The sequence below is a fragment of the Bianquea renquensis genome, assembly GCF_014384895.1.
In the GTDB taxonomy this organism is placed as follows: Bacteria; Bacillota; Clostridia; order Lachnospirales; family Bianqueaceae; genus Bianquea; species Bianquea renquensis.
Map to the genome: position 1 here is coordinate 1 of NZ_JACRSQ010000016.1, position 57,671 is coordinate 57,671.

General features: G+C 50.6%; 50 protein-coding genes and 1 other RNA gene (1 of these 51 running past the window's edge). 12 read left to right on the forward strand and 39 right to left on the reverse strand.

The features are described from left to right. Nucleotides 1–739: 739 nt before the first annotated feature. The 5 genes from H8730_RS10950 to H8730_RS10970 all read right to left on the reverse strand — a co-directional run bounded on the left by H8730_RS10950 (nt 740) and on the right by H8730_RS10970 (nt 5,366). Entirely contained in the window at nt 740–1,213 is a 474-nt protein-coding gene (locus tag H8730_RS10950) for a CBS domain-containing protein (RefSeq protein WP_177717788.1), read from the reverse strand. Nucleotides 1,214–1,543: 330 nt separating this feature from the next. Continuing rightward, complete coding sequence (locus H8730_RS10955; RefSeq protein WP_177717786.1) at nt 1,544–1,801, reverse strand: hypothetical protein; 258 nt, start codon at nt 1,799–1,801, stop codon at nt 1,544–1,546. 65 nt (nt 1,802–1,866) lie between these two features. Then, the gene (locus H8730_RS10960) at nt 1,867–3,411 is read right to left on the reverse strand and encodes a Mur ligase family protein (RefSeq protein ID WP_177717784.1); all 1,545 of its coding nucleotides are present in this window, start codon (nt 3,409–3,411) and stop codon (nt 1,867–1,869) included. A gap of 15 nt (nt 3,412–3,426) precedes the next feature. Continuing rightward, nucleotides 3,427–4,149, reverse strand: a complete 723-nt coding sequence (cuyB, locus tag H8730_RS10965) for a cysteate racemase (protein ID WP_177717781.1) — start codon at nt 4,147–4,149, stop codon at nt 3,427–3,429. Next, complete coding sequence (locus H8730_RS10970) at nt 4,146–5,366, reverse strand: carboxylate--amine ligase (RefSeq protein ID WP_177717779.1); 1,221 nt, start codon at nt 5,364–5,366, stop codon at nt 4,146–4,148. The genes cuyB and H8730_RS10970 overlap by 4 nt, the downstream gene beginning before the upstream one ends. Nucleotides 5,367–5,600: 234 nt before the next feature. On the opposite strand from H8730_RS10970, the gene H8730_RS10975 reads away from it, so the two are divergent. After that, the gene (locus H8730_RS10975; protein ID WP_177717777.1) at nt 5,601–6,566 is read left to right on the forward strand and encodes a sugar phosphate isomerase/epimerase family protein; all 966 of its coding nucleotides are present in this window, start codon (nt 5,601–5,603) and stop codon (nt 6,564–6,566) included. Between the two features lie 487 nt (nt 6,567–7,053). Here H8730_RS10975 and H8730_RS10980 read toward each other — a convergent pair whose 3' ends face one another. The 10 genes from H8730_RS10980 to H8730_RS11025 all read right to left on the reverse strand — a co-directional run bounded on the left by H8730_RS10980 (nt 7,054) and on the right by H8730_RS11025 (nt 15,449). Continuing rightward, nucleotides 7,054–8,400, reverse strand: a complete 1,347-nt coding sequence (locus tag H8730_RS10980; RefSeq protein WP_177717775.1) for an MATE family efflux transporter — start codon at nt 8,398–8,400, stop codon at nt 7,054–7,056. Nucleotides 8,401–8,518: 118 nt separating this feature from the next. After that, entirely contained in the window at nt 8,519–8,785 is a 267-nt protein-coding gene (locus tag H8730_RS10985) for a pro-sigmaK processing inhibitor BofA family protein (protein WP_177717773.1), read from the reverse strand. A gap of 90 nt (nt 8,786–8,875) precedes the next feature. Then, the gene (locus H8730_RS10990) at nt 8,876–9,199 is read right to left on the reverse strand and encodes a DUF2508 family protein (RefSeq protein WP_249289827.1); all 324 of its coding nucleotides are present in this window, start codon (nt 9,197–9,199) and stop codon (nt 8,876–8,878) included. 85 nt (nt 9,200–9,284) lie between these two features. After that, nucleotides 9,285–9,884: a recombination mediator RecR gene (recR, locus tag H8730_RS10995; protein WP_249289828.1), complete on the reverse strand. Its 600-nt coding sequence runs from the start codon at nt 9,882–9,884 to the stop codon at nt 9,285–9,287. 47 nt (nt 9,885–9,931) lie between these two features. Beyond that, nucleotides 9,932–10,279, reverse strand: coding sequence for a YbaB/EbfC family nucleoid-associated protein (locus H8730_RS11000; protein WP_249289829.1), 348 nt, complete (start codon nt 10,277–10,279; stop codon nt 9,932–9,934). Nucleotides 10,280–10,384: 105 nt separating this feature from the next. Then, nucleotides 10,385–11,989 (reverse strand): DNA polymerase III subunit gamma/tau, encoded by a 1,605-nt coding sequence (gene dnaX, locus H8730_RS11005; protein ID WP_249289830.1) that lies wholly within the window; start codon nt 11,987–11,989, stop codon nt 10,385–10,387. A 206-nt stretch (nt 11,990–12,195) separates the two neighbouring features. Beyond that, nucleotides 12,196–12,458: signal recognition particle sRNA large type (gene ffs / locus H8730_RS11010), an RNA gene on the reverse strand. 34 nt (nt 12,459–12,492) lie between these two features. Further along, nucleotides 12,493–13,371: a putative ABC transporter permease gene (locus H8730_RS11015; protein WP_177720124.1), complete on the reverse strand. Its 879-nt coding sequence runs from the start codon at nt 13,369–13,371 to the stop codon at nt 12,493–12,495. 87 nt (nt 13,372–13,458) lie between these two features. Then, on the reverse strand, nt 13,459–14,193 hold the full coding sequence (locus H8730_RS11020) for a TIGR03915 family putative DNA repair protein (RefSeq protein ID WP_177720125.1): 735 nt from the start codon (nt 14,191–14,193) through the stop codon (nt 13,459–13,461). Then, nucleotides 14,190–15,449, reverse strand: coding sequence for a putative DNA modification/repair radical SAM protein (locus H8730_RS11025; RefSeq protein ID WP_249289831.1), 1,260 nt, complete (start codon nt 15,447–15,449; stop codon nt 14,190–14,192). The genes H8730_RS11020 and H8730_RS11025 overlap by 4 nt, the downstream gene beginning before the upstream one ends. 281 nt (nt 15,450–15,730) lie before the next feature. On the opposite strand from H8730_RS11025, the gene H8730_RS11030 reads away from it, so the two are divergent. The 4 genes from H8730_RS11030 (at nt 15,731) to H8730_RS11045 (ending at nt 19,712) form a co-directional block, all read left to right on the forward strand. Next, the gene (locus H8730_RS11030; protein ID WP_177715214.1) at nt 15,731–17,242 is read left to right on the forward strand and encodes an IMP dehydrogenase; all 1,512 of its coding nucleotides are present in this window, start codon (nt 15,731–15,733) and stop codon (nt 17,240–17,242) included. Between the two features lie 224 nt (nt 17,243–17,466). Continuing rightward, entirely contained in the window at nt 17,467–18,591 is a 1,125-nt protein-coding gene (locus tag H8730_RS11035; RefSeq protein ID WP_177715212.1) for a tyrosine-type recombinase/integrase, read from the forward strand. Between the two features lie 63 nt (nt 18,592–18,654). Then, entirely contained in the window at nt 18,655–19,029 is a 375-nt protein-coding gene (locus tag H8730_RS11040; RefSeq protein ID WP_177715210.1) for a CidA/LrgA family protein, read from the forward strand. Then, entirely contained in the window at nt 19,026–19,712 is a 687-nt protein-coding gene (locus H8730_RS11045) for an LrgB family protein (RefSeq protein WP_249289832.1), read from the forward strand. Before H8730_RS11040 ends, H8730_RS11045 begins: the two co-directional genes overlap by 4 nt. Before the next feature lie 56 nt (nt 19,713–19,768). Here the strand turns inward: H8730_RS11045 and H8730_RS11050 are convergent, their stop codons facing one another. Genes H8730_RS11050 through H8730_RS11060 form a run of 3 tightly spaced genes read right to left on the reverse strand, consistent with a single transcriptional unit; the run spans nt 19,769 to nt 22,949 of the window. Continuing rightward, the gene (locus tag H8730_RS11050) at nt 19,769–20,920 is read right to left on the reverse strand and encodes a DHHW family protein (protein ID WP_177720155.1); all 1,152 of its coding nucleotides are present in this window, start codon (nt 20,918–20,920) and stop codon (nt 19,769–19,771) included. Nucleotides 20,921–20,956: 36 nt separating this feature from the next. Next, nucleotides 20,957–22,378, reverse strand: a complete 1,422-nt coding sequence (locus H8730_RS11055; protein WP_177720154.1) for an MBOAT family protein — start codon at nt 22,376–22,378, stop codon at nt 20,957–20,959. 10 nt (nt 22,379–22,388) lie between these two features. Then, nucleotides 22,389–22,949 carry a DUF4358 domain-containing protein gene (locus tag H8730_RS11060; RefSeq protein WP_177720153.1) on the reverse strand — a complete coding sequence of 187 codons (561 nt, stop codon included), beginning with the start codon at nt 22,947–22,949 and terminating at the stop codon, nt 22,389–22,391. A gap of 180 nt (nt 22,950–23,129) precedes the next feature. Between H8730_RS11060 and asnS the strand changes: the two genes are divergently transcribed. Then, nucleotides 23,130–24,524 (forward strand): asparagine--tRNA ligase, encoded by a 1,395-nt coding sequence (gene asnS / locus H8730_RS11065; RefSeq protein WP_177720152.1) that lies wholly within the window; start codon nt 23,130–23,132, stop codon nt 24,522–24,524. Here asnS and H8730_RS11070 read toward each other — a convergent pair. Continuing rightward, nucleotides 24,521–25,366 carry a PocR ligand-binding domain-containing protein gene (locus tag H8730_RS11070; RefSeq protein ID WP_177720151.1) on the reverse strand — a complete coding sequence of 282 codons (846 nt, stop codon included), beginning with the start codon at nt 25,364–25,366 and terminating at the stop codon, nt 24,521–24,523. The two genes, asnS and H8730_RS11070, sit on opposite strands and share 4 nt — an antisense overlap. 155 nt (nt 25,367–25,521) lie before the next feature. On the opposite strand from H8730_RS11070, the gene H8730_RS11075 reads away from it, so the two are divergent. Next, nucleotides 25,522–26,544, forward strand: a complete 1,023-nt coding sequence (locus H8730_RS11075; RefSeq protein WP_177720150.1) for a uroporphyrinogen decarboxylase family protein — start codon at nt 25,522–25,524, stop codon at nt 26,542–26,544. Between the two features lie 277 nt (nt 26,545–26,821). Then, nucleotides 26,822–28,141, forward strand: a complete 1,320-nt coding sequence (locus H8730_RS11080; protein WP_177720149.1) for an ATP-binding protein — start codon at nt 26,822–26,824, stop codon at nt 28,139–28,141. 131 nt (nt 28,142–28,272) lie between these two features. Here H8730_RS11080 and H8730_RS11085 read toward each other — a convergent pair whose 3' ends face one another. The 3 genes from H8730_RS11085 to H8730_RS18065 form a co-directional block, all read right to left on the reverse strand. Beyond that, nucleotides 28,273–29,892: a recombinase family protein gene (locus H8730_RS11085; protein ID WP_177720148.1), complete on the reverse strand. Its 1,620-nt coding sequence runs from the start codon at nt 29,890–29,892 to the stop codon at nt 28,273–28,275. A gap of 77 nt (nt 29,893–29,969) precedes the next feature. Further along, nucleotides 29,970–30,149, reverse strand: a complete 180-nt coding sequence (locus H8730_RS11090) for a hypothetical protein (RefSeq protein WP_177720147.1) — start codon at nt 30,147–30,149, stop codon at nt 29,970–29,972. Between the two features lie 69 nt (nt 30,150–30,218). Then, on the reverse strand, nt 30,219–30,539 hold the full coding sequence (locus tag H8730_RS18065) for a hypothetical protein (RefSeq protein ID WP_430385387.1): 321 nt from the start codon (nt 30,537–30,539) through the stop codon (nt 30,219–30,221). Nucleotides 30,540–30,819: 280 nt separating this feature from the next. Here H8730_RS18065 and H8730_RS11100 point away from each other — a divergent pair, with 280 nt between their 5' ends. Both H8730_RS11100 and H8730_RS11105 read left to right on the forward strand, forming a co-directional pair. Beyond that, entirely contained in the window at nt 30,820–32,184 is a 1,365-nt protein-coding gene (locus H8730_RS11100; protein WP_177720146.1) for an MATE family efflux transporter, read from the forward strand. Between the two features lie 173 nt (nt 32,185–32,357). Then, nucleotides 32,358–32,975, forward strand: a complete 618-nt coding sequence (locus tag H8730_RS11105; RefSeq protein ID WP_177720145.1) for a methyltransferase type 11 — start codon at nt 32,358–32,360, stop codon at nt 32,973–32,975. Between the two features lie 364 nt (nt 32,976–33,339). Here H8730_RS11105 and H8730_RS11110 read toward each other — a convergent pair whose 3' ends face one another. From H8730_RS11110 to H8730_RS11120, 3 genes are all read right to left on the reverse strand, one after another. Beyond that, nucleotides 33,340–34,197: a hypothetical protein gene (locus H8730_RS11110; RefSeq protein WP_249289834.1), complete on the reverse strand. Its 858-nt coding sequence runs from the start codon at nt 34,195–34,197 to the stop codon at nt 33,340–33,342. A 300-nt stretch (nt 34,198–34,497) separates the two neighbouring features. Continuing rightward, complete coding sequence (locus H8730_RS11115; protein ID WP_177719144.1) at nt 34,498–34,695, reverse strand: hypothetical protein; 198 nt, start codon at nt 34,693–34,695, stop codon at nt 34,498–34,500. 424 nt (nt 34,696–35,119) lie between these two features. Further along, the gene (locus tag H8730_RS11120; RefSeq protein ID WP_177719145.1) at nt 35,120–35,404 is read right to left on the reverse strand and encodes a hypothetical protein; all 285 of its coding nucleotides are present in this window, start codon (nt 35,402–35,404) and stop codon (nt 35,120–35,122) included. Nucleotides 35,405–35,714: 310 nt separating this feature from the next. Here H8730_RS11120 and H8730_RS11125 point away from each other — a divergent pair, with 310 nt between their 5' ends. Beyond that, nucleotides 35,715–36,086 carry a helix-turn-helix domain-containing protein gene (locus H8730_RS11125; protein WP_177719146.1) on the forward strand — a complete coding sequence of 124 codons (372 nt, stop codon included), beginning with the start codon at nt 35,715–35,717 and terminating at the stop codon, nt 36,084–36,086. Between the two features lie 98 nt (nt 36,087–36,184). Here H8730_RS11125 and H8730_RS11130 read toward each other — a convergent pair whose 3' ends face one another. The 5 genes from H8730_RS11130 to purE all read right to left on the reverse strand — a co-directional run bounded on the left by H8730_RS11130 (nt 36,185) and on the right by purE (nt 44,634). Further along, entirely contained in the window at nt 36,185–37,984 is a 1,800-nt protein-coding gene (locus H8730_RS11130; protein ID WP_177719147.1) for an ABC transporter ATP-binding protein, read from the reverse strand. Then, nucleotides 37,981–39,798 carry an ABC transporter ATP-binding protein gene (locus H8730_RS11135; protein WP_177719148.1) on the reverse strand — a complete coding sequence of 606 codons (1,818 nt, stop codon included), beginning with the start codon at nt 39,796–39,798 and terminating at the stop codon, nt 37,981–37,983. The genes H8730_RS11130 and H8730_RS11135 overlap by 4 nt, the downstream gene beginning before the upstream one ends. 24 nt (nt 39,799–39,822) lie before the next feature. Beyond that, nucleotides 39,823–42,153: a glycoside hydrolase family 95 protein gene (locus H8730_RS11140; protein ID WP_249289835.1), complete on the reverse strand. Its 2,331-nt coding sequence runs from the start codon at nt 42,151–42,153 to the stop codon at nt 39,823–39,825. Between the two features lie 528 nt (nt 42,154–42,681). Further along, entirely contained in the window at nt 42,682–44,100 is a 1,419-nt protein-coding gene (locus tag H8730_RS11145; RefSeq protein ID WP_177719150.1) for an amidophosphoribosyltransferase, read from the reverse strand. A gap of 33 nt (nt 44,101–44,133) precedes the next feature. Then, nucleotides 44,134–44,634, reverse strand: coding sequence for a 5-(carboxyamino)imidazole ribonucleotide mutase (gene purE / locus H8730_RS11150; protein ID WP_177719151.1), 501 nt, complete (start codon nt 44,632–44,634; stop codon nt 44,134–44,136). Between the two features lie 213 nt (nt 44,635–44,847). On the opposite strand from purE, the gene H8730_RS11155 reads away from it, so the two are divergent. Continuing rightward, nucleotides 44,848–45,123 (forward strand): hypothetical protein, encoded by a 276-nt coding sequence (locus H8730_RS11155; protein ID WP_249289836.1) that lies wholly within the window; start codon nt 44,848–44,850, stop codon nt 45,121–45,123. A gap of 14 nt (nt 45,124–45,137) precedes the next feature. Here the strand turns inward: H8730_RS11155 and H8730_RS11160 are convergent, their stop codons facing one another. The 9 genes from H8730_RS11160 to guaA form a co-directional block, all read right to left on the reverse strand. Beyond that, entirely contained in the window at nt 45,138–45,665 is a 528-nt protein-coding gene (locus H8730_RS11160; protein WP_177719152.1) for a TetR/AcrR family transcriptional regulator C-terminal domain-containing protein, read from the reverse strand. 33 nt (nt 45,666–45,698) lie between these two features. Then, nucleotides 45,699–46,883: an LL-diaminopimelate aminotransferase gene (locus H8730_RS11165; RefSeq protein WP_177719153.1), complete on the reverse strand. Its 1,185-nt coding sequence runs from the start codon at nt 46,881–46,883 to the stop codon at nt 45,699–45,701. After that, complete coding sequence (pyrG, locus tag H8730_RS11170) at nt 46,874–48,523, reverse strand: CTP synthase (RefSeq protein WP_177719154.1); 1,650 nt, start codon at nt 48,521–48,523, stop codon at nt 46,874–46,876. The genes H8730_RS11165 and pyrG overlap by 10 nt, the downstream gene beginning before the upstream one ends. 14 nt (nt 48,524–48,537) lie before the next feature. Beyond that, nucleotides 48,538–52,578, reverse strand: coding sequence for a carbamoyl-phosphate synthase large subunit (gene carB / locus H8730_RS11175; protein ID WP_177719155.1), 4,041 nt, complete (start codon nt 52,576–52,578; stop codon nt 48,538–48,540). Further along, the gene (locus tag H8730_RS11180) at nt 52,569–53,663 is read right to left on the reverse strand and encodes a carbamoyl phosphate synthase small subunit (protein ID WP_177719156.1); all 1,095 of its coding nucleotides are present in this window, start codon (nt 53,661–53,663) and stop codon (nt 52,569–52,571) included. Before H8730_RS11180 ends, carB begins: the two co-directional genes overlap by 10 nt. Nucleotides 53,664–53,702: 39 nt before the next feature. Further along, the gene (gene purF, locus H8730_RS11185; protein WP_177719157.1) at nt 53,703–55,109 is read right to left on the reverse strand and encodes an amidophosphoribosyltransferase; all 1,407 of its coding nucleotides are present in this window, start codon (nt 55,107–55,109) and stop codon (nt 53,703–53,705) included. 18 nt (nt 55,110–55,127) lie between these two features. Further along, complete coding sequence (locus tag H8730_RS11190) at nt 55,128–55,697, reverse strand: ANTAR domain-containing response regulator (protein WP_177719158.1); 570 nt, start codon at nt 55,695–55,697, stop codon at nt 55,128–55,130. A gap of 22 nt (nt 55,698–55,719) precedes the next feature. Next, complete coding sequence (locus tag H8730_RS11195) at nt 55,720–57,039, reverse strand: glutamine synthetase family protein (RefSeq protein ID WP_177719159.1); 1,320 nt, start codon at nt 57,037–57,039, stop codon at nt 55,720–55,722. Nucleotides 57,040–57,602: 563 nt separating this feature from the next. Continuing rightward, a protein-coding gene (guaA, locus tag H8730_RS11200) for a glutamine-hydrolyzing GMP synthase (RefSeq protein ID WP_177719160.1) crosses the window boundary here: on the reverse strand, nt 57,603–57,671 show its 3' portion. 1,458 nt of this gene lie beyond the right edge of the window; 69 of the gene's 1,527 nt are visible here — the last part of the coding sequence; its start codon lies beyond the right edge, outside the window; the stop codon is at nt 57,603–57,605.

Sequence of the window (57,671 nt, forward strand, 5' to 3'; positions counted from 1 at the left end):
ATTTGGAGTCCTCCCGAGTTTGTTGACTCCGGTCGGGCTTCGCCCTCCCTTCGTCAACAAACTCGATATCTCTTCCAAACTCCTTCGCTTTTTCGGTCTCACATCATTGACAAACGTACATCTAGCAAAAAACGCCGCCGCAAGGAGTGTAGGTCCGCCCCTCGGCTATCCTATAGAAAAAAAACAGGAATCCCACCGGACAGGATTCCTGATTCAACATAATACTATAATATGGAGGAGAAAAATAAAAATGAAGAATATGAAAACATGAAAAAGCTCTCACAAGATATATCATATCGAAAAATCGTGAATAAAATTTGACCTCCCGGTAAAGTTTCGATTAAAATCATGTTTTATTTGTGTTACAAGGCCACGCGGAACGGGATGGACTTTCCTATAGAAAATAAAAAAACAGGAAATCGAGATTGATTTCCTGTCCAAAACAAAACAGTATATATTTTGGAGGAGAAAATTAAAATGAAGAATATGAAAACATGAAAAAGCTCTTACAAGATTTATCATATCCAAAAATCATGAATAAAATTTGACCTCCCGGTAAAAGTTTGATTAAAATCTTGTGTTATTTGTGTTACAAAGCAAACTTTCAAGCCGCTCTGCCAGCCATTGGAAAAACGCCAGGTCTTCAGCAGGGCACTTCCTCTGCAAAGGCTGGCGTTTATACAATGTGGTCACTATAAAAACGGGATGTCCCCGCAATTTCATTTCCGTATGAAATTCATCACTGCATGTCAAGAGATACTTCTACTTTGCGACTCCAAGCATGGCTGCGGGACTGATTCTTTTTCATCGCCTTATCTAAGGCGCCATAACAGTAGTTGATGATGTCACTGCGCTTGATAATTCCGATAAAGATATCTCCGTCGTCCACCACGGGCACAAAACTTTGCATCCCGGCCAATTCAATCAGACTGTCCATACTGGCACTGATTCGGACCGGTCGATATTGCCAATATCTCGGAATCTGTGACAAGGGGATATTCTCAGTATCCTGAAACGTCAGATTGGGATTACGCTTCATCTCCCACAGCACGTCCCCTTCCGTCACAACCCCGTAATACCCTCCCGCTTCATCGATGATGGGAAGGGATTTATATCGATGATGCTCCATCTTCTCTAATGCCTGCCGCAATGTCATGTCCTTTTGCAGATACACGATCTCGTTCTTTGGAGTCAAAAAAAATGCAACATTCACGCCTTCAACTCACCTCTATTTCTCTCACTTTTCACTTATGTTTATGCAACCGTTCCCTGGGATATCCCTCCTTTCTCAGAGAATATTATACCTCCAAATTGTAACTTTTGCATGAACTCCAAATTAAAAATGGATTAAATTCCCGTAATAATTTTCTAATTCTTCTCCTGGGCGGCCCCTTACTTTTCATATTTTGTATCTAGTTTTCGAATCTAGCGGACTTTTCTGTAGGTAGAAGAGAAGACATCTGTCCATGGATTATCATGAACAGATGTCTTCTTATTTCCTACGATTCCGTATTCATCGACAGCTGTACCATCGCAAACAGACTTATTTCTCTTCCTCTTCCTCCTGGGAATCCTCTTCCGCAGGGGAGTCTTCCTGTCCGTTCTCCTCCGCCGTGTCAGATGGTTCTACCGTCTCCTCCTTCTGGCAGTCGCAGTTGGAGCACGCCTCGTCCTCCGAATCCTCATCAAAAACATCCTCGTCTACGGGATCATCCACAAATTTCTTCTTCAAATACAGAACCGCAGCGGCGCCCGCAGCAGCAATCGATGTAAATACCATAAACTTTCCAAACTTTTTCATTGCTACGCCTCCTTTCTATACCCGTATTATAGCGCCAGTCACGTATAAAGTCAATATATAGGTTTTCACTCTTTTTGGCGCGTATTATATTCTTCCAAATATTTTTTTGTGTATTCCACATCGGATATACAGGGAAGATAATTGGCGCCATACTTCTGCCGCGTTTCATTTCCCTTACCTGTAATCAACAGGATACAATTTTTTCCCTGTGCTATCGCTTTCTGGATCGCCTCACCGCGCTCTTCAATAATCTCATACTCGCAGTGCTGCGCTTCCACGTACTGCGCGATATCGCGGCTTATATCCATAAAGGGCTCCAGGCCTGGATCTTCCGCTACAATATAGACTTTTTTTGAGTACCGGCCTGCGATGGTCCCCAGATCCTCTCTTCTCAGCAGTGCTTTGAGACCTGGGCAGCCAAAGATGCTGATGATATCACGCCCCGGATACTCCTGTTGCACAGAGCTAAACAGTTTTTCAAAGCTGAGCTTGTTGTGGGCATAATCCACAATGGCGACAATTTGATTATCTTTGGAAGCATAGATCTCCATGCGGCCGCTGGACCTCGCCCTCTCCAGGCCCTCCACCATGTATTCCACAGGGATCCCCAACGCCATCACCGCCCCGATGGCCGCCAGCGCATTTTCCACATTGAAAAGCCCTGGCATCGTGAGACGGAATTGTCTGTCAAACTCCTTCGTCTTGACTTTAAAAACCGTATCATGGCCTTCTTTCTGGATATCATACCCAAAAATATTGGCCATGGGGTTTTGTGTGGAGAAGGTCAACATGGAGCTCGCTTGCTGTGCGGCTTTTCGTGTATCCTCCCACCGGTCTGCGTCCATATTCACCACAGCGGTGCGGCAGTGTTGAAAAATTTTAAGCTTTGCGGCAAAATAATCTTCAAAATCTGGGTGTTCCAGCGGGCTGATGTGGTCCTCGGAGATATTGAGATAAACCCCCACATCAAAGGTAATTCCGTCGACCCGGTCATATTTCAGCGCTTGACTCGATACCTCCATCTCCATATACTCGATATGACTGTTGACCGCATTGCGGAAGTGCATGTGCAAATCCATCGCTTCCGGTGTCGTCAGGTGGGACTCCTCCTGGATCACGCCATCATAGGTATCGATGGAGGAGATGATACCGCTCCTATTTTTCTGGTGATCCAACAGGTATGCGTCCAGGATATACTTCACGTAATACGCGGTGGTGGATTTTCCCTTTGTTCCCGTGATTCCAATCAAATTCAGCTCTTCCCAAGCTCGATTATAATAAAGATCGGCTATGACCGGCATCGCCTTCCGGATATCCTGTACCAAAAAAGAGGCGATGGCAGGGTCCGTCTCCCCATAGGCGGTCTCGCTCACATAAGCCAAGATCCCCTGCCGGCACACATCGCGAAAATACTCTTCCTTAAAGGCGGCTCCCTTACAGACAAAGAGCGTATTTTTCCCTAAGTCCTTTGAGTTGTAGGATAAATACTCCACCGGCTCCGCCGCGTCTGGGATATGGGCCTCCACAAGAAGGCCTGCCTCCTGTAATCGATCTCGATACTCCGAGAGGGTATGCGTTTTTATAGACGTATGCCTATTCACTCTGTTCATATGTGCCTCCAAGTCTCAAAGCTCTTTATATGGTCTGCCCGACATTTCAACAAACCGGCGGACCAATACATCCATGGCGTCCACAATGTCATCGGGCAAAGGGTATTCGTCTTTCAGGATTGACAATTCTGTGCAGGCTAGAATCATCACCTGACACCCCTGCTCCCGAAGGGAATCCGCGACTTGCGAAAATATATCCAGACTTCCCACTTTTCCCTTCTTGATTTCATTGTAAATAATATGCATAACGGCTGTCTGCATCAGTGGCGCTGGATAGACCGCCTGGATTCCGTAGGCGGCGCATTCCCTTCCATAGACATTTGCATGGACTGTCCCATCCGTAGCCATAATCCCGACTTTTTGGACATCTGGATACTTTGTTATAACTTCCTTGATTGTCTCCCTCACCATATGAAGGATCGGAATCGGACTCGCCTCCGCCAGCGCATCATAAAAATAATGGGTTGTATTGCACGGGATTGCGATATATTCCGCCCCCATATCCGCAAGTTTACGGCAATCCTCCTTCGCTTCCTTTAAAAAAGCCTCCGCCTCTCCAGTCAGTATGGCGCTCGTCCTATCCGGAATCGTCGCGTGATTCAGGATGCAGATGTCGATGTGCTCCTGGTCTCGGGCCGCATCGGTATGGGTGATTATTCGATTAAAAAAATAACATGTCGCCATGGGACCCATTCCGCCCAGAATCCCTGCTCTTTTCACACTCTCTTTGTCTTTCATTTTCCCGATCCCATATACTTTCGATATTTCACGTAATGGCTTACATAATTGCGCAGGACAAATCGAAGTCTGGCAAAACCAAGATCCCCTTTGTAGAACATGGGATTCACGTACCCATACTCCCTGAGGACATCCTTCATCTCGATCTTAGCGAGGTCATTGCGCACGTAGCGAAACGCCACTCTCCGAGGAATCACGAGCCATAACTTCCGCTTGCCCGCGAGTACAAGATCCAACTTCTTATTTTCGATATAATCCTGGACGATATAGGTAGCCAGGTTGTAGCCGGCGCCCGTCACATAATAGTTGCTCCGTCCTTGCCGCAGATTGATCTCAAAGACTTTGAATTTTTTGTCGCGCTCATCATATTTGATATCAAAATTCGAGAATCCCGTGTATGAAATCGCCTCTAAAAAGCCTTTTATCTTCTCCATCAGTTCCCGGTTCTGCTCTGTGATGATGACGGCGTGGTTCCCCAGACCGTGGGGGGTATGCTCCTCGAGGAGAACATGGCCCAGACACATGAGTTTAACCTTTCTGTCCTTCCCAGAATAGGACGTGAGAACCCGCATGTAGGAATCGTCCCCCGGTATAAAATCCTGGATGATCAGGGAATCCGCGTAGCCGGCCCCGTAAATCTGTCCGATTACCTGGTTCAACTCTTCCCGCGTATTCAGTTTATAGACCTTCTTCTGCGTCTCAAAGGGATGCTCCCAATAGGCCACGCTGTTGGATGGTTTCAAAATATAGGGTGCGCCAAAAGGCAGCTCATAATTCATCCCCATCTCCGCTTTGTAAACAAATGTATCGGGATACTCTAGGCCATATTGATCGCACATTTTATAGAAATTTTCTTTTTTTATCAGTTCCTCCATGAGGGAATAGTCAATGTACGGCGCGATTACATTTTTTGCAAACTGCGCTTTATTTTGACTGATCAGCGCCGCATAACTGTCCCCGCACCCGATGGCGATCAGGGTTTTGTCTGGGAATTTCGCAGCCAGATCGTTCACTGTCTTGAGGAACACATCCGGCTGATCGATCCTCTCATTGGCTGTGAAGTCCACAATACGGCTGTTATAGCTGGGTCCGGTTGGATACTTTCCAATCACCATGGACTTTACCCCGTAAGCCTCATGAAATGCCCTTGCCATACTATATGTGTTGATGTCGCTTGCAAATAAAACGGGAATAAACTCCCTCTCCGTAATCTTCATGTCTGCCTCCCATTAACTGCTTTCCTTTGCGGATAAAGGCGCTTTCGTCAGCTCCTTGAATGCTCTAGAGCCGCGTATCTTACTGTAGGATACCATTCCCACCCTTGTTCGTCAAGCCTCCGATCTGAAAAAAATGAAAAAACCGGAGTTTCTATTGAATTTTATGGATAGGTGTGATAGAATTTAACAAGAAACCATGTGTAAACGATTACTTTTAAGTAGGAGGGTTTTGCGATGAAATTAGGAGTATTGACCGTTCCCCTGTATGGTATGAACTTGAAAGACACGATGAAATATTTGAGTGGCCTGGGCGTCCAGTCTTTGGAGCTGGGCTGTGGCGGATCGCCCGGAAAAACTCACCTTGACCCGGATGTCTATCTGAATGACGATGCCAAGATCGAAGAGTTGAAGGGTTGGCTGGAAGACTATCATATGGATATCAGCGCCCTGAGCGCCCATGCGAATCCCGTCCACCCACAGAAGGACGTCGCCGAGGCGGCAAAACAGGATTTCAAGAATGCCGTTCTGCTGGCGGAAAAGCTGGGGGTCGAAACGATTGTGACCTTTTCCGGCTGCCCCGGAGACTGCGATGATTCCCAATATCCCAACTGGGTTACCTGCCCTTGGCCCGATGATTTTCTGACAGTTCTTGACTATCAGTGGAATGAAAAGCTCATCCCCTATTGGAAAGAGGCTGTCGCCTTCATGCGTGCCCACGGCATCAAAAAGGTTGCCCTGGAGATGCATCCTGGATTCTGTGTCTATAATCCGGAGACGCTGCTGCGACTGCGCGAGGCCGTCGGCCCGGAAATCGGCGCTAATTTTGATCCCAGCCATCTGATCTGGCAGGGTATTGACCCTGTGGCCGGTATTCGGATGTTGAAGGGTGCCATCTATCATTTCCATGCCAAAGATACCCGGATCGATCCCTACAATACAGCTCGGATCGGTGTCCTGGACACCAAACATTATAGCGATATTGAAAACCGTGCTTGGGTTTTCCGCACCGTGGGGTACGGCACCGGAGAACAGAAATGGAAGGAAATGGTCACCGCTTTGAAGACCGCGGGATACGATGGCGTTATGAGCATTGAACATGAAGACAGCATGATGTCCGTTAAGGAAGGTCTGGAGAAGGCCATCGCTCTGCTCAAGAACGTGCTTGTCTACGAGCAGCCTGGCGAAATGTGGTGGGCGTAAGCTCCATCACAGAGAGCCTAAACAGGGGACTGTTGCACGAAGCTGAATACTGTGCACAGTCCCTTTTTTTCGTCCGCCCCCATTCCGCACTGTTTCCATCCCCCCAACCTGCATATGAGATTTGGCAGAATACTAATATTTAAACTACAGTCAAATGGTTAATTAATCAAGGATTCCGACAATTTTACAAAATTATGCCAACCAGGATTGGACTGTTATTTATGGATTCTAAAATGTTTTTTCCGGGTATAATACTGTGTTCATGTCTCTCCAATCATTTTACGAAGGATGGCAGAAAAGTAATACCCAACGACAAAACCAACCTGCCTCCGATCGCTCCCACAGGCAATTTTGAATCCGATGACGGTTTGTTTTGCCTCTTCGATGCAAATTACATCAAACCGTTAAATCAATGTCTAGCCAGTAACAAATTTATAGATTCTTGCCAAATGGCGTATAGGGACGTTTACCGTCTGAACGGCCCCGTCTACGCGGAGGGTTTCCGGGCGATTCGTTGGATCTTTCGCATCGACCCGTAGTAGGATACGACCAGCAATAACGCCCCGCCAATCCAGGCGGAAGCCTCCGCGATCCCAATCATAGAAAAGCCCAGCGCCGCCGGCAAGACAAAGGGCAGCGATACCCTTAACAGCAGTTCCACACCGCTGGCTGCCATGGGCAGAACTGTATTCCCCATCCCTTGTAGCGCGGACCGGTAGGTTGTAATCAACCCAAGAAACGGTAGCGCCACTGTAATGATGCGGACATAGTCCGCCCCAATGGCGATAACCGCCGTCTCACCGGGCGGGAGTAGAAGTGATAAAATGCCGTCAGCGCCCAGAAAAACGATGACCATAATCAGAGCACAAATTCCCATGGTCATCCAAAAACAATGGCGCAGTCCCAGGCGAACTCTGTCCAAACGCTGGGCCCCCATATTCTGCCCAGTATAGGAGGTCATCGCAGCGCCCAGGCAGATGGGCGGCTGGGCGATGATATTTAAAATTTTATTGCCGGTGGTGTAGGCCGCAATATACAAGGAGCCATATAGATTCACAACATACTGTAAAATCATCGCTCCAATATTGATAATAATATTCTGGAGAGCCATGGGAATGCCAAGTCTCAGCAAAGCCCATATGCGGTCCCCCTCAACCTTCCAATCGCCGCGGTTAAACCGCAAAAATGGTATTTTATAGATGGCAGCAAGACAGCAAAATAAAGAAAAGCCTTGCGCAATCAGCGTCGCCACGGCTGCGCCTGACACGCCCATTCGAAAGACGATGACAAACAAAATATCCAACACAACATTGATCACCGAAGCCGCAATCATGGCCAACAGCGGCGTTCGACTGTCACCAATCGCACGGAGGATGGCAGCAAAAAAATTATAAAAAAGGGTGATGCCGATACCGGCGCTCAAGATCTGCATATACAAGTTAGCTTCCTCGAGCAGTTCCTGCGGCGTGTGCATGACACGCAACAGCGGCTTTGAAAAAAAACATCCTCCGGCTGTCATGAAAAGGGCTGTAATCGCGGTTAGAAGGGCTCCTGTTCCGATGAGCTTGCGAAGTTTTTCATAATCCCGTGCGCCGTACTGCTGTGCCGGAAGAATTGCAAACCCCTCCGCCATCCCCATCCCAAAGCCTAGAATCACATAGTACACAACCCCACTGGCCCCAACCGCCGAGAGGGCGTCCACCCCCACGCCGCGCCCCACAACGACGCTGTCCACCATATTGTATAACTGTTGGAAAATATTTCCTAAGAGAATGGGGAGCGAAAAGGTAAGCAATAGCCGTGCAGGTCTCCCCGCTGTCATGTCCTGAGCCATAGTGATTGATCTCCTTCAACGATTGGCAGTACGTGCGTATGCATTGATCATTATACTGCATCTTCGTTAAAAAAGCAATCGATATCCTTTCCCGCTCATCATGCAAAGTCTGAATCTGTCATAAAATCTGATGTATAATCATCAGCATAGCGGCGCCTGGAATTCCCAGAATTCCGCAAACCCCAGCCGTCACGGGATTGAGCCCGACCGAAGCATTCGCGCCAAAGATTGCGCCTATAGCCCACAGCAGGCAACAGCCAACAGCCGCATTCCGCACAACGCGGCCCGCAGTCTTGGCGAATTTCGGAAATATCAAAATCAAGACCGACAAAGCCAAAATCGCGATTATCCATATTACGATGAGTTGCTCTCGAGTCAATTCCATGGGTATCATCCTTACGATCTTCTACCTTAACTATATGCCCTGTCCCTCCAGAATATACCGAGATCGATAGGAAAAGAAAGCCGGTTCTCCCTATGCATGGGGGAGAACCGGCGCTGCCTTGCCATCCTGTATCTGCTGTGGCGCCTCTCGGCGTAAGGCGCTGTCCATCTGCTTGATATTGCAGAAGTGATAGTCATACCTTGCTTCCAATGATTTGATTTCATAGATGACGCTATCGACCAACTTCTCATCTGTAACTGTTTCCAGCGCCTGATATAATCCATCCAACTCCCGCCGGACACTGCCCAGAGCGTCCAATTCTTCCTGCCGCTGGATGGCAAGAAATTGGATCTTTCTGCGGAGCGCCGGATCCATTTTGGGGGAAGAATGGCGAGACAATGAAAATATTGCCATGGGCTTTCCTCATTTCTATCCTGGTCTGATACTAACAGTATAGTCCAAAGAAAGAAAAAATATACATTGTCTCCATATAAATCAATTAAAGGGGCACTCTACCTTCCAGTGCTCTAGCAAGGGTTACCTCATCGGTATATTCTAGGTCACCGCCAACAGGCACCCCATTGGCGATGCGGGTGACTTTAATCCCCAACGGCTTGATAAGTTTCGACAGATACATGGCGGTGGTTTCGCCCTCCACTGTGGGATTCGTCGCCAGGATGATCTCGTGGACTTCGTCGGAGCGAAGCCTTTCCAAGAGCTCCTTGATCTTTAAATCCCCCGGCCCCACCCCGCCCAGAGGGGAAATGACGCCGTGCAAAATGTGATACAGCCCGTTGTATTGCTTTGTCTTTTCATACGCGGCCATATCCCGTGAGTCCTCAACCACCATGATAGACCCGCGGTCTCGGGATGGGTCCGAACAGATGGGGCAGATCTCGGAATCCGTCAGCGTACAGCACTGGCGGCAATACCGAACTTCCCGCCTCGCCTGGACAAGCGCTACTGACAGCGCGTTTACCTCATCCTCCGGCATACCGATAATATGAAAGGCAAGGCGCTGGGCCGTCTTTCGTCCAATGCCCGGCAGCCTTGCCAGCTCCTCAATCAACGTCGTCACAGGATTACCATAATAATCCATATATCAATCTCCATTTCGAAATGCGCTGGCGCAAATAAATTTTCAGATTAAAACAATCCGCCGGGGAGATTCAATCCGCCGGTGATGGTGCTCATCTGCGAGTTCACCATCTCATCGGCCTTGCGCAGCCCCTCGTTGATTGCCGCCATCACCAGATCCTGCAGCATCTCAATATCCTCCGGGTCCACCACTTCAGGCTTGAGCTCAATCTCCACGACCTCCTTGCGCCCGTTGACGACAACTTTTACTGCCTCGCCGCCGGCGGTGGCCTCCACGGTCTTCGTCTCCAGCTCCTTCTGCATCTCTTCCATCTGGCGCTGCATCTTCTGCGCCTGCTTCATTATATTATTCATATTGCCAGGCATCTGCCCGCCATATCCTCCGCGTTTTGCCATGGTACAACCTCCTGTGATAATATCTGGTATCTTTTATTGTAGCCGATTTAGCACAAAATAGCAAGGGGAATTTCATTTTTCCACATGGGATCCAAAAACCACGGCTTACTCCCATGTGATATCGGAATGAATATTTTTGATCACGTCGGCCAGATCACTCTCCGCCGGCGGTGGCGCTCCTTTTTGCAATTCGCCGTCGGTCACCGCCAGTATCCGATAGCGCGTTCCTGTGTTCTGCTCGAGAAAGGCTTCGATCTCCCGCAACTTTTCCCCATTTTTTTGGTTCAACTGATCACGGTAGATGGCCTTTCCCGTCACCAAAAATAGAGAATCTTCCTCCTCCCCCGGCGTCAAGGTCATCATATTTAACAGATAAAAGGAGGGCTGCTCTTTAACCAGCCGCCTCTTCAAGTCCGGCCACCTGTCCAGCAGCTCCTTGACCGCCCCTGCGGCTGGGCGGCTGGCCATTGGAGCTGTCACCTGCTGTTTTGCCTTCTCCGGCCGCGGCGGTTTTGGCTTGGGGGCAGAGGCGGCGCCTGTGCTGAGTTGAGGGGGAAGTCCGCCGGCCAATTTTTGTTCCACCGCGTCCAGCCGGCTGCGCAGCGCTTCGTCCGTGTGATCGTCCTCCGGATGGCAGAGCCGCAGGAGTCCCACTTCGATCAAGACTCTCTTCTGGGATGAATATTTGATCTGATTCTCAAGCTTAGACAGTTGGGTAATAAAATAGGTCAATTGATCCGCGCTTAAGGATTGTGCCTGCTCCGTCAGGCCCTTCGCCCGATCCGCGCTGATTTCCAGCAGCTCCACTCCAGCGGCGCCCAGCGCCTTGGTCATAAGCGCATCCCGAAGATGGCTGATCCAATCGGTCAGAAATTGGGAGGGATCCCGGCCCTTGCTAAAAATTTCATCCACGCATTGCAGACAGGCCATGGCATCCGCGCCAGCCAGGGCTCGCGTCGCCTCATAAAAGATTTGCGTGTCCACAGCTCCCAATACATCGTACACCTTCTCCAGCGTAATCCTCTGTCCTAGGTAGAAAGAACTGCACTGATCCAATATGCTCAGCGCATCCCGCATAGCGCCATCGGCCATCCGGGCAATGTATTGCAGCGCATCCTCGTCGGCCTCCAGCCCTTCCTTCTCCGTCAAGGTCTGCAGCTGTTTCGCAATCTGCGCCGTCGTAATGCGGCGAAAGTCATAGCGCTGACACCGTGAAAGGATCGTCGGCAGAATCTTATGGGGTTCCGTCGTCGCCAGAATGAAGATAATGTGCTCTGGGGGCTCCTCCAATGTCTTCAGCAGTGCATTGAAAGCACCGGCCGACAACATGTGAACCTCATCGATGATATAAACCTTGTACCTCCCTTTGGCCGGCGTATACTTCACTTCCTCGCGGATCTCACGGATGTTATCCACGCCGTTGTTGGATGCGGCGTCGATCTCCACCACATTGAACCCCGTCTCCGCTTCCTGGCACAGCTCGCACTCATTGCAGGGATTGCCATCCCGCGGGTTCAAACAATTGACCGCTCGGGCGAAAATCTTCGCTGTTGAGGTCTTTCCTGTCCCCCGCGTCCCGCAGAACAAATACGCGTGCCCGATCCGCTGATACTGGATTTGATTTTTCAGCGCCGTCACAATGGGATCCTGCCCCACGACTCCGTCAAAATCTCTCGGACGCCACTTCCTATACAGCGCCATATACGACATCCGCACCAGCCTCCTATCTAGTAGTCTCTCCCATACGTCTGCTATCATTATACTACGATTTTCTCAAAAAAGAAAGTGTGAATCCTGATTTCGATCCGCTCCCACAGGGCAGAATCCTCCTATTCGAATCTGCGGCCCCTCACGGCGGACTTTCCTATAGCATAGAAAAAAGCACTTGGCGCTCTGCCAAATGCCTCTTTCTGACTCCGTGCATCCATCTTTGATCCTGACCAATGGGCGTTACCTGAGAGGGCAAGCTCAAGCCAGGCAACCTCGCGGCACATAGAGGGGTCCGCTTAGTGCTGCTTCCTTCCGGACCTGACACGGTTCACAGAGCTCTATTGCGCGAGACCCGGCCGTCAACGCTCCCCTGCAGAGGGCAGCCCCACCGGCTCAGACCGAGGATGGATATCACCCCTGCTATAGCGGATTGCAGGTACAGGGCGCCGCTACCTCCCCAGCTGCACGAAGTAGTACTAGTATACCTATTTTTCCTGCGCCTGTCAACCTTTTTTTTCGTCCTCCCTCGAATCTCCGGTCTCTCTCCCATGTTCTTTCAACCAGCCTTCTAAGCGGTTGCGAAGCTCTGACAGACGGCCTGCCATCTCCACTTTCGACTGGGATAGATTGGGAAATGCGCGGAGAAGTCGATTCTGCTTCCTCTTTCGCTGTTCCTCCTCTGCGCTTCGGTACTCTGCCAGCCGCTGTTTGACCTGCTCCAGCCACTGCCGTCCCTCCTCTGATGCCTGCTCCCATCTCTCTTCTAAGTTCCGAATCACCTCGGGCTTAGGCAGAGACTCCAACAGCTTTTCCAGATCCTCCCGCCATTTTCGGGAATTGGCCATATCGCCCCGCAGCCTCAGAGCCGTCCGGGTGGAGAAGACAAGGTCAAAGACAAAGGCAATCACGATGACGGCCAAAATGATCCAGTGCCATCTCACGCTGATCCGGCCTAGAAGCTCTGTCACACAGGGATGTATGCCGTACATCAGGGCCAGTCCCAGCACGCCAAATTCCAGTGCGTTCAGCAGACAAACCCGGCCTTTTATGTTGAACCGCTTGTTGGAATAATCCCACCATTTGGCGTGGAAGATGGTCTCCAAAATCCAAGCTGTCACATATTCCACAATGGACACCACCAGCAGAGACGTCAAAAACACCAGCGGTGGATACTCCTTCAGCGGTGTCAGCAGCAATATGATCAGAATGGCTCCTGTACCGTAAACTGGGCAGATGGGACCATTTAAAAACCCCCGATTGACCCAGTGACCTTTGGAGACCGACACATAGATAGACTCCACCAGCCAGCCTATTGCGGAATACAAGAAAAATAAAATACCATAATCCACAACACGCAGGCCAGCCTCAAAAAAGCTTTGCATGCACACCCCATCCTTATCCATATTCTTGTTTTATTGTATCATAAGAATACAGGCTTGGCAAGACGCGATCCGTATGATCGTGACAGTCTATCGCGGCTGGAACTCTGTGACAAAGCTGCGGTATCTCTTCGGCACAAAATGGGCCTGCAACTTAGGATTTTTGCGGGCCTCAATGGCGATATGCTCAAAATAGCCTTTCCACAGCGCTTCCAAATTTCTCTCTTTTTCGCTTCGGTATTGCAGCAAATCCACATCAAAATCCCGCTCCAGCCACTGTCCCCTGGCATAGACGCCAGCTTTCTGCCTGCGGCGATCGTAGATAATAAACTGTTCCCGCTTGAAACGGTCAGCAAAATGAGGCATAAGGATCCGTGTCATGTCATAATCCGGTGTGTAAGCCGCGTACAGAACCCCCTGAATATCAGAAAATCGGAGAATTCCCAGATACCGGTGCACCTGTCCGCTCACCTTTTTGTCCAGCTCGTGGATGGGCAGTATCCACGGATGTGTGCGATATCCGTCTACCTGAGGACCATAGCGGAAACACAGCCGCAGATAGTTTAGGATCCGCGTATCTTTCTCCAGATCCTCCGCGAGAAAGCAGCGGTACGCTTTGCTGACAATCTCATCTCCAAGCTTCTCCTCCATAGCTTCATAGACTTTCTTTGCTTTCTCATCATCCCGCTCCACCACGGCGCAAGTCTCACCGAGCTGCTGTTGAAACCCATCGACCGCATAGATCGCCGAAGCGCTCCCACAATAGTAGTGTGCGTAGACACAGCACAGGAATCCATCGAAGCTCCCGTCATATAGGTAAATCATCGGCCTATGCCTCCTTCGAAGAGGGACAGCTGGGTATAGGGCTTTGGGTTCTCCATACATCGCAGTTTGTCTTTGATATTGTCTTCGTGAAAATGAATATCGCCATAGAATTTTCCGCCGCAGGTGATAAAGTACTTCGCCCTCTTGAGCACAACCCCCATTTTTCGGAGGGTATCATAGGAGATGGACGCCAGAGCCCGCTGACGCACGATCCGCTGGGCCGATGTGGGGCCAATCCCAGGGATTCTGAGCAGTTCCTCGTAGTCGACGCGGTTGATTTCCATGGGAAACTGATCCATATGGTGGAAGGCCCAGTTGATCTTGGGATCGAATTCTAGGTCAAAAAAAGGATGGGTTTCATCGAGCAATTCTTTTGCCTCAAATCTGTAGAAGCGAAGCAGCCAGTCCGCCTGATACAGGCGGTGCTCCCGTTTCATCGGCGGCGATAGATTCAGCGCTGGCAGGCGAGCATCATGATTTACCGGAACGTAGGCGGAGTAATAGACTCGTTTCAGGCGATATTTCTGATACAGATTCTCTGTTGTGTTGATAATCTGATAATCCGTATCGGGAGTCGCTCCGATGATCATCTGAGTCGACTGTCCGCTTGGGGCGAAGGATGGGGCTGACCGAAAATGCCGCTGATCTTCCAGATACCCACTGATAGAATTGCGGATCTGTACCATGGGGGCCACCAGTAGCTTGGGATTCTTCTGGGGCGCTAAGCTGCGCAGGCTGGATACCGTTGGCAGCTCAATATTGACGCTGACCCTGTCGGCCAACTCCCCCGCCTGACGGATCAACGCCGGGTCCGCCCCCGGTATGAGCTTCGCGTGAATATAACCGGCAAATCCATATTGGCGGCGCAGAAGAAAGAGGGTCCGGCATATTTTTTCCATGGTATAGTGTGGATTTTTTTCCACTGCGGAACTGAGAAATAGGCCCTCAATATAGTTTCGGCGGTAAAACTCCATGGTCAGTTCCGCTACCTCCTCGGAGGTAAAGCTGGCCCTCGGGACATCGTTGGTGATTCGGTTGACGCAGTATGCGCAGTCGTAGACGCAGGCGTTCGTATGCAAAACCTTTAGCAGGGATACGCAGCGGCCATCCGCTGACCATGTATGGCAGATGCCGCACGCTGTTGCATTTCCCAGCGCGCCGGTATTGGATCGGTTGACTCCGCTGGATGCACAGGATACATCATACTTAGCGGAGTCCGCCAAAATCTCAAGTTTGTCCAATAATGTCTGTTCCATATGGTTACCTTCTTTCTCCTCTATGCCATTTCGAGAACTAATGTTCTTATACTATAACACATTTCTCCTTTTTATGCAAATATTTGTTCGCATTTCTTTCGAATTTTTTGCTGTAGAAACTCGTTCACAGAGGCTCTTTTCTTGCCTGTGAGGGTAACATGTTTCTTTTTCGGAATAAAGTGGCTTGACAGTAGAAGAATTCTTCATATATAATATAAGATAAAACCAAGTTACCCTTTACTTTTTACCCGTGAAAAAATTGATAAGGAGACGAACCGAAAATGGCACTTTATTTTGATGAACCATCCCGGACCTTCAGTGAATATCTGTTGGTACCCGGATATTCCTCCGCCGAGTGCATGCCATCCAATGTATGCTTGAAGACTCCCCTGATTAAATACCGCAAGGGTCAGGAGGAGTGCCCGCTGACGCTGAATATCCCGTTAGTTTCCGCGATCATGCAGTCTGTATCCGGTGAACAAATGGCAATCGCGCTGGCGACAGAGGGCGGCATCTCGTTTATCTATGGTTCCCAGTCCGTGGCCAGCGAGGCTGCTATGGTTGCCAGAGTTAAGAGTTACAAAGCCGGATTCGTGTGCAGCGATTCCAACCTTCGACCTGACGCCACCCTATCCGATGTCTTAGCTCTAAAAGAAAGGACAGGGCACTCTACCATGGCCGTGACGGAAGATGGAACAGAGGCCGGCCGGCTGTTGGGCATTCTGACAAGCCGGGATTACCGCGTGAGCCGTATGTCTCTTGACACGAAGGTGAGCGAATGCATGACGCCCTTTGACTCTCTGGTCTACGCGAAGGAAGGCGTATCCCTTAAAGAGGCCAACGATATCATCTGGGAACACAAACTCAATGCACTGCCCATTATCGATGATGCAGGCCGGTTGAAATATTTTGTATTCCGCAAGGATTATTCATCTCACAAAGAGAATCCCAATGAACTGTTGGACGCTGACAAGCGCTACATCGTCGGCGCCGGTATCAACACCCGCGATTATGAGGAGCGCGTGCCCGCGCTTGTGGAGGCCGGAGCCGATGTCCTGTGCATCGACTCGTCGGAGGGCTTCACAGAATGGCAGAAGCGAACCCTGGATTTCATTCGGGGCCGATACGGCGATTCGGTTAAAGTCGGCGCCGGCAACGTAGTCGATCGGGAAGGGTTCCTGTACTTAGCAAAAGCCGGGGCCGATTTTGTAAAGGTTGGGATCGGGGGAGGCTCCATCTGCATCACCCGAGAACAAAAAGGCATCGGCCGCGGACAAGCAACAGCCGTCATCGAGGTCGCCGCAGCGCGGGACGAATATTTCCGGGAGACCGGCATCTATGTTCCCATCTGCTCCGACGGCGGCATCGTCTATGATTACCATATGACACTGGCTCTGGCCATGGGCGCGGATTTCCTGATGCTGGGACGCTATTTTGCCAGATTTGATGAGAGTCCCACCAACAAACTCAATATCAACGGCAACTATGTCAAGGAATACTGGGGGGAAGGCTCCAATCGCGCCCGCAACTGGCAGCGATACGACCTGGGCGGCGCAAGCAAGCTCTCCTTTGAGGAGGGGGTCGATTCCTATGTTCCCTATGCCGGAAGCCTGAAGGATAATGTTACACTATCCCTGAATAAGGTAAAATCCACCATGTGCAATTGTGGCTGTTTGACCATTCCGGAATTGCAGAAGAATGCGAAGATTACGCTGGTTTCCGCTACCAGCATCGTCGAGGGCGGCGCGCACGATGTGATTCTGAAAGAGAACAATGTGAATGTAATCAAATAACTGGCGGAGCTGACCAATTGGGCGATAAGCCGCCGTACTGTGGACAGTCCATGTTCAAGTGCGGCGGCTTTTTCTACTACTACTTATGAGGAATACAGATGTTGCTATGAATGGGCCTTATCGGCTAATTTGAATACTTTTCCATAAGTCCGATACTATTTCCCTTTACTGGTGAAACTTCTGTTTTAGATACTTGTAAAAATTAAAAACGGGAGGTCATAAGTATGCCTAGGCATGGAGAGAATATATACAAGCGCAAGGATGGCCGCTGGGAAGGGCGATATATCATCGGATACCGCGAATCCGGAAAAGCGAGATATGGAGCTGTTTATGCTCATTCCTATCAGGAAGTCAAGCAAAAGTTGAATCAGGCCAAGAATGGCCAGCTAGTGAAAAAAACCGCTGTCACCGTGGAAGAATTGTTCGATCTGTGGTTGGAGCGGGAGCGATCCTTTGTCAAACAGTCAACCTATTCCAACTACTATACCCTAATCCGATCCCATATCCTTCCGGAGATCGGGGGTATGCGTCTAGACAAAGTCACCTCGTTTATCCTGGATAAATTGGTCACACAAAAATTACAGGACGGGCGTCTGGACAATAGCGGTGGCCTCTCGCCCAAAACGGTACAGAATATCGTGATCATAATAAAATCGGCCTTCAAGTTTGCCCACCGTGAATTTCATATTCCCAACGTCGCGGAGAACATTGGGCTGCCCCGGGTCTCGGCGAAGGAGATTGAAGTCTTTTCCAATGAAGAAATCGTTCTGCTGACCCAGTATCTGACCGCAGACTGCGATATCTCGAAGATGGGGATTCTCCTCTGTCTATATACAGGGATCCGGTTAGGGGAAGTCTGTGCGCTGAAATGGAGCGATTTTGACTTTCAGGAAAACTTTCTTAAGGTTCGCAGGACCATCCAGCGCATTCAAAATCCAGAACCTGAGCCTCCGAAAACGAAGGTCATCATCGACAGCCCGAAGAGCGTGAAATCCATTCGAGACATTCCACTTCCCAACAACCTGTCAAAGGATCTGCGCCGGTATGCACAGATGTCATCGGGGAATGGATTTTTCTTAACAGGGAGCCCCTATTATTATATTGAACCCCGCACGTACCAGAGCCGCTATAAGATGTACTTGCAGAAGGGCCGTATACCCTACCGCAATTTTCACGCTCTCCGCCATACCTTCGCGACAAAGTGTATCGAGCTTGGGGTTGATATCAAAAGCCTCAGTGAGATCCTGGGGCATTCCTCCGTCACCATCACGCTTAACCGCTATGTGCACTCTTCCATGGATCTGAAACAGCAGCAGATCAACAAGCTGGAGCAGCTGGCGAGTTTATAAGCGCTCTTTGCCCCGCCTCTAGCGCTCCGGAATGAGATTACTATGAAATAGAGGAAGATTTCTATGAAAATCATACTTCAAATCGGGATCATCTTTCTGATCTGCCTTGTGGGGGAGGGGATTGCCAGCATTCTCCCCTTTTCCTTTCCCTCCAGTGTGATCAGCATGTTGCTCCTTTTTCTTCTTTTATTGCTGCGCATTCTGCGGCCTGAGCACATCCGCCAAAAAACGGATTTTTTATTGAAGAATATGGCGTTCTTTTTCATCCCTGCTGGCGTTGGAATTTTGGAACAATTCACGTACATTCGGGACAGCATGTTGCCGATTCTCCTGATCTGTGTGGTCTCCACGGTTCTGACCTTTGCCGCCACCGCGTATACCGTCAAGGCCGTCTGCGCTTTGCAGGAACGGCTTCGTAAGCGAGGGAAAAGACTATGAAAGACGTCCTTCTATCATCGCCGCTCTTTGGCATCTGCCTCAGTATCTTTACCTATGAGGCTGGTGTATGGATCAATAAAAAACTAAAAACCCCTGTGGCCAATCCCTTGCTCATCGCCATCGCGCTCATCATCCTAATCCTACAGATATTTCGCATACCGCTGGAAAGCTATGCTGTTGGAGGCGATATCATTTCCATGTTTCTCGCCCCCGCAACCGCCGCCCTGGCGATCTCTATCTACGGGCAGCTGGACATCCTTAAACGCAATTGGCTGCCGGTTCTCGCCGGAACGGCCGTGGGCTCCGCGGTATCCATGACGAGTGTTTATCTCTTATGTCAGGCTTTTTCCCTCGATGAAAAATTAACGGCTTCCCTGTTGCCGAAGTCCGTCACCACCCCAATCGCCATGGGAATTGCAAGACAAAACGGCGGCATCGTCCCTGTAACCGTCGCCGCCGTCATCTTCACTGGAATATTGGGAGCCATTTTGGCCCCGCTCCTCATTCGGCTGTTCCGGGTCCGCAACCCCATCGCCGCAGGCCTGGCCATTGGTACCAGCAGCCACGCTGTCGGGACATCCAAAGCGCTGGAACTGGGTGAGACACAGGGCGCTATGAGCGGAATCGCCATCTGCATGGCTGGAATCATCACCGTACTGTATTCTCTACTCCTCACCGCGTAGCTGCACTGTCATAAGCGAATACAATCTGTGTCCATGGCATTACCCGATTTATCCTTTTAACGAAGCAGCTTGCCTAAATTTCGATCCTCTATAAACTGAGGCCCGCCGTACAGGAACAAAAGGTCCGTTATCCCCTCGCCCTGGATATACGCGGAGAGACTCCCATTGAAATACCGGAGGTCTATCATCTGTACTTCCTGAAAATGATTCACCGCAAAAGGAGTAAAGCTGTTGGCATACGAGTCCTTGATGATCAGCAGCTTCCGCTCCTCTTCTACATTGGTCCTGATCCTGGTGAGCGCCTGATTTCCATTCAGATATACGGGATATTGATCTTTTTGGGACAGATACTCTTCCATGTACAGGCTGGAGTAGGTCACTTCCTCCTCCTGGTTGTAGGTGACCGTTACCCGGATATCCTCTCTGACAGGACAGTAGCGATACATGGTATCAGGCTCTGCAAAGGGATAATTCGCTTTTGAATACACTGTCCCCAAAAATGTATGGCTCAGGGGTTCAGCCTGGAAGTCATCCAACTGCCAGGGCGTCTCCCCCCGGGCATTCATCCAGACGCGGTACGCGTAGTAAGCGCCCAGGGTCGTCCAGTGATGATCCGTGCGATAGTAGATATAGGAATCCTGTGCTTCTGCAAGGACCGGTTGGACATCCACAAGGGTCCCCTCCGGCAGGAGAGGGCGCAGATGATCCGACAGTTCCCTGCTGGCCCAGCCCGGCGCATAGGCGGGCAACTTCTCTGTCAAAACCTGACTGGCCGCCGGAGCAAGAAGGACTTGAACTCTGCCCATGCCCAGCTTTTCCGTCTGCGCTGCGATAAACTGGCTGAGATAGGAACAATTTTTTTCATAATACGAGCTGGCAAGTTCCGATGCATCGTGGCGTTCAATCAGGTAGCCATCTTTTGCAAAAAAAACATGGTTGCTCTCCCTTTTTCCCATGGCCAGCTCCGCAAGGGTCTTCACGCTGACCCATGCATCGCGGCCCAAGAATTGATCGGTCAAATAGGTCTCGAACTCTTGTCCAAAAACGCCATCAAAAAAACGCGCCACTGACCATTCCGGCTTTCCTGCAAGATACCGATTTTCATTTTCTGAAAAAATCGTATCTTTTTTTAATGCGTTGGCCAAAGACAGTCCGAAGAGCAGTACAAGAAAAACGACCACAGTGAACCGTGCCTGTTTTCTTTTCATGGCAGCCTCCATATAAAGGATATTTGCTTGCTCCAGTCAAAATCGGAAATATAAAAACGGATTGTAGGTCGCATCTACCAAATACGCGGTGGATATCAGAAAAATGGCCACAAGGCCAATGTTTTGAAGCAACACCGCGGCATTCTCGTGTCTTTGCAGAAGCTCCATGGCCTTGGCAAGCAACCGTTTTGGCAGCTGTGTCGATCCTACTACAAGAATGATCAGCAGCGTGGCATTGGTGTAAAGCAAATATACCGCGTCCCCGTTGACAAACCCCGCACCAAATCCTCCAAACATTGCCTTTAAAAATCCCAACCCCTGAGGAAGGGATTCAAAGGCAAACAACAGCCATCCAAAGAGCACAGCAAGCAGTGTATAGACATGGGATACCCAGGATGGCGCTTTCCGGAGATAGGGCAGTAAAAACAGCTTCTCCATCATCAGCAATATGCCAAAGTACACACCCCACAGAAGAAAATTCCAGCTCGCCCCATGCCAGATCCCTGTCAGGGCCCACACAATGGCAATATTGCGAATCTGTTTTCCCAGGCCTTTGCGATTTCCCCCCAGGGGGATATAGACATACTCCTTGAACCAGGTCCCCAACGAAATATGCCAGCGCCTCCAAAACTCCGTTATGCTCTTGGATTCATAGGGATACTGGAAATTGTCATGAAAGTGAAAGCCAAACATGTTGCCCAGCCCGATAGCCATATCGGAGTAGCCAGAGAAATCAAAGTATATCTGAAATCCAAAGGCCAGCAGTCCGAGCCAGGCTGTTAGCGCTGGCATCTGTTCAACCGGCAGTTCCTGGATGCCACTCCAGACAAGACCGATGGTGTTTGCCAGGAGAACCTTCTTTCCCAGCCCCACCACAAATCTCTGAACGCCGCCCGCAAAAGAATCCACCGTCTCCCGCCGGTGGGTCAGCTGATCCGCCGCTGTCCCATATCTCACAATAGGACCTGCGATCAGCTGCGGGAATAATGCCACATACGTGCCGAAATCCAGGATATTATGCTGCGCTCTGGCCTCCCCCCGATATATATCGATGGTATAGGACATGGTCTGAAATGTATAGAAGGAGATTCCGATGGGCAGGGGAAGCCGGAGCAGCGGGATCGACGTGCCCAACAATGCGTTTACATTGGCCACAAGAAAATCCGAATACTTAAAAAAGCCAAGCAAACCTAAATTGATGATGACGGAGGACGCCACTGCCCCCTTAGCTCTCCGCGTCTGTCCGCGGCTTTGAAACCGCTCAACAAGAAGCCCGTGGATAAAGTCCACTAAGGTGGAGAACAGCATGAGACAGACGTAAACCGGCTCCCCCCAGGCATAAAAGACAAGGCTCCCCAGGAAGAGGATCAGATTTCGAATCTTGCGGGGAGCCACATAGTAGACGACCAGTATAACCGGCAGGTAAATAAAAAGAAACAATAGACTGCTGAAAACCACGGATGCCCTCCTATTTTGATTCGACTCCCAACACTTTGTTGATGGCGTCGATGGCAATCTGGTTTTGTTCCTGGGAAGCCTTCAGCATTTCTGACTCATCGCCCCGCTCTAGCATCTCATCGGGAATCTGGCCAAGCATGATGAAAAAGACGTAATCCCCAACAACATAGACCTGGGAGGCTTGAACCTTACTGATATTCATGGGGTATTGTAGGGTATCGTTGACGAGGGTTTCTCGATAGGCATCCAACGCCTTCTTCGCCTCCTCCACCTTGCCGTCGGCCGCTTCCAGCCCCACAAACGTATCCACTTGCGCACTCATCATGGGCCCCTCGGCAATTATCTCTTTTGCCATGTCCTGCTTGATTCCAAAGAGATCCTCCAACATCACTTCATCATAGGGCATACTTGGAATATAGTTGTCTCCGTAGGCATTCTTCACCGCCTCGTGGATCTCCTGGAGCTTTCCGGACTCCACCTTTACATCGCTGTTGTCGCTCTCCTTTTGACAGCCGGCCAGGGCGGCCACCATCAGACTCAGAACCATCATGACTGCTACAACTCGTTTCATTCGTTTTCCTCCATTATTTTTGTGAATTCTTGTATGATCCCTCTGTTCTTGTAGCAAGTACAGGAAAAAGTAACATGGACGATTAAATTTCCTCTGAATTCTTTGTATCCCCCTTGTCTAACTTTTTTATTCATAGTATAATAGGGCTTAATGCCACATTTAGAAAGGGGTACTCCTATCATGAGTTACACTCTCATAAAAGATTTGTACGCCCATGCGGAATCCTTCGCAGGCCAGTCCATTACTGTCAGCGGATGGGTCCGCAGCATTCGGGATTCAAAATCCTTGGGCTTTCTTGTCCTCCACGATGGCACATGCTTTGCCACACTTCAAATTGTCTATGAGGAAGGTACGATCTCGAACTTTCAAGAAATCAGCCGGCTGCCTGTGGGTTCCGCTGTCATCGTCACCGGAGAGGTCGTTTTAACTCCCAACGCGAAACAGCCCTTTGAGCTGAGAGCCGCCTCCATCGACATAGAAGGGTCTTCCACGCCCGACTATCCCCTTCAGAAAAAACGTCATTCCTTCGAATATCTTCGAACGATCGCCCATCTGCGCCCAAGATCCAACACCTTCCAGGCCGTCTTTCGGGTTCGGTCTCTGGCCGCTTACGCGATTCACCAGTTTTTTCAGGATCGGGGATTTGTCTATGTCCACACGCCCCTCATCACGGGAAGTGACTGCGAGGGCGCCGGCGAGATGTTCCAGGTCACGACGCAGAATCTAGCGCACTATCCCCTGACGGACCATGGGGCGCTGGACTACAGCCAGGATTTCTTTGGGAAACCTGCGAACCTGACAGTCAGCGGGCAGCTCAGCGCCGAGACTTACGCGGCCGCCTTTCGGAATGTGTACACCTTTGGCCCCACATTCCGCGCGGAAAACTCCAATACGCCCCGGCACGCAGCGGAATTTTGGATGATTGAGCCGGAGATCTCCTTTGCCGACCTTCAAGATGACATGCAGCTGGCGGAGGATATGTTGAAATACGTGATTCGATACCTGATGGATCGCGCGGCGGATGAATTGGATTTCTTCAACAGCTTCGTGGACAAAACGCTGCTTCAACGCCTGACGCATATTGTAAACAGCGATTTTGCGAGATGCACCTATACCGATGCAATTGAACATCTGAAAAAGGCGGACCGTCCATTTGAGTACAAGCCCGAATGGGGCTGCGATTTGCAGACAGAGCACGAGCGGTATCTGACGGAGGTTGTTTTCGGCCGTCCAGTCTTTGTGACGGATTATCCCAAGGACATTAAGGCGTTTTATATGCGCATGAATGAGGATACCCGGACCGTGGCCGCCATGGATCTCCTGGTGGCAGGCGTCGGAGAGCTCATCGGCGGAAGCCAGCGCGAGGAACGTCTTGACATGCTGCTGGCCCGCATGGAAGAGCTAAAGTTGGATCCGGAAAATTATTGGTGGTATCTGGATCTGCGCCGGTACGGGACGAACCGCCACGCCGGTTTCGGTTTGGGATTCGAGCGACTCATCATGTATGTCACCGGAATGGCCAATATCCGCGATGTTCTCCCCTTCCCCAGAACCGTTAACAATCTGGATTTTTAATCCACATTCTTCCACCGCAGACGAAATTCTCGCGGGGTTTGCTGGGTTTCCGACTTGAATACTTTTGTAAAATAATTATAATCGCTGACGCCACAGGCGCCGGCGATTTCGTTTATCGGTCGATCTGTCGTCAACAGTAGTTTTTTCGCGGCGGCAATCCGTCGCTCCCGCACAATCTGCCCCACCGTCGCGCCGCTGACTTTCTTCACCGCGCCCGCCAGCGATGTCTTCCCCATATGCAACGCCTGGCATATAAAGTCGATGGTGAGAGGAGCCGCCAGATTCTCATCGATGACGGCGTAGAGTCTCTTCATCAGATCATCCTGCTGCAAAGCGATTAAATCCTCCATCCAGATGAAACGGGCACAGATCTTGACCAGCTCCGTGGCGGATCGAATGTACTCTGTCTGCCGAATGGGTAACTCATAAAAAAATGTCTGTAGCTCCTCCAGGACATTGGCCGGTACCTGGTAGCGGAGGCATTGGGCGCGCGTGTGGCTCCACTGTTCCTCCAGGGAGGTGTCATCCAGCAGTTGCCCAATCATAAGGTACCCGTATGTCGTGTAATCATTCACGATAGGCGCGACTGCCTCCACAATGCCCATATGACAGCGATAGATGGAGAACTCCCGGCAATCGCGAAACGCATGGGCATCGCAGTCCAAACACTGCTGGGCGATGGCAGGGTACTGCCGCAGCCTAGTGCAAAAGCGGGAGGCCGCTTCCGGAATCGCCGCGATTTGTCTGTACTCGCGGCTGAAGACTCCAATCCGAACACCGCTGACACGGTAAAAGTCCCGAAGCAACTTTGTCAGCCGCTCCATGTTATATTGATATCGCATCGCTCTCCACCTCAGGCTAAAGTATAGCATATGGAGGCCCATAGCGCAACGTCTGCGCGAACGATTTTTCTACTTTTTCGCGTTTTTTTACCTATACGAATCCCGCTATCGATAAGTATACTAGAGAAAAAGTCTAAAAATGAGGTGTGTTTGAATTGACTAGGAGACAGCGCGTCATTAACAGCTTGCTTCACAGGGAAAGCGATATCATTCCCTATCACGCGGGATTTACCTCTCAGGAACTTGAAAGAGTGATTGCCTACACCGGCGATCCAGATTATCTTAAAGGGGTAGGATTGCACATGGCCGGCATCGATTACGGCGGCTGGCCTCACCCGCTTCCGGGCCAACCGGATTTCTACCAGGATGACTTTGGTGTGATCTGGAATCGCTCCGGTGCGGACAAGGATATCGGCGTGATCGATCATCCTGTGATTGAGGATCTGGAGGATTTCACCTATACCTGTCCTGTCTTTGACGAAGACCGTTTCCGCAAGGAGATTGAGGGCGTTTTAGCCACGCGTGAGGACCGCTTTACCTATGTGGGACTGGGATTTTCTGTCTTTGAGCGGGCCTGGAGCCTGTGTGGAATGGAGAACGTTCTCATGGGGATGCTCGCCTATCCCGAGGAGCTGGACCGGTTGCTGGACAGTATCTGCGAATTTAATTTGAACGTCATCTCTGTCATGTTGGAATATCCAGAGGTGGATGCCTGTTATTTTGGCGACGACTGGGGGCAACAGCACGGAACGATCATGGGGCCGGACCACTGGCGGCGCTTTATCAAACCTCGTCTGGCCAAAATGTACCGCAAGGCAAAAGACGGCGGAAAGTTCATCATCCAACATTCCTGTGGCGATATCCATGAACTTTTCCCAGACTTGATCGACATCGGATTGGACTGCTATCAAACATTCCAGCCGGAGATCTATGATATCGAAGCTGTGAAAAAAGAATTTGGCCGTCATCTCACTTTCTTCGGTGGAATTTCCACCCAACAGCTACTTCCCTCCGCCCCTGCGGAAGTGGTCAAAAGCGAGACCATCCGAATCATGCGCACCATGGGACCAGGGGGTGGCTATATCGCATCGCCAACCCACGCGGTGCCCCATGATGTTCCGCCGGAAAATATACTGGCTATGTTGGACGTGTTCACACACCAGGAGCGATACCTATAGTCGAGAAAAGAGCCGCTGCAAAATCGATACTTCCCTCGGAGCAAATCTTGTCGCTCGGTCAATAGCAAGATATGGGCCGCCGAATAGGAAAATTTTCTGTTCGGCGGTTTTTCTATGCTCAAAATTCCGGCCCCTGTTTCCTTGCTCCCTTTTGGAAGCTGTTTGGAGCACAATCACTTATTTCAGCGTAAAAAACGTTGTATGTTATCTAATTATCGTTGTATATTTTGTTTTAATGTGCTATACTACGCTTGTAAGATTCTGTGGAGGTGTGCCAATGTACCGAATTGCAATAGAAAAACTTTACAGGTGGAGGGAAAGCAAGCGCCGCAAGCCACTGATTATCCAGGGCGCAAGACAGGTTGGAAAGACTTGGTTAATGAAAGACTTCGGCAGTAAGGCTTATGCCGATACCGTATATATCAATTTCGATTCCAATTCCAGAATGGCGGAGTTATTTGCTAGCGATTTGAATACGGACCGCCTGATTATGGGAATTGAGCTGTATGCCGGCAGAAAAATTGATCCAAACAACACCCTTCTGATATTTGATGAGGTACAGGAAGTGCCGAGAGCGCTTTCATCACTGAAATATTTTTATGAAAATGCGCCACAGTATCATATTGTCTGTGCTGGTTCACTCTTGGGCATTGCTCTGCACGAGGGTACATCGTTTCCCGTAGGCAAGGTTGAGTTTTTGAGTCTTTATCCGTTATCCTTCAAGGAGTTTTTAATGGCCACCGTTGGTGAACGCTTTGCCGAACTTCTTGACAGACAGGATTACTCGATGGTCACCTCTTTTAAGCAGACCTATATGGATGCGCTCAAGCAGTATTTCTTTGTGGGCGGTATGCCAGAATCGGTGCAAAGCTTTGCCGAAGAAAAGGATTTTAACGAGGTTCGGGAAATTCAAAAACGTATACTGGCAGCTTATGAACAGGATTTTTCTAAGCATGCCCCTATCGAAATCGTTCCAAAAATTCGTATGGTATGGAACAGCATCCCGTCTCAACTTGCTAAGGAAAACAAAAAATTTTTCTACGGCCTTGTGCGTGAGGGTGGACGCGCAAAGGAATATGAAGCGGCCATTATGTGGCTTTGTGACTGCGGACTTGTCCACAAGGTCAGCCGTGTGAATGCGGCGCGAATTCCGCTGAAAGCCTATGAAGATTTGAAGGCCTTTAAGCTGTTTATTGTCGATGTAGGGCTTCTTGGCTGTATGACAGGCCTGCGTCAGGGCGCACTGCTAGATGGCAACGATTTATTTACCGAGTTCAAGGGTGCTCTGACCGAGCAATATGTATGTCAGCAGCTCCAAACCATAGATGATTTAGGTGTTTACTACTATACGAATGACCGTGGTTCCTGCGAGGTGGACTTTATTGTCGACACCGGCGAGCAGATCGTACCGGTGGAGGTTAAGGCGGAGGTTAATCTGAAGGCAAAGAGCTTGAAAACCTATCGCGAAAAATTTAATCCCGAAATTTCTGTTCGCACTTCCATGGCAGACTACAAAAAAGAGGATTGGCTGGTCAATCTGCCACTGTATGCGGTGGAAGAGATTTGCAAATGTGATGAGTGGAATTCAGAGGGATAGGCTGAAGGAATGGAGATAAAATGAAAGTGCTCGATCCACATTGTGACAACAAAGAGGGCGTATGGCTCCGGCTTAATAAGGATGTATAGTTGAATTGTGGCGGAAGGCATATCTTTGGATATGTCTTCCGTTTACTGTATCGTTCCGATGTAATTGAAGTAAACGTCAATCTTTTGTGTGTAAAACTTTTTCCTGTAAGCGCCGTCACGCTCATGCACCGTGATGTGGTGAACAAACTCCCGCAGGATTTCCGGCGTAAGCTCCGGCACTTCTAAATGCCGGTCAACAATGGCGAGGAAGTTCCCCACGTTGTCAAGCTCATCCTGTTGTTTGGCAAGTTCTGCTTCAAAACAGAAAGCCCGTGTTTTTAAGGTTTCCTGCTCCGCCAGATACCGCCCGTTTAGCTGCTGGAATTGCTCGTCCGTGAGTATGCCGGTTGCCAGCTTCTCAAAAGTGGCGGCTATCAGGTTGTCAACCTCTGCAAGCCGTTTCCTTGCCTGTTCCAGTTCCTTCCGCTTGGCTGTCAGTTCCTTTTTCAACTGGCCGGATTGCTTGGCTGTCAAATGGGCGATGAAGGCTTCCCGATCGGCTTGTACCGTTTGTACGACGGCCTGTATCGCTTGTAAAACAGCTTCCCGCAGGTGCAGGGCTTTTACTGTATGGGGCGTACATTCTTCCTTGTGGCGGTGGTATTTGCCGCAAACATAGGTGTATTTGCTTTCGTCCCAGCTTCCGCACCGGCAAAGATAATGGGTGTTGCCGCAGTCGGCGCATTGTACCATACCCGCCAGCATATCCATTTCCCCCAGCTTGGTGGGCCGCCGCTTGTTCGTCCGTACCCTCTGCACAATGTCCCACAGTTCCCGGTCAATAATCGGCTCATGGGCGTTTTCTACCCGGTAGCGTTCTTCTTCCGGCACCTCGACTACAATGTCGCTTTTGTAGGAAGGTTTGTGCGTCTTGCAGCTTACCTGTAAGCCGATATAGTCCGGGTTTTCCAGAATATCGGCTATGCTGCTACCCGACCACCGATAGGGAAAATCCGGGTTGCGGCTGGAATGGTTGCGTCCAAACTTGCGGTAGGCGTATTCAGTGGGTACAAGCACCCTTTCCCGTTCCAGACGCTTGGCAATCTGCTCTGGCCCCATGCCTGAAGCGCACAGGTTGAAGATATACCGCACCTTTTCTGCCGCTTCCGGGTCGGGAATGATTTTGAACTTATCCGCCGGGTCTTTCTGATAGCCATAGGGTGGGATTGTCGCAATTCGTACCCCTTTTTCCGCCTTGTGCTGGATAACGGCGTTGATCTTTCGGCTGGTCTGCCGGGGATACCATTCGTTAAACAGGTTGGAGAACATGGCTAAATCCTCGTCGCTCTCCGTGTTGGTGGCGCTGTCGTAGTTGTTGGTAATGGCGATAAAGCGCACGCCCAACGCAGGAAAGACGATTTCCAGCAGATTGTTGGCTTCCGACTGGTTGCGGTACAGGCGGGTCAAGTCGGTCACAATCAGCGTAGCGGCCTGTCCGTCCCGTATCATGGCAAGCACCTTCTGAAAGCCGGGACGGTTGGTCTTTGTCCCGGAAACGCCATCGTCATACAAAAACAGGGGATTGCCCAAGCTATGCTTTTCTGCATAATCCCGCAGCATTTCCTCCTGGTGCTGTATACTCAGGCTGGTGCCTTCCCGTTTGTCCTCGTTGGACAGCCGTCCATAAAGTAATGTGTATTTTTCGGTTTGGTTTCCCTGCATATTATGCTCCTTTCCAGCAGGGGGAACCCGTCATAAGGCAAAAAATATTATACCACAGGACAGAGAAAAAGGGAAGGTTATTCCTTCCCCTGTTCCCGCAGTTCGTTTTCCATTAGACGCAGGAGCCGCCCTTTCAAACTGCCTATACCAGTTTCGGGGAAATACACACTCACCCGAAGAACAGCGCTGTTTTTCCTGATCTCAAAGCAATTATAAAGGCGATAATCCGGTTCCTGCGTCCCATTTCTCTTCTTCATCTTACGTCCTTTCCGCCGGATTCAAATGTTCTTTGTTTCCGCGAAAAGGTCTTTTTATTCCATAGTTCTCTATCGGGTTTCCGGCTGATTATACAAAGGTTTTTCTCCTTCTACTATCAGTATGTCGGAAATTGGCTGGTTAAAGAATACCGGTCCCAAAAATGGGCGCTGATAGAAGAGCATATGTGAAATGCTTAATAGGTCTTGCGTTTGCTGGAATACACAATAACGTCCGTTAAGCCGCCGAAAGCGGGCAGTCCAAAGCGCCAGCTTGCTGTTATTCTCAGCCTTAGCAGATATTAATAGGGTACGTTCGTCTTCGTAAATCTCTTTTGCTGTTGCAGTCATAATCCATATGCCTGTATTGCTCATATCGTCGAGCAGCGGCATCAAGCTGCCGCCGCTTTATATCATTTCCCGACGGCGTATCTAAAAGGAACCGGTCTACGGATATAAAATAGCGCAGCATAAGTTCAAAGAAAATCTGTAAACTTCAACGAGCGATTCTGGTGCTGAGAAAGTCTGATAAGGGTACTTGCATTTTCACTTGTTCCATGCTATAATATAAAAACGGTTTGAAACGCTCCCGTACACAAAGGCTATTTGTGTACGGGAGCGTTTCTATTTTTTTGGATAAACAAAAAACATCTACAATCAATGGTGAATAACTATGAAAAGATCAAACAGTACATTTCTTGACGGGCCGATTTTGCCCGCTTTATTGCGCTTCTCCATACCTGTCTTATGTGCCTTGCTATTGCAGGCTCTTTACGGCGCAGTTGATTTGTGGGCAGTTGGGACATTTTGTGGAGAAGCCGATGTTTCGGCAGTAGCAACAGGCAGCCAAACCATGTTGATTGTTACAGGAATTGTAACGGGGTTGTCTATGGGAACTACTGTTTTACTTGGAAAAAAGATCGGGAGTGGGGATAGTAAAGGAGCAGCCGATACGATAGGCACAAGTATATGTGTGTTTACTTTGTTAGGAATTGTCCTCAGCATTGTAATGACATTTGCTGCCTCAAAAATCGCGGTTATTATGAACGCGCCGCAGGAAGCATTTGAAAAAACAGTACACTATATTTTGATCTGTGGCGCGGGAAGCCTGTTTATTGTAGGCTACAATTTGATTAGTGCTATTTTTCGTGGTATGGGAAACTCAAAAGCCCCATTACTATTTGTGTCAATCGCTTGCGTTGCGAACATTGTCGGTGATGTTATTTTAATTAAAGTGTTTGATATGGGAACAGCCGGAGCAGCCATAGCAACGATAGCAGCCCAAGCAATTAGCGTAGTCCTCTCATTGGTGCTGATTAAGAAAAAAGGTTTTCCATTCCCATTTAGAAAAGAAAATGTGCGTTTAGATAAGGGGACAGCAACAAGTATTATTAAACTTGGCTTTCCGATTGCATTACAGGATATGTGCAATGAAATATCTTATCTAATCATAATTGGACTTGTAAACGCATTAGGGGTAACTGCTTCCGCAGGAGTGGGAATAGCTGAAAAACTCGTAATGTTTATGCTGCTCATACCTATGTCCTATATGCAATCCATTTCTGCTTTTGTCGCACAGAATATCGGCGCAGGACAGGAAGTACGCGCAAAAAAGGCGATGTGGACAGGTATGTTTACCGCTGTCATTTTGGGCGGTGTTATGTCTTATTTATCCTTTTTCCATGGGGATTTGTTATCCCGCATATTTATAAAAGAATTGCCAGTAATCAATGCGTCTGCCGAGTTTTTGAAAGCGACCGCGATTGAATGTTTTGTTCTCTCCATAGCATACTGTTTTACTGGATATTATAACGGACTTGGAAAAACCGCTTTTGTTATGGCACAAGGGTTGTGTGCAATTTTCCTTGTGAAGATTCCGTATGCGTGGTTTGCAAGCCACAGGCATGAACCCCAGCTTTTTCAGATAGGTATGTCCACAGCGTATGCCGCTGTTTTCACGCTGATCGTATGTGTCCTTTACTATATCTATATCAATCAGAAGAAAAGCAAATCAAAAATAGGAGGCGCTTTAAAATAGGAACGATTATAGTCGGTCTCATCACATTCGTTATTATTGCCGGGCTGGTTTGGTACACAATAACACATTGGGGAAAATGAAAATTTTACGAAGCGTGGACAAAGCTATTTTATTGGTGTAAAATATTTATAGGCTAAAGTTGCGGAAATATAAAGTTAAGAAAGGACGATGTAATGAAAAATCCATGGGAAGAAATTCCATTAGCTGATTATGAAAATCATATGAAACTTGATTCTGTTATGCAATTACAGGCTATGAATGAAATGATGAAAGAGCAGTTTGACACTTATCCCATTTCCAGTGTAATGATATTAGGGATTGCAGGAGGCAATGGTCTTGAGCATATTCAGAAAGACAAATTTGAAAAAGTATATGGAATTGACATCAATTCATCTTATTTGCAATCCGTCAAACAAAGATACCCCCATTTGGACGGGCTTCTGGCATGTTTGTGTATCAACTTAATTGATGAAACGGATAGGTTGCCGAAGGCAGATATGGTTATTGCAAATCTGTTGATTGAGTATATTGGATACGAGTGCTTTCAGAACGCAATCCGGCAAGTCAATCCGAAGTATGTTTCATGTATTATTCAAATCAATATGGAGGATAATTGGGTATCAGATTCCCCCTACCTACATGTGTTTGATGGACTGGAACGGGTACACCATCAAATGGAAGAACAGGCATTAGAGAAAGCAATGCATGAAATTGATTATAACACAATCAGAACTTTAGAGCATATGCTACCTAATGGTAAAAAATTGGTACAGATAGATTTTGAAAGATAACTTTCAGTTTGTCAAATAAATAGCAAAATAGAAAACACCGTCAAGGATAAACTCCGCACTTCGCGTTTTTGACGGTATTTTCTGCCTTTGTTGATGAGCCACCAAGAGTGCAATCGGATAAACCGCTTTCGCCTTCAATTTATTATGGTGTATTCGCATTTAAATGCAAGAATCCCCCTAATTTTATGCAGTTTTTAGAACACGTTAAGGGTTTTATATTCATACCCTTAAAATTGTCTTTCTCCCGTTTCTAAGACGCTCCGGCGGTTTTGCGGAAGGCTATCCGGTCTGAAACCCGTTTTTCTCTCTTTACCGCCGCTTTCCTCGTATATGCTCCGTTTTCCTGCTTCACCAGTCATTACTTTCAATCCAGATAGTGCCCGGCGATCACGGAAATGCGGTTGTGCCCTAACTGGCGGGATACTTGAAGCATGGCGCGGCGGTCATAGACCATGCCGCGCCTGTCCTTTTTGCAATAATATTTTTCTTGCCGTGCCAGCGTATGGAGAGAGCGGGCAAGCTGCCGGTATAGGACGTTGGCGTACGCCCTGCGGCACCCATGCACGTCCATATGGGAAGGGACAGACGTAAAGATAGGTTTTCCTGTGGGATTTCCTGCGAATTTCAAAACCGCTTCTTCTTTTCCCGGAAGTACGGCAATATCCCGCACCTTGCCGCCTTTGCCCGTCACGCCGCATAAGGCCGCGCTTCCATCCGGGTTCATCCGTATCTGCTCCGGCCTGATCGCCGCCAATTCATGGCGGCGCAGGCCGGTTGCCCGTGCAAAGGCGAGAATATCCGCATTCTTTTCTTTGGAAAAGCCGTAATCCCTTGAAGCTGTGTTGCGGCTTCGTTCAATGGCCTGCCGTTCCCGATGTGGGAGCGTAATGTCAAAATCCCGCGCTGTGCAGCCGTAGAGCTTGCACAGCGCGGCTCTTTGTGTTGAGAGGGTATAAGCGGAAAGCCCCCGGTCGATACCGCTTTGCAGATAGCTTTCCACATGAGGCTGGGCTTGTGCCAGTGTCCGGCTTCCGTACTCCGTTTTGGCCCACTTTGCAAACGCGCAGCCTTGTTTCAGATAAGTTTCAAAGGTGCGGTAAGAGAAGATACCGATGGGAGTACGTGTGTTTTCTGCTTGTTTTGCGTCATGGCGGCTTTCGCCGATGCGAAGCTGGCTTTGCAGGGCCTCCTGTACCTGCCGCACCATAGATTTATGCTTCATAACAGCCTCCTTTCAAAAGGGTGCAGTTATCCCGTCGAAAATGTAGTTGTAGGTTGGGCGTTGTGACGAGATTTTTTAGACAGCTTCCCGGTGCTGTTTCCCCGATTTCATGGGCGTTTCTAATTTTTTTAAAGACCTACATGTCTTTCAAAAAATTTTACTCCGCTGCTGTTGGCAGCTCCGTTTACCCGTCGATTTTTTCAAAATCGAGCGTGTAATCGTTCTGCCCATGTTCGCTTCACAGGAAAGTATTTCGTATTCGCGGAATACCAGACCGCTATACGCGCTCCGCTGTGTCGCTTAGTCCCCGCACCCAGTGGGTGCCGCACAGCCTTTTCGGGTCTGCTGTGCTTCCCTCGAACCAGTTACCGCCATATCGTCTGGACAGGTCACTGCTTCTTCGAACCGTTTGCCGCCATTATCCGTCTGGACGGAGCCACCGCTCTTCGAACCCTTTAGCCGCCTCTTTATCGTCAAGGTAGGCCACTGCTTTTTCACTCCCTTCGTCTTTTCAAGCTACATCTTTAGTATGACGAATACTGGAAACATTCAATAAACGCAAAAAAGCGGCACCCCCAAATATGGAAGCGCCGCCCGCAGTGGCCCGCCCGACGAAAGGTTCGAAGTTTCGTCAGGCGGCGAGGCCGTTTATTCTATTCTCCGATTTTCTCCTTTTTTGCTCCGATCTCGTCAATCTTCCGGCCTCACTCTTAGTATGACGGAAATTGATCGCAAAAAGTAAGAGCAGGTGTTTTCACCTGCCCTTTGCTTTTCCTTATGCCGGTTCTCTCTGCTCTAAACATCCTTATCGAGCAGACGCTATCCCTCTGCGGTTTTTTATCCGTTTCGAGACAAGCCCTTTGATTGCACCTTCCCTCGCCCCTCGGAAATCCGAAGACAGGCAGCCGCATTTCGTATTCCGCTAGGCAACGGTATACTGTATATTCAAATCGTCAAGTAAATCATACCAACTGCTAAGACCGACACCGTTTTCGTGCAAATATTTGACAAAGGATACAACATATTCAAAGGTGGCAGAGTGACAGCTGCAGGCTTCGGATTGAACCCCTGCGCCACTCTCCTGCCTGACCACGATATGCACGCCGTCCGGCATGTCGGCAACGGAATAAGACAAGGTCCGGCTTTCCTGGAACCCTTCAATCTCCGAGTATGTATTGGTGTACTCACACGTTTTGAACTGTACCATTTTTTCTCCTTTCTGCATGTTGCAGATGGTTGCACATGCATGAACATAAAAATATTGTAAACGATGTTTTTTTCTTGAAAAATTATAAAAAACGGTATATAATAGGTTCATTAAAAAAATATCGTTACCTAATTTTACCAAGTGCTTCTCTCGATGTAAATACGCAAATGTGGAACATGGCTTCCAACCTTGCAATTTTCCCTTCTATATTTGCAAGATAAGGCCCTTTCCATGAACATGTGGATCACGTAAAAACCTGTAGGCCGCTGTTTTTCAGTGAAATTTAGTTTATCAGAATGGAATGTTTACTATGAATGCCGAAGATCTGAAGAGAATGAAGGAAGAGCGCAAGCTCACCACCAAACAAATATCGGAATTGAGCGGAATTCCGGAAAGTACCATCAGCAGAATCCTGTCCGGGCAGACAGACAATCCCAGTTTTGACACAATCTGCGCCCTAGTCCGTGCAATGGGCGGTTCCCTTGACGAGTTCACCGGAATCCAGTCCTCTGCGGATGCTCCGGAGTCACTAGCCCTCGTGGATTTATATGAAAAAATGATTGATGAAAAGAACCGACTTATTAAATGGTTGATGGCCGTATGTTGTATCCTGATCGCCGTCTTTGTTTTTATTGTGTTATTTGATCTCATAAATGGAAATATCGGATTTGTTCAGTACTGAGCCGGTGCATTTGACACTCGAATCCTAAAAAGACAGCGCACAAAACGAGAGAGAGCCTGTTCTTCTCTGCCGCTTGTGCGCTGTTCTATTATATGGGGCTATCCCGCTGGTGCCGTCTCCTGGTACCGTTCCGCCTGAATCCGAAACATGTACGCGTATCGTCCGTCCATGGCCATCAGCTCCTCGTGGGTGCCTTCCTCCACCACCGATCCCTGCTCCAGCATATAGATGTGATCCGCCATCCTTGTGGTGGACAGGCGGTGGGATATAAATAGAACTGCCTGCTGTCCCACCGTGTTGGCGATGGTGTGGTTCAGTTCATATTCACTTATGGGATCCAAAGAGGACGAGGGTTCATCCAGGATCAAGATGGGGTGCTGGCGGACAAAAATCCGGGATATGGCGATTTTCTGCTCCTCGCCTCCAGAGAGGTTGACGCCCTGGGGATCAAATTCACGGCCCAGCATCGTATGGATTCCCTGCTCCATTTTTGATAATCGCTGCTCAAAGCCCGCGTCACGCAATGCATCCAGAATCTCCTGATCCTGGCGCCCCTCATCCAAATCTGCCAGCACATTCTCCGCCACCGTCGCAGAAAACAGGCAATAATCCTGAAACACCGCACCGATGGTTCTGCGATATTCCTCCAGAGGAAATTCCCGAATGTCAATGCCATTGAGGTAGATTGCGCCTTCGTCGGGATCATACAGACGCATGAGCAACTTGATCAGCGTAGTTTTGCCCGCCCCGTTATATCCAACCAACGCCGCTTTTTCCCCCTTATGAAGGCAGAGCGTAATATTTCGAAGGCATTCCGTCTCCACGCCCGGGTAAGAGAAGGAAACGTTTTCTACGCGGAGTTCTTCAAATTTTGGAATGGCAGTCTCTCCCCCCTGAATCTTGGGCTCATACTCGAGAAAGGATCGATAGAGCTGTATATACAAGCTATGCTCTGGAAATTTCAGCAGGCGCTCGCACAAATCGCTGACATGCCAGTTGACCTTCCAGATGGCATTGACGGTGGCCGCGAAGCCTCCCAGAGATATGGTTTGCCGCACAAGGAGTTCGAATAGGAGAAGAAGAAAGATCCCCATGGTCTCCAGCAGGTGCAATACCAGGGCGCCTGCCCCTTCGATGGCCAGCAGCCGCTTTTCATACCGCTTATACGTGTTCTTTTGCCGCTGCAACGCATCGGTGTACTTGCCCTTGAATAGGGTGCCCGCACCGCTCATTCGGATTTCCTTGGCATACTCCGCTAGATAGAAGACTCGACCCGCGTACTCGCTTTCCCTCTGATCTGGCTTCAACTCTAACTCCCGCTGAAAGCGCACACGGATGCCGTATAAGCGGAGGGCAGTCTGGACAGTCGCCGCCCCCAACATAAGCAAGGTTACCGCAGGGCTGACCGTCAGCAGCACGCCCGTGATGGTGCACAGGGCGACGACCCGGTTGATCATTTTTCCCAGATCCTCCACCACGGCTACAGCCCGTTTGTCCGCCTCCTGCATGGCCCACACGAATTGAGTATAAAACGCGGGATCATCATAACAGCCCAGATCCATTCTCCTCGCTTTGTCGCATAAATCGCCCTGCATCCTCCGATGGAGTTTCTGGCGGGCCTTACTGTTATAACACTGCCAATACCACTGGGAAAATCCCTCCGACAAGAGGGAGAACAAGGCAATCCCCGCGGATATGAGCGCAATCTCAAAAAAGGGCCCCCCTTTTTCCAGCCGGTCAAACAGCATCTTGACGAATATGACGCTGGATGCGGCGTGGATTATTCCCCAGACGACGCCCTCCACGATCATCAGCGCCATATACCCCGGCGTATACCGGGCAATCTGGCGCAACATAAACCAAATGTTTGCCACCGCTTGGGCCCGCTTCGGTTTCATATGGCCGCCCCTTTCTCCCCGTAGTTCTTAGCCTGAATGGAGAACATCTCCTGGTACCGGCCCCCATGGCGCATGAGCTCCGCGTGGCTTCCCTGCTCCACAATCCGGCCGTTCTCCAGCAGATAGATGCGATCCGCCATGGCGGCGGACGCCAGGCGGTGGGAGATAAAGATAACGCTTTTATTCTGACATGCGCGCATCATATTGTCATACATGGCGTGTTCCGCGATGGGATCTAGGGCAGACGAAGGTTCATCCATGATCACCAGCTCACAATCCTTTGCAAAGATTCTGGCAATGGAAATTTTTTGCGCCTCTCCTCCCGATAGCACCGCCCCCTCCTCATCAAATTCTCTTGTCAGAACTGTGTCCATCCCATGGGGCAGGGAGCGCACCTTCTCCTGGATCCCACTGTTTTGTAAGGCATCCGCCACAATCGCTTCGTCCCCGTCGCCGCAAGGGTGGAGGAGAACATTCTCTTTGACCGGCGCGGAAAAAATTCGATAGTCTTGAAAGACGACTCCGAAAAGAGCGCGATACTCGTCCAAACGATACTGGCGGATATCCACACCATTGAGCCGAATCTCCCCCTGCGTCGGATCATACAGGCGCATTAACAGCTTGACAATGGTGGACTTTCCCGCTCCATTCTGTCCAACCAGCGCGATTTTTTCTCCCGCCTGTATACTCAAATTCACCTGATGCAAAACCTCTGTCTCCTGCCCTGCATAGTGAAAGGAGACGTTGTGGAATTCCAGTCCCCGAAAGTCCACGACAGGCAGCCCTTTCGGATCCCTCTGTATCGTTGGCTCATACTCCAGAAAATAGCGCAAATTTTGAATGTAGAGCGAATGCTCATGAAACTCAAAGAGCCGCTGGATGGAATCTTGAAAGGTAAAGGCCACCGTGCTGATGGAATTGATGACCACCAGCGCATCCCCCAGCGGCATCGTTTTCGCCGTCAAAACACGAAATGAGGTCCACAAAATGCTGCCGATATAGACCAGTACCTCGACGGTCTCATCTCTCACGTACTCAAAGAGCGCCAGTTTCAATCCGTATTCACGGATAGCCCTGCAGATATCCCGCAGGGATTCGTCCATCTGCCGGAACAGAACACGGTAGATATTTGTCAACCGCAGCTCCTTCGCATAGTTCTGCAAATAAAAGACGCGGCGCACGTAATCTCGCTTTCGGTTTTGTTCCGTAACCCGCATCGTTAACTCGTAGGAAACCTTGTTGCGCCGTTTTCCTATCAATACTTCTACAAGCACGGGCAAAAATGCCCATACCATCAGTTCCGGCGCCATGGTCACAAGCAGCGCTCCATTGGTGGCAACATAGGTGATAAACAGAATCAGGTCGCTGATGGAATCTAATATCTGGGAGGCGCGGGTAGGCGCCTCCTGGATCGCCTTTACATACCGGTCATAAAATTCGGAATCCTCAAAACAAGATAGATCCGCTTCCATCGAAGTGGTAAAAAGGCGCAGTTGAATCGATTCCTGAATCTTCAGATTCGAGATGGGATAGTAGAGGGTTTGCAGCACGGTCCGAAAAATCTGCACCGCGCCATAATATCCGGCAACCCATATGGTGGTGACGGCCAGCCTCCCAAAATCGCTTCCCGCTTGCACAGAATTGACAATGATTCGCAGCAGGTACACATCCAGCATAAACAGCGCCGTCCCGCGCAGGACGGATTCAAGAATGGTGACCCACAGCCTAGTTGGGCTTGCTTTACAGATAATTGTCAACGCATAGCGCAGATTCTTAACTACACCTCCGATATCCCCCTGCATCTTTGCACCCATCCCCTAACCCTTGCTAGTAAACTGCTACTCCATTGGCCGAATCCGAACCGTTCTGCCTGTCACAACGGGTATACAGAGGCAATCTGCATCCTTTGTGTACGCTACCGCCTGCCCATCCTCGCCGGTAACTTGAACTTGGCATGGCCGATTCCACAAAACCTTGCAATCGCCGTCCTTTCGGGGATGCAGGCAGATTTCCTGTACAAGCTTGTTCTTCCATACGGCATCGACAACAATATTCCCCCGGGCCACAAGACCTGCAAATGACCCGTTGGCCCAGTCATCCGGCAGTGTAGGAATCACATCGATATATCCGCCGTGGCTTTGCAGCAGCATCTCGGCGACCCCTGATGTGCCTCCAAAATTCCCGTCAATCTGGAAGGGCGGATGGGTATCCCACAGGTTAGGCAGCGTGCCCCGTTTGAGCAGAGTTTGATAGAGATGATACGCCCTATTTCCATCCCCCGTTCTTGCCCATAGGTTCAGCCGGTGCGCCATGGCCCACCCAGTGGACTGGTCGCCCCGCAGGTTCAACGTCACCTTGGCCGCCTCCATCCACTCCGGCGTGTTTTTGTTGATGATGGTTCCAGGATATAGACCCACCAACTGGGAGACATGGCGGTGGTGATACTCACCCAGCTCGCCGTACATCCTCTCCTCCCGGTATTCTTTCACCTGACCGGACTCCCCTACCAGCACCGGTTCCAGCCGGTCAATCTGCTCTCTGGCGAGCTCCACGATGGGGTCGTCGATCTGCAATTGATCGGCCGCTTGGATGGTATTTTTATAATTTTCATAGATCATCTGTTGATCAAACGCGCACCCCGTAGTGTGAATATACTCATCGGTCCCATTGATCTCCTGCGTCTGCTCCGGCGAAGCAGAATATTTTGTGAGAAATGCCCCCTCTTGCTCAACCAAAACCTTGGACAAAAATTTGGACATGGAGGATATAACAGGATACGTCAGGGTGCGCAGAATTTCCTCATCCCCGGTAAAGGCATAATAGTCCCAAAAGAGCTGCGAGGTAAAGGCTCCCGTTCCCGGCCCGGAATGACTGTTATTATCCATGCCATCCACGTCATACAGCCATCCGCCTGTCCCAATAATCCAGCCATTTCCCCCCGGCTCGTCGGACAACCGCTCCGGGTAATTATCCCGGATATACCGGTCTGCGTGCTGCTCTGTCAACTTCATATACGCCTGGTTATAGGCGGCATAGGCCTCAAACATTTCGGCCAGATTCGTATTAAAGGCGGGCCAGTAGTTCATCTGCACGTTAATATTGTGCCAATATCCCGCGCTCCACGGAGAATCATCGTAACAGTTCCAGGTTCCCTGAAGATTAGCCGGCGTCGTCCCCGGACGGGATGAACTGATTAGGAGATAGCGGCCATATTGAAAATACAGTTCCTCCAAGTATTTGGAATGAATCCCCTCTTTGTACTGCTGGAGCATCTCATCCGTTGGAACCCCCGACGGCACGCCGCCAAAATCCAGCTGAACGCGCGCAAAGTACTGCTGGTATTCCTGCAAATGCGCTGTCTTCAGCTGCTCATAGGACTTGGCTGAGGCTTTGTCCAATAGATCGCAGATCCGCTCGTGGGGATGGGGATAGGGGGCCAGCTTCTTTTTGGGGTCCGGCTCCGTAAAAACCCGACTCTCCATGCGATAGTTTGTTCCAACCGCAATCAGAATCAGAGCACTATCCGCGCCGGCCACATGCAACTCTGCGTGATCGCCCGACGCATCCGCGGTTATTTCCACCGATCCATTCTCCGTGATCACACGCATTTGCCCTTCAAAGGCGATATTATAATAGTGCATAACTCCCGACAGCGTAAGAGTCTTCCCTTCTCCCGTAACCGTGCCAGATTTGCCGCCTCCGTCGCCTTCCACTTTTCCATAGGGCTTTATGTATGGAATGGTGGGGCGAAGCGTAAATTGAACTGCCCCCTTTTCCGAAGCGGCAATGCGAATGACCATGACCTGATCCGGATAGGATGTAAAATACTCGCGCTTGTGTCGGACTCCCTTATGGGTATACTCCACATGGGAGATCGCTGTATCCAGCACCAGATCCCGGCGATATTCCTCCACCTCCCCATGGCCAAAGTCAAGAAATACCTCTGCAAAATTATTTAATCCTCCGACACTCTTCGGATTGGATAGGGTGTTCTCTGTGATCTGGATCCGCTCCGTCTCGGTTCCGCCAAAAACATTAGCTCCTATATAGCCATTTCCAAGGGGCAGAGACCAGTTTTCCCACTCATCATTTTCCGGTGTCCGCCCCGGCGTGATCTTCGTGATTCCTGGCGCTGGCTTTGTGTACCAAAGCTTTAATTCTTTTGCCATCTGTAAGTTTCCTCTCTTTCCTGACGCATCTGTGCGATTTTATAAGGATGCACCCGGCTGCACAGCGGTTTGTTCGCCTCGCCCGGGCACTGCTCATCGCTTTCATGGATATTATATCATAGTGGGACAGCCGAATCAAGAAATACTCTCGCAAAATATTAGATAAATAAATCTCAATTTCTAATCTTTTATTTCTAAATAGCTAGAACTGAATGGACTCTGATCATCGCAATCCCCCCTCCACCGATTTCGCATTGACAAGACTCCACAAAAAAAGAGCCGCTACAAAACCGTAACTTCATTGTAGCAGCCCCTCCCTGCACAAGCAGACTACAGATTCATGTACAGGCGTCTTCGACACAAAGATCTAGTGTAGGAGGGTTAACGTAGTATCACCCTCCCAGCAATTATTAAATATTTACAAGAATGAATTGTATTTTTCATTTCGAATCACCCTCTCTATACGATATATCACCTAACCGTCAATGAGCCGCAGACTATCGCGTCCACGGCTCATTGACAGGTTTTCTATTCCTTACCTGTCCAGCAATACGTGCAGACATCGCAGGACGGGATCTGGATCGCCTCCAACATCGTTTCCAAGCTCTGATAGTGAAGCGATGTGAAATTCAATTTTTCCCGAATCTTCTCCACCATGGCTTTATACTCCGTGGATTCTGTATCAGTGTATTTCTTTAGGGTTTCCTCTGACGGCACGCCACCCTCCAACTCCACAATGACACGCCGGGTAATCAAATCCAGCTCCGAGGATGAGCGAGAGAAATTCAGATACTTGCACCCATACACGATCGGAGGACAGGCAGGACGAATGTGAACCTCCCTCGCACCACTGTTGTAGAGAAATTGCACCGTCTCCCCCATCTGCGTTCCGCGCACAATGGAATCATCGATAAAGAGCAAGCTTTTATCCTTTATTAGATCTTCTATAGGGATTAGCTTCATATGCGCGACGAGATTGCGCATCTCCTGTCTCTGGGGCATAAAGCTCCGGGGCCAGGTGGGCGTGTACTTGATGAAAGGTCTCGCAAAGGGAATGCCAGACGCATTGGCATAGCCGATCGCCGCGGCCAAACCGGAGTCTGGAATTCCGGCCACATAATCAATGCTCTCCGGATCGACCTCGTCCTCCTTCGCCAGGAGCTCGCCACAGCGATACCGCATACTCTCCACGCTGACACCCTCATAGGATGCCGACGGATATCCATAGTAGGTCCACAGGAAGGCGCAAACCCGCTTCTTTTTCAGCGCTTCCATCTTCACCTCCACGGAATCCGGCGTGACAAAGACCACCTCCCCCGGCCCTAACTGGCGTTCATCGGTATACCCGAGATTTAAGTAGGCAAAGGACTCAAAGGAAGCGCAATGAGCTCCCTCCTTTCGGCCAATGACCACCGGGGTCCGCCCCACGATATCGCGGGCCGCGTAAAAACCCTTCTCTGTGAGAATCAGAATCGACATGGAACCATCGATATGCTCTTGGGCAAACCGGATCCCTTCCGGAATGCTGCCTTTTCGATTGATCAGGGCCGCCACCAACTCCGTCGCGTTGATTCGGCCGCCGCTCATCTCCAGGAAATGCATGTTGCCCCCCTGAAACGCCAGGTCCACAAGCTCTTTCTCATTGTTGATGCGCCCTACGGTGGTAATCGCATAATTTCCGAGATGAGATCGGACAATCAGTGGCTGTGGTTCGTTATCACTGATACAGCCAATGCCAAAACAGCCTTTCATCTCTTCCACATCCCGTTCGAATTTCGTTCGAAAGGGTGAATTCTCAATATTATGAATGGCCCGCTCAAACCCTGTTTCCTCAGCGTAAACCGCCATACCACCCCGTTTTGTCCCTAGATGAGAATGATAATCCACGCCAAAAAATAAGTCCATCACACAGTCCTGCTGGGACGCAACACCAAAAAAACCGCCCAAATCATTAGCTCCTCTCGTTATCGCTATACCGCTTTACAGCCGCTCCGCCTCTTGCTGCATTTTGGCATCCTTCTCTCTCACGCCCTCGGCCATTTCCTCTTTCATCTCCAACAATTTCGCGCTGAGCGCCTCGTCCGACAGCGCTAAAATCTGGATGGCCAGCAAAGCCGCGTTGTCAGCTCCATCAATGGCCACCGTGGCCACAGGAATTCCTTTGGGCATCTGAACCGTCGACAGCAGCGCATCCAAACCATCTAAGGTAGAAGCCTTGATCGGGATTCCAATGACAGGAAGCGTCGTATGAGCCGCCAGCACGCCCGCCAGATGGGCCGCCTTTCCGGCCGCCGCTATGATAACGCCAAATCCAGCCTCGCGAGCGCCGGACGCAAAAGCCGAGGCCTCCGCCGGAGTCCGATGGGCGCTCATCACATGAACCTCCGTCTCCACGTCAAAAGACTTCAACATCTTCACCGCGCCCTTCACTGTCCCCCAATCGCTATCACTGCCCATAATAACCGCTACTTTTTTCGCCATATCGTATCCACCTTTCAACAACACCCACTATAGAAGACCCTTCGGTTCCACGGACCTAAGTTCGCCAAACGCCGAACCCTCCACAGAAAAAAACACAACCCCAACAAAAAACCAAGACACCCTCTATTGTAAACCAAAACCCAAAAAATATCAATGATATTTTGAACAAGCACAAGCCGCGCAGAGGAAAGGCTGTAGGAGCCGGGGGGCTGCTTGCAGACCAACCGGCGGATACAGCCTTTCCTCTATGGGGCGACGCCCCATCAGCGAAGAAGCCAACGGCTTCGGAGCGGCGCGGCGGCCCCCCTTCATCTCACAGCAACGCGCAGAGGAAAGGCTGTAGGACCGGGGGGGCTGCTTGCAGACCAACCGGCGGATACAGCCTTTCCTCTATGGGGCGACGCCCCATCAGCGAAGAAGCCAACGGCTTCGGAGCGGGCGCGGCGGCCCCCCTTCATCTCGCAGCAACGCGCAGAGGAAAGGCTGTAGGAGCCGGGGGGCTGCTATCCCACCTGAGAAGGACGATACATGGAAACCACCCTGCACATCCCCTCTAGCACTTGCTTCGGCTCCTCCTCAAGCCCCTGCTCCAGCCATTGATCCACCAGTCCCTGAAAGGTCACCGCCAGCACATTCACGTCAAAATCCCGATCTCGAAGATCCAGGTCCTCCGCCTTCCAGAAAAGTTCATAGGCAATCTCATAGATCGCCTTCTCATACGCACCTCGCCCCATGGACGCAAAAATTGTCCGGCACAACTGCTCATTTTGCTGAATATAGAAAAGGATGCGCAGAAGACCGAGCCGCCAATTCTCAAAGAATACATCCTCGGACAAGCTCTGTTGAATCTCTTCCTTCAACGTCCACGTCAGCAGCTGCTGGATATCCTGAAAATAATAGTAAAATGTCTGCCGATTGACCCCCAGGTGCTCGACGATCTTCTTGACCGTCACCTTGTGAAACGGCACTTCCAGCAATACAGCCTTCAATGAATTTCCTAACGCTCGTTTTGTCATGTATGAACTTGACATGGTGCTCCTCCTTTCCAGGGACAAAAGCCTGCCTCAGCGGGGATAGACCCCACACAATCGTTCCATCCCTCGCTTCGCATCTTCCCGTCTTCCAAACGCAGTCAAGCGGAAAAATCCTTCCCCACAACTTCCAAATCCAGCGCCCGGCGTTCCCACAACGCGAGCCTTCTCCAACAGCAGATCAAAGAGCTTCCAGGAATCATATCCCTCTGGGCACTGCATCCAGATATAGGGTGAGTTTTCCCCTCCGGTAAACCAAATCCCCAGGCCGCGGAGGGCGTTGGCGATGATCGCCGCATTCTCCATATAGTAGGCAATATTCTGTTGTGCCTGCCGAATCCCTTCCTCCGTCAGGACCGCTGCCGCCCCCCGCTGGACAATATAGGGCACTCCGTTGAATTTCGTCGTCTGGCGGCGAAGCCACATCCTATTGAGCGACATTTCCCCTCGGGTCAGATCCTTTGGCACAACGGTGTACCCGCATCGGGTTCCGGTAAATCCCGCCGTCTTCGAAAACGAACAAAACTCGATAGCACAGGTTTTCGCGCCGGGAATCTCATAAATGCTTCTCGGCAGCGAGGGATCCCGAATAAAAGCTTCATAGGCGCTGTCAAATAAAAGAATCGCATCCTGATCATTGGCATATGCCACCCACTGCGCCAACTGGTCTCGATTGTACACCGCGCCGGTTGGATTGTTAGGCGAGCACAGATATATGAGATCCGCCTTCACTCCGGCAGGCGGCATAGGCAGAAATTGGTTCTCAACAGTGGCCTTCAAAAATTGAATTCGGCGGCCCGCCATAAGGTTGGTGTCCACGTAGACCGGATACACCGGGTCCGGTATCAAGACCGTATTCTGCGAGTCAAATAAATCCAGGATATTCCCTAAATCGCTCTTCGCCCCATCGCTGACAAAGATTTCATCTCTCTCCAGAGCCACCCCCTTTTTCGCGTAATAGGAGGCGATGGCATCCCGCAGAAAGTCATATCCCTGCTCCGGGCCATACCCCCGAAAGGTCTCCGCGCGGCCCATCTCATCCACGGCCTCTTTCATAGCCTCCACCGACGCCTGACATAAAGGAAGTGTGACATCCCCAATTCCCATCCGGATGACATCGGCATCGGGATGGGAGGCCTTAAACGTTGCAACTTTGTGGTTAATCTCTGAAAATAGATAGCTTTCCTTAAGTTCTGAATAATGTGTGTTCATCCGCATTGCGCTTCGCTCCTTTCCGCCTGTCGCACCGCCGCCGCGATAAATTCCCGAAAGAGTGGGTGGGCTCGATTGGGACGGCTCTTAAATTCTGGATGATACTGAACCCCCACAAAGAAATCCTGCTCCGGCAGTTCCACCGCCTCCACCAGCCGTCCATCCGGTGATGTCCCCGCAATGCACAATCCCTTTTCCGTCATGGCGTCCCTATATTCATTGCAGAATTCAAATCGATGCCGGTGCCGTTCTTGGATTTCCGGCTGACCGTAGGCAGCGTCCATCCTGGTGCGGGGCATGATTTTACACGGATATGCTCCTAAGCGCATGGTTCCGCCCTTAGGTCCTTCATAATTCTGATCCGGCATCCAATCGATGACGCGGTGGCCACTGCCGGGATTAAACTCGGCGGAGTTGGCGTCCTCCCAGCCCACAACATTCCTCGCAAATTCAATAACTGCAATCTGCATCCCCAGGCAAATTCCCAGATACGGAATTTTCTTTGTCCTGGCATACTCCGCCGCCAAAATCATTCCCTCAATTCCTCTGTCTCCAAAGCCGCCGGGAACCAAGATGGCATCCTGACCGCTGAGCACGGAATCCACCGTCAGCGGCGTAATACTCTCCGAATCCGTCCACTGAATCTCAATGCGGCTTTCATTTTCAAAGCCTGCGTGGCGCAGAGCTTCCGCCACGGATAAATACGCATCGTGGAGCTTCGTATACTTTCCAACCAGCGCCACCTTCACAACCTTCGTGCAGTGCTCAATGCGGTACAACATCCTATTCCACTCTGTCATATCGCTCTCGTGAGGACACTGAATCGATAATTCCCGGCAAACAATATCGTCCAGGCCATTCTCATGAAGCATGACGGGCGCCTGATACAGAACGGGAAGCGTTTGATTCTCGATCACACAGTCCGGCTTAACATTACAAAATAAAGCGATCTTGCTCACAATGGAGTCTTCCAGCGGCTCATTGCAGCGGGTCACGATCAAATCCGGCATGATGCCGAAGGATTGGAGCTCTTTGACGGAGTGTTGGGTAGGCTTTGATTTATGTTCGCCGGAGCTTTTGATGTAGGGCACCAGTGTAACATGGATAAATAGACAATTTCTCCTGCCTACCTCATGGGAGACCTGCCGGATCGCCTCCAGAAAAGGCTGGCTTTCAATATCGCCCGTGGTTCCTCCGATCTCCGTAATGACCACGTCAGCGTCCGTCTTTTGCCCGACTGAATAGATGAAACTCTTAATCTCATTGGTAATGTGGGGAATCACCTGAACCGTCTCCCCTAGATATTCACCCTTCCGCTCTTTCGTCAATACATTCCAGTACACCTTGCCCGTCGTCAGATTGGAAAACTGGTTAAGATTCTCATCGATAAACCGTTCATAGTGCCCCAGGTCCAGATCCGTTTCCGCTCCATCCTCCGTGACAAAAACTTCGCCATGCTGATATGGGCTCATGGTTCCCGGGTCCACATTAATATAGGGGTCTAGCTTTTGCGCCGCGATCTTCAACCCGCGCGCCTTCAACAGTCTCCCCAAGGACGCAGCGGTAATCCCCTTTCCCAGCCCGGAAACGACGCCTCCCGTCACAAAGATATATTTTGTTTTTCCGTCTCTCACGCCAGTACCCATACAGATCCCCCTTATCAGATTTCAACTGTACCTTCAAATACCATCTGTGCCTTGCCTGTCATATACACGGTTTCGTCCGTATAGCGCACCTCCAGATCACCGCCCTTGAGTTTGACAAGGATCTCCCGATCCTTCTGACAATGCCCACCTAATACGGCCGCTACCGCCGCCGCACAGGCTCCGGTGCCACAGGCCCATGTTTCACCGCTGCCCCGCTCCCAGACCCGCATTTTGACAGTATTATTATCTAGGATTCGAATAAACTCAACGTTCACCCGCTCCGGAAACAGCTCACAGTTCTCCACCGCACTTCCGATCTTGGCGATATCCAGACTGTCCAGATCCTCCCAGTAGATGACACAATGTGGATTCCCCATGGACACGCAGGTGATGGCGTAGCTCTCCCCATTGATGGTAACTTGACGGTTCACCACCGTATCCCCGTCTAACAGAACCGGAAGGGAGGAGGGGCTCAGCCCGGCGGGTCCCATGTCCACCGTCGCGCTGTCCACCAGACCATTTTGCAGGTACAACTTTAACGTTTTCACACCGCTGAGGGTTTCGATACGCATGACTTGCTTTTGCACAATTCCCGTATCGTACAGATATTTTCCCACACAGCGGATGGCGTTCCCACACATTTTTCCTTCGCTGCCGTCGAGGTTGAACATCCGCATTTTCGCATCCGCGATCTCGGAGGAGCAGATCAACACAACCCCATCTCCGCCAATGCCAAAATGCCGATCTGAGAGACTGACACTCAGGGATTGTGGATTGGTGATCTCTTGATTCATGCAGTCGAAATAGATATAGTCATTGCCAGCGCCCTGCATTTTGATAAAGTGCAGTTTGGTCTTGCGGGTTCGCATGTGATTCAGCTCCACCAGCTCTGTGTTGTACTGGGAATACCGGCTGCGCAAACTGTTGGCCAGCGCGTTTGCCGTGTCCAATGACGTGAGACAGGGGATTGCATGCTCCACAGCCGTACGGCGGAGCTTTACGCTGTCGCGGCTGGGGATCCGCCCCTTGGAGGATGTCGAAATAATATATTGGATTTTGCCGCTCTCCAACAGCGTCCTGGTGTTGTCCTTAGACTCATGGATCTTGTTGACTGCCGTGACGCCCATTCCTGCCTGTGCCAATATTCTAGCCGTCCCCTTTGTGGCATACAGTTCAAAGCCAAGCTCGTCAAACTTTCTCGCAATATCCGCGATCTCCGCCTTATCACTGTCCCGGACTGTAATCAGGACGCCCCCCTGTTTTTCCATCTTATAACCGGCGGCGACCAAACCTTTAAATAAAGCCTCATCCATGGTCCTGCCGATCCCCAGCACCTCGCCGGTGGATTTCATCTCCGGTCCCAGCTGTACATCCAGATCCCGCAGCTTTTCGAAGGAGAACACGGGAACTTTCACCGCCACATAGGGCGGTGTCTGGTACAATCCAGTTCCATAGCCCATATCAGCCAGCTTCTCTCCCAGCATAGCCCTGGTCGCCAAATCCACCATGGGCACACCTGTCACTTTGCTTATATAGGGGACGGTTCTAGAGGATCTAGGATTGACCTCGATCACATAGAGCTCTCCCTCATGGGCGACATACTGAATATTCACCAGTCCATGAGTGTCCAACGCCAGTGCCAAGTTCCGCGTAAACTCCACCAACTTCTGAGTCAGGCTTCCACTGACATTCCATGGGGGATACACGGCGATGGAATCCCCGGAGTGGACACCCGCCCTCTCGATATGCTCCATAATTCCCGGGATCAAGACCTCCTCTCCATCGCAGATGGCATCCACCTCGATCTCAACGCCCCGCAGATATTTATCAATGAGAATGGGATTTTCAATTCCATGGGATAGGATAATCCCCATATACTCCTTAATGTCCTCATCGCTGAAGGCAATGATCATGTTTTGTCCGCCCAGCACATAGGAGGGACGCATTAATACTGGGTACCCCAATCGGTTGGCGGCTGCAAGAGCCTCCTCCGTTTTCATGACCGTATCCCCCTCCGGCCGCTTGATCCCCAATTTTTCCAAGAGCGCGTCAAACCGCTCCCGGTCCTCCGCCGCATCGATGCTGTCAGCAGGGGTCCCTAAAATCCGGACGCCGGATTTCTCCAGATATTTGGTCAGTTTGATGGCCGTCTGGCCTCCAAAAGCTACCACCACGCCATAGGGCTTTTCTGTATCGATGATGCTCTTCACATCCTCAGGGGTCAACGGCTCAAAGTATAGTCGGTCCGCCGTATCGAAATCCGTGGAGACCGTCTCCGGATTGTTGTTGACGATCACCACCTCATACCCCGCTTCTTTCAGCGCCCAAACGCAGTGAACGGACGCGTAGTCGAATTCGATTCCCTGGCCGATTCGGATGGGCCCCGAGCCGAATACGAGAATGGTTTGTTTGCCCGAAGCGCGGTCCTCCAGAAATGCCTGGGCCTCGTTCTCTTCATCCCAGGTGGAATAGAAATACGGGGTTTGCGCTGCGAACTCCGCCGCACAGGTGTCCACCATTTTGAAGGCCGCTGATCTCGACGCTGTGACAGGCCGGCCAGCCAGCCGTGAGATCACGGCGTCAGGGTAACTGTACTTCTTGCAGGTCTCAAACAGCGCCTCACTCCATTCGCCCGCTTCCAGCCTCTGTTCCAGCCTTGCCAAATTCTGAAGCTTATACAAAAACCAGAGATCAATGGCGGTGATCTCATGGATCTGCTCACAGGAGATGCCCCGTTTGATCGCGGCGAAAACCACAAATAACCGCTCATCATCGCAGATGGAAAGCTGGTCTATGAGCTGCTGGCCGGAGTGCTCTGCAAGCCGGGGAAGGTTCAGACTATCCAGGGAAATCTCCGCTCCCCGGACAGCTTTCATAATGGCCGCTTCAAATGTATCTCCGATGGCCATGACTTCCCCTGTGGCTTTCATCTGGGTGCCCAGCGTCCGCTTGGCATACACAAATTTATCAAAAGGCCATTTGGGAAGCTTGACAACAACATAGTCCAAAGCGGGTTCAAAGCAGGCGTACGTCTTTCCCGTAATGGCATTGGGGATCTCATCTAATGAATAGCCGATGGCGATCTTGGCCGCCACCTTGGCGATGGGGTATCCCGTGGCCTTGGACGCCAATGCGGAGGACCGCGATACCCGGGGATTGACCTCGATGACGGCGTACTCAAAGCTGTCCGGTTTTAGGGCAAACTGGCAATTGCACCCGCCCTCGATCTTCAAGGCGGAGATGATATTCAAGGCGGCGGAGCGAAGCATCTGGTACTCCCTGTCTGCCAGGGTGACTGCCGGTGCGATTACGATGCTGTCCCCTGTGTGAACCCCGACGGGGTCAAAATTTTCCATGCTGCACACGGTTATGACATTGCCTTTTCCGTCCCGCATGACCTCAAATTCAATCTCTTTCCATCCCGCGATACATTTCTCCACAAGAATCTGGGTGATGGGGGATTGCCGCAGGCCATTTTCCGCGGTCTCCACCAACTCCTTCTCCTCGTAGGCAATGCCTCCACCGCTGCCCCCCAGGGTAAAGGCGGGACGGACGATGACAGGATATCCGATGGACTTAGCGAATGCCAGGGCGGAGTCCACATCCTGCACGACTTTGGATGGAATGACCGGCTCCCCGATGGATTCCATGGTGTCCTTGAACATCTGCCGGTCTTCTGCCCGGTCGATGGTTTCTGGCCGGGCCCCGAGCAGCTGTACATGATGCGCCTCCAAAAATCCTTCTTTCGCCAGCTGCATAGACAATGTGAGCCCCGTCTGTCCACCTAGGGTGGACAGCAAGCTGTCAGGCTGCTCCTTTTCAATGATGCGCTTGATGGTGGGAAGCGTCAGAGGTTCAATGTATATTTTATCCGCCATGGCTTTGTCGGTCATGATGGTGGCGGGATTGGAATTGACTAGCACCACCTCAAGTCCTTCTTCCCTCAAGGCACGGCACGCCTGGGTTCCAGCGTAATCAAATTCAGCCGCTTGCCCGATCACAATGGGGCCGGAGCCGATCACCATGACTTTTTTGATCGTGGGATTCAATGGCATATTGACTGCCCCCTTTCCATCAACTGCATGAAGTCGTTAAACAGATATTCCGTATCCCGCGGGCCGCCGCAGGCCTCCGGATGAAATTGCACGGAAAAGGCCGGTATATCCTCATAGCGGACGCCCTCGCAGGTTCCATCATTGACGTTGACAAAGCTCTCCTTGGCGCAGGCCGGCAGCGATGCGCTGTCCACCGCGTAGCCGTGGTTTTGGCTGGTGATGTAAACCCGCCCTGTGCTCAGATCTTTGACGGGTTGGTTCGCTCCCCGATGGCCGTATTTCAACTTGGAGGTGGCGGCTCCCTTTGCCAGGGCCAAAAGTTGATGTCCCAGACAGATTCCAAAGGTGGGAATTTTTTGGTCCAGCAGTTTGGCCAACTCCTGGATGATCCCCGGGTTATCCGCCGGATCGCCAGGCCCATTGGATAGCATAATCCCATGGGGCTTCCACGCTTTGATCTGCTCAGCTTTTGTGTCCGCCGGAACGGTGATGACCCGGCAGCCGCGCTTCATCAATTCCCGCTCAATATTGCGCTTTGCGCCAAAATCCCACAGAACGACGCGCTTTGTATTGACACCGGCGGGCGCGGACTGGTAGGCTTCCCGGCAGGTGACGTGGGAGACTGCATCCGTCACGCGGTAGGCGCGGAGCTCGCTCTGCAACGCCTCCTCCATGTAGGGTGATGTGGAAATCCGGGCGTTCATGACGCCATGCTCCCGGATCAGTTTCGTCAGCTCTCGGGTATCGAGATCATACATGCCGATAACGCCCTTTTCCTGTAGATACTGATCAAGCGTTCTTTCACAGCGGAAATTGGAGGGATGCTCACACCATTGCCGGACAATGTAGGCCCTTACGTGGGGGCCGCCGCTCTCAAAATCCGCAGGGATGATTCCATAATTTCCGATCAGGGGGAAGGTGTGAACTACAATCTGGCCGTAATAGCTTGGGTCTGTCAGAGTCTCCAGATATCCCGTCATTCCGGTGGTAAAAACTAACTCACCTGTGACCTCGCCCGCCGCGCCAAATCCCTTTCCCTTAAAAACCCGTCCGTTTTCAAGCAGCAAATAGACTTCTCTTTCCATGGTTACCTCCGTTTCGCCTCCAAATTCTCGACCGCTGGTTTACTCTTCAAATTGCTCTTTCCGATGGCATCCTACGGCAATCGGATAGTCCCCAGTAAAACATCCCGTACAGAAGCGCCTGGCGCTCTCCCTGCAGGCCTCCTTCAATCCCTTGGTGCTGATAAATCCCAGGCTATCCGCTCCAATGTGTTTGGCAATCTCCTCCACGCTCATCCGGTTGGCAATGAGATTTTCCTCACTGTCAATGTCCGTTCCAAAATGGCAGGTATGGCGAAAGGGCGGCGAGGAGATTCGCATGTGGACCTCCTTGGCCCCAGCATTCTTCAGGCTTTTGATAATCTTTGCGCTTGTGGTCCCCCGGACAATGGAATCATCCACCAGCACCACCCGCTTTCCCTCAATGTTGGCTCGCAACGGGTTTAATTTCAGCCGTACCGCGGCATCGCGCTGCGCCTGGGAAGGAAAGATGAAACTGCGGCCAATATAGCGGTTTTTGACAAAACCGGAGACATTGGGCAGATGGCTGGCGTAGGCGTATCCTTCCGCCGATTCCAGTCCGCTGTCCGGCACCCCGCATACCACGTCGGCATCCACGGGATATTCCTTCGCCAGCTGGATTCCCATATTAAACCGCGCCTGGTATACGCTCAGCCTGTCAATGACGGAATCGGTTCTTGCAAAGTATACGTACTCAAAAATGCACAGCCCTTCATTTTCACAGGGAAGAACCTTCTGGCTTGTGTATGTACCATCTCCCTGGATTACGATCATCTCTCCCGGCTCCACGTCCCGGATAAACTCAAATCCCGCACTGTCCAGGGCACAGCTTTCGGACGCCACCGCCATGCCGTGTTGGCTTCGCCCCAGACATAGCGGGCGGAAGCCGAAGCTGTCCCGAACGGCGATGATTTTATTCTTGCTGGACAGAACCAGCAGGGAAAACGCACCTTTCAATTGCTTCGATGCTTCCGCGACCCCCGCCTCGATACTGCCCCGATGGAGAGCCTCATAGGCGATGAGAAGGGATATGGCCTCACTGTCATTGGTGGCTGTAAAATCGCAGCCCACGGATAGGAGCCGTTCTCTGATTTCCGCCGCATTGACGATATTCCCGTTGTGGGCTACGGCGATGCGCCCTTCCAGATACTCCTTGACAATAGGCTGAACATTAGCCTTTGTATTATTCCCCGTCGTCGAATAGCGGACATGTCCAATGGCTTCCGATGCATCGGGAAGTTCGCTCAAAACAGAGGGCGAAAAAACTTCGCTGACTAACCCAACATCCTTGTGGCAAAGGATGGAGCTGTCCTTCAAAAGCGCGATTCCTGCACCCTCCTGCCCTCTGTGCTGCAATGCCAAAAGCGCATTGTAGGTGATGCCCGCCGCTTCCCCTGCTCTGCTGACCACGCCAAAAATACCGCATTCCTCTCGAAGCTTTTCCATCATGATTTGCACGCTTTCCTTTCAACTTTCATAGGTTTGCAGAATCCCCTCCGCCACTTCCCGCCGGGTTCTGCGAGTGTCCATTGCCTGTTTTTCGATATGCCGGTGTGCTTGCGCCTCCGTCATGTTCAAATATTGGATCAAACAGCATTTTGCTCGATCGACAAGCCTGATTTCCTCGATTTTTTGCTGCAGCTTTACATTTTCCCTTTGCAGGACCATAAGCCTTCGCCTGGCCGTTAACACCATCTTGACCGCGTGGTAGAAAAATGCGCGGTTAATTGGCTTTGGAACGACCACCACGCCATACTCCTCCACCTTGGCTTCCACATCCTCCGCCACATCCGCCTTCACGACCAGGATGATGCCGCAGACATTGGTTTCCGCTATATTCATGGCCAGATCATGGCCAAATTCATCGATCAGCGGCGCGTTGATGATGACCAAGTCCGGAGCCTTTTCCAGGAATGCGCGCCTCGCCTCGGAACCGCTGGAAATGGTTCCCGCGACGGAAAATGACTGAGACCGCAAAAATTCTGTCAATACCGTGTTTCCTTTTTCCGTACTGGATACGATTATGACGTTGTCCATGTCGTCTCACCCTCTCTGCGCGCTATACCTGGATAAAATACAGCCGATGCTCTAATTCCTGCTTGTCTTCCGCCTCCTTAAACTGCTTCCACTGTTCCTTTTTGGCCTTCAAGTAAAACGATCGTATTTTCTCCGGCATGACCTGTTGCAGAAATGTACTCTTTACCGCCGCGTCCAGCGCTTCTTTTAAAGACCTGGGCAGCTTTTGCAATGTCTGAAGTTCCTCCTCGCTGGCCGTAAACAAATCCAGATTTAAGGGGGCTGGCAGCTTCTTGTGTTCGCGAATGCCTTCCAATCCTGCCTTGATCAACAGGGTGAAGGCCAAATAGGGATTGCAGGCTAGATCCGGTGATCGAAGCTCCATCCGGCTTCTCTCTCCCACTGTCGCAGGGATTCGAATGAGCTGCGATCGATTTTGATGGGACCAGGATATATATCCGGGCGCTTCGCTGTTGCCCAGCCGTCTGTACGAATTGGTGATGGGATTCAAGAACAATGTGATTTCACAAATCCGGTCGAGAATTCCTGCGATAAAGCTTTCGGCCTCCTGGTTGTGGGAGTAACCGTCGGTTCGAAAGATATTCACACCGTCGCGGAACAGCGATAGATTGATGTGCAGGCCGCTGCCCCATGCATCGGCCAAGGGTTTTGGCATAAAGGATGCGCACAGGCCATTGCGGTTGGCGATGGTTTTGACAACGGATTCAAAATGGATCACATTATCCGCCGCCGTCAGCGCATCGCTGTACCGGAAATCCACCTCGTTCTGCCCTGGTCCGTGTTCGTGGTGGGAACTCTCCGGTTTGATCCCCATCTCCTCCAGGGTGAGGCAGATCTCCCGCCGCACATTTTCTCCCCGGTCTAGGGGCGCAATGTCGCAATACCCCGCGCGGTCCTGGGGTATGCTCGTCGGGTTTCCCTTCTCGTCCAGCTCAAACAGATAGAACTCGCACTCCGTGCCCACCTGGCATGTGAGGCCTAAGGCATTGAGTTCCGCCACCGCTTGTTTTAGCAGCTGGCGCCCGTCCCCGGCAAAGGGTGTACCGTCAGGGTGCCGGATATCGCAGAAAAAACGGACGACACGGCCGTGAGATGGCCTCCACGGCAGCACTGTCAGCGTCGAAGGGTCCGGGATCAGAAATAGATCCGATTCCTTCACGTTCATAAATCCTTCCACTGCTGACGCCGCAAAGGATATTCCCGTCTCAAACGCCCGCGGCAATTCGTCCGGCATGATGGCAATATTTTTTTGATGCCCATACACATCGCAGAACGCCAGTCGAATAAATTTCACATCGTTTTCTTCGACAAATTGAAGAATCTCACTCGCTTTATACTTCATGCCGTTTCCTCCTTCTCATCCTCGGTCCTGTAAAATTTTACAGCCCTATTTCTGTTCAAACTCTTTCCAAACAAATTGACCCCTCACAGCGACCCGCTCCAGCTCCATATGATCGCCGCCGGGCCGGCCCCCTCAGTCTGTACTATTTCCATCCCCATACTCCATGTGCGATTTGGCAGAATAATACTATTGTAACCCACAGTCAAATGACAATAAATATAGCATTCAGCCATTTTAATAAAATTATGCCAGACCAGTTATAGACTGATATCTATGGATTCTAACCGCTCTTTTTCGGTTATAATGCTGTGTTCGCGTCCCTCCAAGCACCTGATTCAAGGTGGCAGAAAAGTAATACTCAGCGGCAGATCCGATCTATTTCCCATCGTTCCCACAGATAAATTTCACTCCAATAGCAGTTGTTTTGCCTCTTCTAAGCAAATTGCATTCTGCCTTTGAATCGGTGTCTGACCTGTAACAGATTTATAGATTCTTGCCAAATGACACATGCGGACACTGAACGGCTGGGCGACCTCACCTGCGCGGAGGTTACTCCCACTCTTTTACTCCCATTCGATTGTGGCCGGAGGTTTGGATGTGATGTCGTAGACGACGCGGCTGCACCCTGGCAC

Coding starts and splice junctions, on each gene's coding strand:
- H8730_RS10955 (WP_177717786.1), bottom strand. CDS start 1,801: ATGAAAAAGTTTGGAAAGTTTATGGTATTTACATCGATTGCTGCTGCG.
- H8730_RS10960 (WP_177717784.1), bottom strand. CDS start 3,411: ATGAACAGAGTGAATAGGCATACGTCTATAAAAACGCATACCCTCTCG.
- cuyB (WP_177717781.1), bottom strand. CDS start 4,149: ATGAAAGACAAAGAGAGTGTGAAAAGAGCAGGGATTCTGGGCGGAATG.
- H8730_RS10970 (WP_177717779.1), bottom strand. CDS start 5,366: ATGAAGATTACGGAGAGGGAGTTTATTCCCGTTTTATTTGCAAGCGAC.
- H8730_RS10975 (WP_177717777.1), top strand. CDS start 5,601: ATGAAATTAGGAGTATTGACCGTTCCCCTGTATGGTATGAACTTGAAA.
- H8730_RS10980 (WP_177717775.1), bottom strand. CDS start 8,400: ATGGCTCAGGACATGACAGCGGGGAGACCTGCACGGCTATTGCTTACC.
- H8730_RS10985 (WP_177717773.1), bottom strand. CDS start 8,785: ATGGAATTGACTCGAGAGCAACTCATCGTAATATGGATAATCGCGATT.
- H8730_RS10990 (WP_249289827.1), bottom strand. CDS start 9,199: ATGGCAATATTTTCATTGTCTCGCCATTCTTCCCCCAAAATGGATCCG.
- recR (WP_249289828.1), bottom strand. CDS start 9,884: ATGGATTATTATGGTAATCCTGTGACGACGTTGATTGAGGAGCTGGCA.
- H8730_RS11000 (WP_249289829.1), bottom strand. CDS start 10,279: ATGGCAAAACGCGGAGGATATGGCGGGCAGATGCCTGGCAATATGAAT.
- dnaX (WP_249289830.1), bottom strand. CDS start 11,989: ATGTCGTATATGGCGCTGTATAGGAAGTGGCGTCCGAGAGATTTTGAC.
- H8730_RS11015 (WP_177720124.1), bottom strand. CDS start 13,371: ATGCAAAGCTTTTTTGAGGCTGGCCTGCGTGTTGTGGATTATGGTATT.
- H8730_RS11020 (WP_177720125.1), bottom strand. CDS start 14,193: ATGATTTACCTATATGACGGGAGCTTCGATGGATTCCTGTGCTGTGTC.
- H8730_RS11025 (WP_249289831.1), bottom strand. CDS start 15,449: ATGGAACAGACATTATTGGACAAACTTGAGATTTTGGCGGACTCCGCT.
- H8730_RS11030 (WP_177715214.1), top strand. CDS start 15,731: ATGGCACTTTATTTTGATGAACCATCCCGGACCTTCAGTGAATATCTG.
- H8730_RS11035 (WP_177715212.1), top strand. CDS start 17,467: ATGCCTAGGCATGGAGAGAATATATACAAGCGCAAGGATGGCCGCTGG.
- H8730_RS11040 (WP_177715210.1), top strand. CDS start 18,655: ATGAAAATCATACTTCAAATCGGGATCATCTTTCTGATCTGCCTTGTG.
- H8730_RS11045 (WP_249289832.1), top strand. CDS start 19,026: ATGAAAGACGTCCTTCTATCATCGCCGCTCTTTGGCATCTGCCTCAGT.
- H8730_RS11050 (WP_177720155.1), bottom strand. CDS start 20,920: ATGAAAAGAAAACAGGCACGGTTCACTGTGGTCGTTTTTCTTGTACTG.
- H8730_RS11060 (WP_177720153.1), bottom strand. CDS start 22,949: ATGAAACGAGTTGTAGCAGTCATGATGGTTCTGAGTCTGATGGTGGCC.
- asnS (WP_177720152.1), top strand. CDS start 23,130: ATGAGTTACACTCTCATAAAAGATTTGTACGCCCATGCGGAATCCTTC.
- H8730_RS11070 (WP_177720151.1), bottom strand. CDS start 25,366: ATGCGATATCAATATAACATGGAGCGGCTGACAAAGTTGCTTCGGGAC.
- H8730_RS11080 (WP_177720149.1), top strand. CDS start 26,822: ATGTACCGAATTGCAATAGAAAAACTTTACAGGTGGAGGGAAAGCAAG.
- H8730_RS11085 (WP_177720148.1), bottom strand. CDS start 29,892: ATGCAGGGAAACCAAACCGAAAAATACACATTACTTTATGGACGGCTG.
- H8730_RS11090 (WP_177720147.1), bottom strand. CDS start 30,149: ATGAAGAAGAGAAATGGGACGCAGGAACCGGATTATCGCCTTTATAAT.
- H8730_RS18065 (WP_430385387.1), bottom strand. CDS start 30,539: ATGCCGCTGCTCGACGATATGAGCAATACAGGCATATGGATTATGACT.
- H8730_RS11100 (WP_177720146.1), top strand. CDS start 30,820: ATGAAAAGATCAAACAGTACATTTCTTGACGGGCCGATTTTGCCCGCT.
- H8730_RS11105 (WP_177720145.1), top strand. CDS start 32,358: ATGAAAAATCCATGGGAAGAAATTCCATTAGCTGATTATGAAAATCAT.
- H8730_RS11110 (WP_249289834.1), bottom strand. CDS start 34,197: ATGAAGCATAAATCTATGGTGCGGCAGGTACAGGAGGCCCTGCAAAGC.
- H8730_RS11120 (WP_177719145.1), bottom strand. CDS start 35,404: ATGGTACAGTTCAAAACGTGTGAGTACACCAATACATACTCGGAGATT.
- H8730_RS11125 (WP_177719146.1), top strand. CDS start 35,715: ATGAATGCCGAAGATCTGAAGAGAATGAAGGAAGAGCGCAAGCTCACC.
- H8730_RS11130 (WP_177719147.1), bottom strand. CDS start 37,984: ATGAAACCGAAGCGGGCCCAAGCGGTGGCAAACATTTGGTTTATGTTG.
- H8730_RS11135 (WP_177719148.1), bottom strand. CDS start 39,798: ATGGGTGCAAAGATGCAGGGGGATATCGGAGGTGTAGTTAAGAATCTG.
- H8730_RS11140 (WP_249289835.1), bottom strand. CDS start 42,153: ATGGCAAAAGAATTAAAGCTTTGGTACACAAAGCCAGCGCCAGGAATC.
- purE (WP_177719151.1), bottom strand. CDS start 44,634: ATGGCGAAAAAAGTAGCGGTTATTATGGGCAGTGATAGCGATTGGGGG.
- H8730_RS11160 (WP_177719152.1), bottom strand. CDS start 45,665: ATGTCAAGTTCATACATGACAAAACGAGCGTTAGGAAATTCATTGAAG.
- H8730_RS11165 (WP_177719153.1), bottom strand. CDS start 46,883: ATGCGGATGAACACACATTATTCAGAACTTAAGGAAAGCTATCTATTT.
- pyrG (WP_177719154.1), bottom strand. CDS start 48,523: ATGGGTACTGGCGTGAGAGACGGAAAAACAAAATATATCTTTGTGACG.
- carB (WP_177719155.1), bottom strand. CDS start 52,578: ATGCCATTGAATCCCACGATCAAAAAAGTCATGGTGATCGGCTCCGGC.
- H8730_RS11180 (WP_177719156.1), bottom strand. CDS start 53,663: ATGGAAAGAGAAGTCTATTTGCTGCTTGAAAACGGACGGGTTTTTAAG.
- purF (WP_177719157.1), bottom strand. CDS start 55,109: ATGATGGAAAAGCTTCGAGAGGAATGCGGTATTTTTGGCGTGGTCAGC.
- H8730_RS11190 (WP_177719158.1), bottom strand. CDS start 55,697: ATGGACAACGTCATAATCGTATCCAGTACGGAAAAAGGAAACACGGTA.
- H8730_RS11195 (WP_177719159.1), bottom strand. CDS start 57,039: ATGAAGTATAAAGCGAGTGAGATTCTTCAATTTGTCGAAGAAAACGAT.